52 protein-coding genes and 2 pseudogenes (2 of these 54 cut by a window edge) are annotated in these 57,671 nt (G+C 30.0%); 44 read left to right on the forward strand and 10 right to left on the reverse strand.

Going from position 1 to position 57,671, the window contains the following annotated elements; genetic code table 11:
* On the forward strand, positions 1-1,001 hold the 3' portion of the coding sequence (locus CIW83_RS10890) for a serine dehydratase subunit alpha family protein (RefSeq protein ID WP_158220096.1). 298 nt of this gene lie to the left of the window's left edge; the window shows 1,001 of its 1,299 coding nt (coding positions 299-1,299); its start codon lies beyond the left edge, outside the window; the stop codon is at positions 999-1,001.
* Positions 1,002-1,268: 267 nt separating this feature from the next.
* Here CIW83_RS10890 and CIW83_RS10895 read toward each other — a convergent pair whose 3' ends face one another.
* Both CIW83_RS10895 and CIW83_RS10900 read right to left on the reverse strand, forming a co-directional pair.
* Positions 1,269-2,501, reverse strand: coding sequence for a PocR ligand-binding domain-containing protein (locus CIW83_RS10895; RefSeq protein ID WP_094901087.1), 1,233 nt, complete (start codon positions 2,499-2,501; stop codon positions 1,269-1,271).
* Positions 2,491-3,579, reverse strand: a complete 1,089-nt coding sequence (locus tag CIW83_RS10900; RefSeq protein ID WP_094901089.1) for a response regulator — start codon at positions 3,577-3,579, stop codon at positions 2,491-2,493. The genes CIW83_RS10895 and CIW83_RS10900 overlap by 11 nt, the downstream gene beginning before the upstream one ends.
* A 419-nt stretch (positions 3,580-3,998) precedes the next feature.
* Here CIW83_RS10900 and CIW83_RS10905 point away from each other — a divergent pair, with 419 nt between their 5' ends.
* From CIW83_RS10905 to CIW83_RS10940, 9 genes are all read left to right on the forward strand, one after another.
* Positions 3,999-5,369 (forward strand): APC family permease, encoded by a 1,371-nt coding sequence (locus CIW83_RS10905; protein WP_094901091.1) that lies wholly within the window; start codon positions 3,999-4,001, stop codon positions 5,367-5,369.
* A gap of 77 nt (positions 5,370-5,446) precedes the next feature.
* Positions 5,447-6,238 (forward strand): acetamidase/formamidase family protein, encoded by a 792-nt coding sequence (locus CIW83_RS10910; RefSeq protein ID WP_235601299.1) that lies wholly within the window; start codon positions 5,447-5,449, stop codon positions 6,236-6,238.
* The gene (locus CIW83_RS24355) at positions 6,217-6,351 is read left to right on the forward strand and encodes a hypothetical protein (RefSeq protein ID WP_255374379.1); all 135 of its coding nucleotides are present in this window, start codon (positions 6,217-6,219) and stop codon (positions 6,349-6,351) included. Before CIW83_RS10910 ends, CIW83_RS24355 begins: the two co-directional genes overlap by 22 nt.
* A gap of 598 nt (positions 6,352-6,949) precedes the next feature.
* Positions 6,950-8,407, forward strand: a complete 1,458-nt coding sequence (locus tag CIW83_RS10915) for a HAMP domain-containing sensor histidine kinase (protein WP_094901093.1) — start codon at positions 6,950-6,952, stop codon at positions 8,405-8,407.
* Between the two features lie 5 nt (positions 8,408-8,412).
* Complete coding sequence (locus CIW83_RS10920; RefSeq protein ID WP_094901095.1) at positions 8,413-9,105, forward strand: response regulator transcription factor; 693 nt, start codon at positions 8,413-8,415, stop codon at positions 9,103-9,105.
* A 166-nt stretch (positions 9,106-9,271) separates the two neighbouring features.
* Entirely contained in the window at positions 9,272-10,783 is a 1,512-nt protein-coding gene (locus tag CIW83_RS10925) for a biotin/lipoyl-binding protein (RefSeq protein WP_094901097.1), read from the forward strand.
* A gap of 4 nt (positions 10,784-10,787) precedes the next feature.
* Positions 10,788-11,354, forward strand: coding sequence for an efflux RND transporter periplasmic adaptor subunit (locus CIW83_RS10930; RefSeq protein WP_094901098.1), 567 nt, complete (start codon positions 10,788-10,790; stop codon positions 11,352-11,354).
* On the forward strand, positions 11,355-12,065 hold the full coding sequence (locus CIW83_RS10935; RefSeq protein WP_094901100.1) for an ABC transporter ATP-binding protein: 711 nt from the start codon (positions 11,355-11,357) through the stop codon (positions 12,063-12,065).
* Positions 12,062-13,351 carry an ABC transporter permease gene (locus tag CIW83_RS10940; RefSeq protein WP_094901102.1) on the forward strand — a complete coding sequence of 430 codons (1,290 nt, stop codon included), beginning with the start codon at positions 12,062-12,064 and terminating at the stop codon, positions 13,349-13,351. The genes CIW83_RS10935 and CIW83_RS10940 overlap by 4 nt, the downstream gene beginning before the upstream one ends.
* 268 nt (positions 13,352-13,619) lie before the next feature.
* Here the strand turns inward: CIW83_RS10940 and CIW83_RS10945 are convergent, their stop codons facing one another.
* The gene (locus CIW83_RS10945) at positions 13,620-15,263 is read right to left on the reverse strand and encodes a PucR family transcriptional regulator (RefSeq protein ID WP_094901104.1); all 1,644 of its coding nucleotides are present in this window, start codon (positions 15,261-15,263) and stop codon (positions 13,620-13,622) included.
* Positions 15,264-15,576: 313 nt separating this feature from the next.
* Between CIW83_RS10945 and CIW83_RS10950 the strand changes: the two genes are divergently transcribed.
* From CIW83_RS10950 to CIW83_RS21970, 5 genes are all read left to right on the forward strand, one after another.
* Positions 15,577-16,707 carry a DUF917 domain-containing protein gene (locus tag CIW83_RS10950; protein ID WP_094901106.1) on the forward strand — a complete coding sequence of 377 codons (1,131 nt, stop codon included), beginning with the start codon at positions 15,577-15,579 and terminating at the stop codon, positions 16,705-16,707.
* 98 nt (positions 16,708-16,805) lie between these two features.
* Complete coding sequence (locus CIW83_RS10955) at positions 16,806-18,089, forward strand: cytosine permease (RefSeq protein ID WP_094901108.1); 1,284 nt, start codon at positions 16,806-16,808, stop codon at positions 18,087-18,089.
* Between the two features lie 339 nt (positions 18,090-18,428).
* Positions 18,429-19,643 (forward strand): Tm-1-like ATP-binding domain-containing protein, encoded by a 1,215-nt coding sequence (locus tag CIW83_RS10960; protein ID WP_094901110.1) that lies wholly within the window; start codon positions 18,429-18,431, stop codon positions 19,641-19,643.
* A 26-nt stretch (positions 19,644-19,669) separates the two neighbouring features.
* Positions 19,670-20,491, forward strand: coding sequence for a phosphoenolpyruvate hydrolase family protein (locus CIW83_RS10965; RefSeq protein ID WP_094901112.1), 822 nt, complete (start codon positions 19,670-19,672; stop codon positions 20,489-20,491).
* A gap of 219 nt (positions 20,492-20,710) precedes the next feature.
* Positions 20,711-21,703, forward strand: a complete 993-nt coding sequence (locus CIW83_RS21970) for a copper amine oxidase N-terminal domain-containing protein (RefSeq protein WP_143598552.1) — start codon at positions 20,711-20,713, stop codon at positions 21,701-21,703.
* Between the two features lie 86 nt (positions 21,704-21,789).
* Here CIW83_RS21970 and CIW83_RS10980 read toward each other — a convergent pair whose 3' ends face one another.
* Positions 21,790-22,197 carry a cupin domain-containing protein gene (locus CIW83_RS10980; protein ID WP_201259811.1) on the reverse strand — a complete coding sequence of 136 codons (408 nt, stop codon included), beginning with the start codon at positions 22,195-22,197 and terminating at the stop codon, positions 21,790-21,792.
* A 312-nt stretch (positions 22,198-22,509) separates the two neighbouring features.
* Between CIW83_RS10980 and CIW83_RS10985 the strand changes: the two genes are divergently transcribed.
* The 4 genes from CIW83_RS10985 (at position 22,510) to CIW83_RS11000 (ending at position 26,346) form a co-directional block, all read left to right on the forward strand.
* The gene (locus CIW83_RS10985) at positions 22,510-23,721 is read left to right on the forward strand and encodes a DUF819 domain-containing protein (protein WP_094901118.1); all 1,212 of its coding nucleotides are present in this window, start codon (positions 22,510-22,512) and stop codon (positions 23,719-23,721) included.
* Positions 23,722-23,765: 44 nt separating this feature from the next.
* On the forward strand, positions 23,766-24,737 hold the full coding sequence (locus CIW83_RS10990) for a dipeptidase (protein WP_094901120.1): 972 nt from the start codon (positions 23,766-23,768) through the stop codon (positions 24,735-24,737).
* A 135-nt stretch (positions 24,738-24,872) separates the two neighbouring features.
* On the forward strand, positions 24,873-25,430 hold the full coding sequence (locus tag CIW83_RS10995) for a sigma-70 family RNA polymerase sigma factor (RefSeq protein WP_094901122.1): 558 nt from the start codon (positions 24,873-24,875) through the stop codon (positions 25,428-25,430).
* Positions 25,420-26,346 carry a DUF4179 domain-containing protein gene (locus CIW83_RS11000; RefSeq protein WP_094901124.1) on the forward strand — a complete coding sequence of 309 codons (927 nt, stop codon included), beginning with the start codon at positions 25,420-25,422 and terminating at the stop codon, positions 26,344-26,346. Before CIW83_RS10995 ends, CIW83_RS11000 begins: the two co-directional genes overlap by 11 nt.
* Before the next feature lie 222 nt (positions 26,347-26,568).
* Here CIW83_RS11000 and CIW83_RS11005 read toward each other — a convergent pair whose 3' ends face one another.
* The gene (locus CIW83_RS11005) at positions 26,569-27,501 is read right to left on the reverse strand and encodes an IS3 family transposase (protein ID WP_158220097.1); all 933 of its coding nucleotides are present in this window, start codon (positions 27,499-27,501) and stop codon (positions 26,569-26,571) included.
* Positions 27,410-28,150, reverse strand: coding sequence for a helix-turn-helix domain-containing protein (locus CIW83_RS11010; RefSeq protein WP_094901128.1), 741 nt, complete (start codon positions 28,148-28,150; stop codon positions 27,410-27,412). Before CIW83_RS11010 ends, CIW83_RS11005 begins: the two co-directional genes overlap by 92 nt.
* 150 nt (positions 28,151-28,300) lie before the next feature.
* Here CIW83_RS11010 and CIW83_RS11015 point away from each other — a divergent pair, with 150 nt between their 5' ends.
* From CIW83_RS11015 to CIW83_RS11120, 23 genes and pseudogenes are all read left to right on the forward strand, one after another.
* On the forward strand, positions 28,301-28,597 hold the full coding sequence (locus CIW83_RS11015; RefSeq protein WP_201259812.1) for an ATP-binding cassette domain-containing protein: 297 nt from the start codon (positions 28,301-28,303) through the stop codon (positions 28,595-28,597).
* A gap of 839 nt (positions 28,598-29,436) precedes the next feature.
* Positions 29,437-30,273, forward strand: a complete 837-nt coding sequence (locus tag CIW83_RS11020; protein ID WP_094901130.1) for a hypothetical protein — start codon at positions 29,437-29,439, stop codon at positions 30,271-30,273.
* 1 nt (position 30,274) lies between these two features.
* Positions 30,275-33,679 carry a DEAD/DEAH box helicase gene (locus tag CIW83_RS11025; protein WP_094901132.1) on the forward strand — a complete coding sequence of 1,135 codons (3,405 nt, stop codon included), beginning with the start codon at positions 30,275-30,277 and terminating at the stop codon, positions 33,677-33,679.
* A 267-nt stretch (positions 33,680-33,946) separates the two neighbouring features.
* Complete coding sequence (locus CIW83_RS11030) at positions 33,947-34,717, forward strand: LamB/YcsF family protein (RefSeq protein ID WP_094901134.1); 771 nt, start codon at positions 33,947-33,949, stop codon at positions 34,715-34,717.
* 15 nt (positions 34,718-34,732) lie between these two features.
* Positions 34,733-35,481: pseudogene (pxpB, locus tag CIW83_RS11035) on the forward strand (5-oxoprolinase subunit PxpB).
* Positions 35,468-36,496: a biotin-dependent carboxyltransferase family protein gene (locus CIW83_RS11040; protein ID WP_094901136.1), complete on the forward strand. Its 1,029-nt coding sequence runs from the start codon at positions 35,468-35,470 to the stop codon at positions 36,494-36,496. Before pxpB ends, CIW83_RS11040 begins: the two are co-directional and overlap by 14 nt.
* Before the next feature lie 14 nt (positions 36,497-36,510).
* Positions 36,511-37,115: pseudogene (gene pcp, locus CIW83_RS11045) on the forward strand (pyroglutamyl-peptidase I).
* Between the two features lie 299 nt (positions 37,116-37,414).
* Positions 37,415-38,545 (forward strand): glycosyltransferase, encoded by a 1,131-nt coding sequence (locus CIW83_RS11050; RefSeq protein ID WP_094901138.1) that lies wholly within the window; start codon positions 37,415-37,417, stop codon positions 38,543-38,545.
* Positions 38,535-39,641, forward strand: a complete 1,107-nt coding sequence (locus tag CIW83_RS11055) for a glycosyltransferase (RefSeq protein ID WP_094901140.1) — start codon at positions 38,535-38,537, stop codon at positions 39,639-39,641. Before CIW83_RS11050 ends, CIW83_RS11055 begins: the two co-directional genes overlap by 11 nt.
* A gap of 22 nt (positions 39,642-39,663) precedes the next feature.
* Positions 39,664-40,401, forward strand: a complete 738-nt coding sequence (locus tag CIW83_RS11060; protein ID WP_158220098.1) for a polysaccharide deacetylase family protein — start codon at positions 39,664-39,666, stop codon at positions 40,399-40,401.
* A complete protein-coding gene (locus CIW83_RS11065; protein ID WP_094901144.1) occupies positions 40,373-40,915 on the forward strand; it encodes a hypothetical protein in 543 nt (180 codons plus the stop codon). The genes CIW83_RS11060 and CIW83_RS11065 overlap by 29 nt, the downstream gene beginning before the upstream one ends.
* The gene (locus CIW83_RS11070; RefSeq protein ID WP_094901146.1) at positions 40,912-41,937 is read left to right on the forward strand and encodes a lysylphosphatidylglycerol synthase transmembrane domain-containing protein; all 1,026 of its coding nucleotides are present in this window, start codon (positions 40,912-40,914) and stop codon (positions 41,935-41,937) included. The genes CIW83_RS11065 and CIW83_RS11070 overlap by 4 nt, the downstream gene beginning before the upstream one ends.
* Positions 41,938-42,186: 249 nt before the next feature.
* Positions 42,187-43,194 (forward strand): LacI family DNA-binding transcriptional regulator, encoded by a 1,008-nt coding sequence (locus CIW83_RS11075; protein WP_094901148.1) that lies wholly within the window; start codon positions 42,187-42,189, stop codon positions 43,192-43,194.
* Between the two features lie 67 nt (positions 43,195-43,261).
* Entirely contained in the window at positions 43,262-44,296 is a 1,035-nt protein-coding gene (locus CIW83_RS11080; RefSeq protein WP_094901150.1) for an autoinducer 2 ABC transporter substrate-binding protein, read from the forward strand.
* 73 nt (positions 44,297-44,369) lie between these two features.
* Entirely contained in the window at positions 44,370-45,890 is a 1,521-nt protein-coding gene (locus CIW83_RS11085; protein ID WP_094901152.1) for a sugar ABC transporter ATP-binding protein, read from the forward strand.
* Entirely contained in the window at positions 45,883-46,890 is a 1,008-nt protein-coding gene (locus CIW83_RS11090) for an ABC transporter permease (RefSeq protein WP_201259813.1), read from the forward strand. Before CIW83_RS11085 ends, CIW83_RS11090 begins: the two co-directional genes overlap by 8 nt.
* Positions 46,891-46,910: 20 nt before the next feature.
* Positions 46,911-47,201 (forward strand): ABC transporter permease, encoded by a 291-nt coding sequence (locus CIW83_RS11095; RefSeq protein WP_094901154.1) that lies wholly within the window; start codon positions 46,911-46,913, stop codon positions 47,199-47,201.
* Positions 47,185-47,946, forward strand: a complete 762-nt coding sequence (locus CIW83_RS11100; protein WP_094901156.1) for an ABC transporter permease — start codon at positions 47,185-47,187, stop codon at positions 47,944-47,946. Before CIW83_RS11095 ends, CIW83_RS11100 begins: the two co-directional genes overlap by 17 nt.
* A 16-nt stretch (positions 47,947-47,962) precedes the next feature.
* Complete coding sequence (gene hxlB / locus CIW83_RS11105; protein WP_094901158.1) at positions 47,963-48,520, forward strand: 6-phospho-3-hexuloisomerase; 558 nt, start codon at positions 47,963-47,965, stop codon at positions 48,518-48,520.
* Positions 48,521-48,554: 34 nt separating this feature from the next.
* Positions 48,555-50,024: a xylulokinase gene (xylB, locus tag CIW83_RS11110; RefSeq protein WP_094901160.1), complete on the forward strand. Its 1,470-nt coding sequence runs from the start codon at positions 48,555-48,557 to the stop codon at positions 50,022-50,024.
* Between the two features lie 265 nt (positions 50,025-50,289).
* Positions 50,290-50,631: a zinc ribbon domain-containing protein YjdM gene (locus tag CIW83_RS11115; RefSeq protein ID WP_094901162.1), complete on the forward strand. Its 342-nt coding sequence runs from the start codon at positions 50,290-50,292 to the stop codon at positions 50,629-50,631.
* A gap of 100 nt (positions 50,632-50,731) precedes the next feature.
* Positions 50,732-50,878, forward strand: coding sequence for a hypothetical protein (locus CIW83_RS22920; protein ID WP_201259814.1), 147 nt, complete (start codon positions 50,732-50,734; stop codon positions 50,876-50,878).
* A gap of 194 nt (positions 50,879-51,072) precedes the next feature.
* Positions 51,073-52,026, forward strand: a complete 954-nt coding sequence (locus CIW83_RS11120; protein WP_255374382.1) for an ROK family protein — start codon at positions 51,073-51,075, stop codon at positions 52,024-52,026.
* A 291-nt stretch (positions 52,027-52,317) separates the two neighbouring features.
* Here CIW83_RS11120 and CIW83_RS11125 read toward each other — a convergent pair whose 3' ends face one another.
* Positions 52,318-53,499 (reverse strand): DHHW family protein, encoded by a 1,182-nt coding sequence (locus CIW83_RS11125; protein WP_094901166.1) that lies wholly within the window; start codon positions 53,497-53,499, stop codon positions 52,318-52,320.
* Positions 53,500-53,670: 171 nt separating this feature from the next.
* On the opposite strand from CIW83_RS11125, the gene CIW83_RS11130 reads away from it, so the two are divergent.
* Positions 53,671-55,425: a methyl-accepting chemotaxis protein gene (locus CIW83_RS11130; RefSeq protein ID WP_094901168.1), complete on the forward strand. Its 1,755-nt coding sequence runs from the start codon at positions 53,671-53,673 to the stop codon at positions 55,423-55,425.
* Between the two features lie 47 nt (positions 55,426-55,472).
* Here CIW83_RS11130 and CIW83_RS11135 read toward each other — a convergent pair whose 3' ends face one another.
* From CIW83_RS11135 to CIW83_RS11145, 3 genes are all read right to left on the reverse strand, one after another.
* Positions 55,473-55,616, reverse strand: coding sequence for a YvrJ family protein (locus tag CIW83_RS11135; protein WP_094901170.1), 144 nt, complete (start codon positions 55,614-55,616; stop codon positions 55,473-55,475).
* A gap of 105 nt (positions 55,617-55,721) precedes the next feature.
* On the reverse strand, positions 55,722-55,940 hold the full coding sequence (locus tag CIW83_RS11140) for a DUF2922 domain-containing protein (RefSeq protein ID WP_094901172.1): 219 nt from the start codon (positions 55,938-55,940) through the stop codon (positions 55,722-55,724).
* Positions 55,941-55,987: 47 nt separating this feature from the next.
* The gene (locus tag CIW83_RS11145) at positions 55,988-56,209 is read right to left on the reverse strand and encodes a DUF1659 domain-containing protein (protein ID WP_094901174.1); all 222 of its coding nucleotides are present in this window, start codon (positions 56,207-56,209) and stop codon (positions 55,988-55,990) included.
* 771 nt (positions 56,210-56,980) lie between these two features.
* Between CIW83_RS11145 and CIW83_RS11150 the strand changes: the two genes are divergently transcribed.
* Positions 56,981-57,671: the 5' portion of an S-layer homology domain-containing protein gene (locus CIW83_RS11150; RefSeq protein ID WP_094901176.1), read on the forward strand. 2,306 nt of this gene lie beyond the right edge of the window; 691 of the gene's 2,997 nt are visible here — the first part of the coding sequence; it begins with the start codon at positions 56,981-56,983; the stop codon falls past the right edge of the window.

Below are 57,671 nucleotides of genomic sequence, written 5' to 3' on the forward strand. Positions count from 1 at the left end.
AATTAAAATACTCGGAGAAAATATTAGAGTCCTGCGAAATTAATGTTAAGGTTGATAAAGATAATAATAAGCCAGTTTATATAAAGACCACTATAGAAAACAAAAATCATGTTTCAGTTGCCATAACAGAAGATAAACATGATAATATTGTTTTATTATCAATAGACGGTAATGAAATATTGAATAAGAGAAATGGGGCAAGCAAGGAAAATAATAATGATAATGAGGAGCAAAACTTCTATAGTCTACCTATAAATACCATTGTAGAAGAAATTGAAAAATTAAATTATGAAGATATTAAGTTTTTATTAGACGGTATGGAAATGAATATGAATATAGCTAAAGAGGGATTAGACAAAAAGCATGGCTTAGGGGTAGGATATAGTTATAACAGCAATATGAAAAATGGCTTAATCTCAAAAGATTTTGTAAATTTGGCATATGCTTTAACTGCGGCTGCATCAGATGTTAGAATGTCAGGATATTCTATGCCAGTTATGAGTTCAAGTGGAAGTGGAAATAATGGATTAACTGCTATATTGCCTTTAGCTGCATATAAAGAGATTATAAAAATAAGTGATGAAGATTTAGTAAAGGCGTTAGCAATTAGTCATATAATCACATCTTATGTAAAAAGATATATAGGAAGATTATCTAATTTATGTGGATGCAGTATAGCTGCATCTATAGGATCGGGAGCGGCTATTGCCTGGTTATTAGGAGATAAAAATGCTATAACTTCTACAATTAACAATATTATAGCAAATCAAGCAGGTGTAATATGCGATGGTGCAAAACCAAGTTGTGCATTAAAATTAGGTACAGCAGCTTCTACAGCTGTGCAGTCTGCTTTATTAGCTATTGAAGGAATAACAATTAAAGATTTTAATGGAATAGTAGATAATCAGGTAGAAAAAAGCATTAGAAATCTTGCAAAGCTTAGTGGTGAAGGGATGAAAAATATTGACGATACAGTCATAGAAATAATGTTGAATAGATAAAAGAATAGTATTTTTTAATGATTAATATTATTTAGTTTATTAAGACCCAATGGATATGACAGACAAAATCCATGGGTCTTTTTTTCATCATTGTGTATCTATTTATCCTAGAATTATTAAAGATAATATATTGATATTAAATATCTGATATAATTATTTTGAGATGTTGACAATGAATCATAATGAAATAAAGATAAGTACTTTTTGTACCTTATTAACATGCATTTAGTAATATGTAATTATATTAGAAAGACTTAAATAAGAGTGTCAGTTTATGATATCAGCGTTCCTTGAGATTGTAATATATATCCTTGTACCTTCATTGGGTTTACTATCTATATTAAAAGTTGCATTTTCACCATACATAAGTTTAAATCTTCTATAGCAATTTTTAAGACCTATATGATTTGTTGAGCAAGTATCTCTATCAATTTGTAAAATCTTTTTAACTTCCTCTAATTTTTTATCATTCATTCCAATTCCGTTATCTATTATTTCAATAAAGTAGTGAGAAGATGTTGTTGAAAAATTTAATTTCAATTTACCACCATCTTCCAATGGGAGAAGGCCATGTTCAATAGCATTTTCTATTAAAGGCTGCAAAGAGAAATAGGGTATCATTAGCGAGAGTATTTCATTGTCTGCCATAATTTCATAGTCTATTCTTTCAGAAAAACGATTTTTCTGTATAACTAAATAGTTTTGAATATAGTTGAGTTCTTGTTCTAAGGTAATTTTTGATTTTATATTCGACAAACTATAACGTAGCATCTGTGAAAAAGAATTTAACATATTTGAAGCAGATGAATATTCCTCCATAGAAATTAATCGAGATATTGAACTAATTACATTAAAAATAAAATGCGGAGTAACTTGTTTTTGGAGTGCATCTAATTCCGCTAGTTTTAGATGATGCTCCATCTCGATTTGTTTTTTCTCATATTCCAAAGTTTTTTGCCGTTCCTCTGCTAATTTTTCCTGAAGCTTGTTATACATAGTATTTTGAACAATATAATTTGCTATATTTTCCAAAGACACCGCTGTAGCTTCAATTTCTTGTCTGGTAAGTATTTTTATATTACTGAAATACTCGGCTGCTTCTTCTGTATCTAGCCAAGGTAGCGGTTTAAATTCTGTATCTTTTGGATAGATATCCATATCTGAACATAAAACTTGTCCGGCAGTAATTGCTCCTATATATTCTCCTTCATAAGTTAAAGGGATTTCTATATTTATAAGACCTGCGTGACATACATATATACTGGCCTTTTTTGTTCTAATAGCTAAATCTATTGCCTTCCGATTAGTTAATGCACAGTAAGAAGCCCCTTCCTCTGTTTTATTAATTGCACTACAAAATTTGGAAAAATTACTTCCTTCTCCTATATGATTACCGTCTAAATCTACAAAAACAACACCGAAACCTGTAGCGAAAGCAAAGGAATCCTGAAATTTTTCTAGAAACTCTTCTGTTAATATATCTGTTAATTTAATGTCCATTTTCTACGTTTCCCTCCAGTCTGATTTGAGAAGGTTGCTTACCTGTAACCTTTTTAAAGCTACGATTGAAGTGTGATACATTTATGAATCCACAATTTCTTGAAATATCTTTTACTAAAAGAGAAGAATTCTTTAATAAGTAAATAGCATAATCAATTCGTTTTTGATTCAGAAAATCATTTATAGTGTAACCTTTATCCTGATAAAATTTTCTTGATAGGTATGTGGGATTAAAATGAAATATTTCTGCAAGCATATCTAATGAGATTTGCTTATCAAAGTTTTCTTCTATATATTTTTCAACCATATCAGTAAAATTAGAGGATAAAGATAGGCTTCCATTGAATAAAAATAAGAATTGTCTAAAGAAATCTTCAGTGACAGCCAGTATATCATACCAATATTGGGATTTGCTTATTTTTTGAAGATACTCATCACCATTTAATAATGATTGTATATCATCAGGTAAAACTTCTTTGAGTGATCTCATTATTGAAAAAATAGTATTTACTATATGTAATCTGTATTCTTCTAAATTATGTTGCTGAGAATTTAAAAAATCAAGATAGTTGAGAGTGTTAAACCTAATAAGTTCAAAATCTCCTGTGAAGATAGAATTAATTAATCTGTCTACTAGCGTATAAGGATATTTATTGTTTAAGGTATTTGAGACATTATAATAGTCACCAATGACTTGTCCCTTCAGAGATTTCCTGTGAAGAGAATTAATCATTGTATCAAGTATTTCTTTTTCACTAGCAGGTTTCAATAAATAGGCATCAAGATCATAATGGATGGCTTGCTGTGCAAATTTAAATTCTGAGTAAGCGCTATTTAAGATGATAATGGTGTTATGGAACCTTGTCTTTATAGTTTTTGCAGCAATTAATCCATTTTGAAGAGGCATATTAATATCCATAATTATAATATTAGGCTTCTTTTGAAAGGCTATATCGATAACTTGTTCTCCATTAGTTGCTTCTCCAACTAAAGTAAACTCTTCAGGGTGTTTTTTGAGAACACTTTTTAGATAATTTCGTTCAATAATTTCATCATCTGCTATTAATACTGTATACATTATGTTTCTCCCTCCTTGAAGAAGATATATTCTAACAGATAAAGTTTCTAACTATAGATTATCATTTGCTTATATACATATCAACATATTATAGATATGCTATTTCATACTTTTGATTTGCAAAATATGATATTAAGATATAGAAAAGAAAATATTTGTAAAGGATTTAGCCATACTAGTGATGATACAATATATTTAGAATAATAAAAAAATTTAAATATGTATTCAACAAAGCATCAACAATTTGTAATTGTTTAGGTAGTAATTATATTAAAATAAAGGGAGGAATCATCTATGAGGGTAAATGATAGGCATGTATCTTCTTATTATGAACTAGAAATTTTGAATAATATTTACTGCCATGTTATTAACACAGACGAGCTATTAGAAGTTATTAAATAATTATAGGGGGTTTTAATATGTCAGATGTAAAATTAAAAAGGAATCTATCTTTTATGCAAATGATAGCTATAGCTTCAGGAGCAGTAATCGGCGGTTGGCTTGCTGAGGCTCCTTATTGGTTTTCTGTAACTGGAGCAGGAGCAGCAATTATATTTCCTATTCTGTCTGTATTGCTAATACCGGTAGGTCTAACTTTTGCGGAGCTTACTGCAATGTTACCATTTTCATCTGCAGTTGATATCTGGACTACCAATGCATTTGGTCATAAGGCAGGATGGGCGGCTCAATGGATGATGTTTTTAATACAAGTAGTAGAACCACCTATGATGGCATTTATTTTTATAACAGCACTTAATTTTTTTATTCCTATTCCAGCTAATATGGTGGTTTGGGTTGCTATTGGAATAATAGTTTTATGGTATATATTATCTAATTTCAATATTGGTTTTACAGGAAGATTAGCTACTATATTTTTCTTTACAATGGTGGTTATATCATTAATTGTTGCTGCAACTTTTTTCTTTAGTGGAAGCTGGTCATTTGATAATATTTCTTCTCATGGTGGTATGTTTCCTAAGGGATTCAATGGAATATTTATAGCATTTGCGGTATTCTCCTTGAAGTTTATAGGCTTCGAAATGACTCCGACAATGATAGAAGAAACAAACTTTCCACCAGAGAAAATATGGAAGATTATTTTGTCATCATTGTTTGTTCCAGCTATTTTATATTTTATCATTGTATTCGCAATAGGTGGTATGGCTCCTTGGAAAGAAATAGCAAGTATGAATTTGCCAGAGCCAGAGATTGTAGCTAAATTTGGATTACCTAAAATAGTTGGTATAGCAGCTATAGTTTCAGGTATATTACATGCATTTACTACATTGATGGGATTCTGGGTATCATCAGCAAGAGTATTATATGGAGCAGCTCAGTTAAATCAGTTACCAAAAGCTTTTACCAAACTAAATAAGCATGGGCAACCAGTAGCGGCAAATTTTGTAGTATTATTATTCTCAGTTTTTTTCTGTCTCTTTACTGGAGATAATTGGGTTCAATATATTTATGCAGTTTCATGCGTAGCAGCTGGGTTAGTATACTTCATATGTTGTTTGGATGCAATGATTCTAAGGAAGAAGTTCCCTGAATGGGAAAGACCTTATAAGGCACCAGGAGGTAATCTACTATTCATTCTTGGAATGATAGTATCTATCTGGATAATCATCGGATCACTTTTGGAGTTAGCAATAGGTGGATACATCTCACTTATCATATATAGTCTTATTGGAGTTGCATTATACTTCTTGATGGAATCCTATAGGAAAAAACATCCTAATAAGCATGAATTAGTTACATTAACACCTGATGATATCAATAGCTTTGAGTAAATAAGAGCTAAGACAGGGGAAGTTTCTCCTGTCTTTTTGAGATAACAAATATAAATTTTGATATGGAGGAGATAAAGATGAAGACAATTTCAGGAAACAAAGTTATTTACAAATTTACAAATTTAATGGATCATGTGGAGGTAATAGAACCTAGTGATGTAATCAAGGTAAAGACAAATGACTGCTTCTTTCAACAAATTTATAATGAAGAGCAAGTTCTAACAGAAATTGATTATGATAGATTGAATCCTGCTACAGGACCTATTTATGTAGAAGGTGCAGAACAAGGGGATTTACTTCAAGTAAAAGTTATTAGCATTGATGTTGCTAACAAAGGAGTAGCTGCAGTAGTACCTAATGAAGGTGTACTTGGGGATCAAGTTAGTAAACCAATGATTAGAGTTGTGGATATTATAGATGGATATGCAATATTCCATGGAATAAAACTACCTATAAGACCTATGATAGGAGTAATCGGAGTAGCACCAGCTAAAGAAGATGGGGAATGGGCAACTGATAGTCCATGGAAGCATGGTGGAAATATGGATACTAATGATATTACAGCTGGGTCTACATTATATTTTCCTGTAAATCAAAAGGGTGCTTTGCTGGCATTAGGTGATTGTCATGCAATTATGGGAGACGGAGAGATTTGCTTTACTGGATTAGAAGTGCCAGCAGAAGTTACCCTTGAAATCAATTTGATTAAGGACAAAAAAATAAAGTGGCCTTTACTTGAAACAGATGGATATACTATGGTTATTGCTTCCGGTAATAATTTAGACTCTGCTCTATATGAGGCTACTAGTGAAACGGTAAAATATCTTGAGGGTGCTCTAGGATTAGAATGGAAGATGCTTATATTTTAACTAGTTTGGCTGTAGATTTAAAAATATCTCAAGTTGTAGATCCTAAAAAAACCATAAGAGCTGCTATACCAAAATATATTATATCAACAGAAAGATTGATTCAATCATTATAGTTTTGAGAAATTAAGGGAGCAATTGTAGAAAGTAATTAATAGAGCTAAATAAAAAAGCTTAAAGTAAAAAACATGGGACAAGGTCTAACTGATCTGACCCCAAAAAGTTGGACACAATTAAATTAAGCCACTGTGGAGATGTCAATGTTTTGTTGACACAAAGTTAAGAGGATTTTATGAATTTTGTTCCTAAAATTTGGACGGAGGGAGGTATTCTAATGAGGAATACCTCTCTCCGTATTTTTTATAGATTTTAATTTTTTAATATGATATAATTGTTAAAAATTTTGAAAGATATCTTGTTTATACTGTGAATATTATTTTATATGCTATAAAATATTTAAAGGGTATATATGTTTATGCTGCATATAATTTTATAATTGATTTATCTAGTACCTTTGATTTAAGTAGACGTTTAGTTAATTGATAGTATGACTATATTATATACGCAGTAGTTGCAGTTAGATTGATATTTATAATAATAAAATATATGGATAAAGATAATATAGAATAAACGAGTTATAAGATAATATTAGTTTTAAAGTAAAGAGTTAAATAAATAAGATGATAACATATATAGCTTACAAAGGAGGATAAAATGTCTATAAGAAAAAAGGTTGTTATATCTAATTTGTTAACATTCTTATTGCCAGTTGTTATTGGAATATTGTCATTATATATTGCATCTAATGCAGTAGAGGAAAGATTTGTTTATGAAGATCATTTTGAAATCATACAAAGAATAGAGCAGAATATCTTAGAAGAAGACTTTGAAAAGGTGATAGAGAATGTAAAGGAAATTGAAGCTGGGGGATATTCAGTAAAGCTTATACTTGATAATGATACAAGCTATGAAAGTGAAAATTATAATGAATATTCAGATAAAGTAATAGGAGAATATTTCAATAATGTAAATAAAAGTGAATACACTATTATAAATGAATCAGGAGAAGCAAGTTGTATAAAATTATTTGGAAATGATAGTAGCAGCAATGATAATATTAATTATTTATATATGGTTAGCACACAGACGAGAGTAACTTTAGAAGAGCAGAATGAGACTATTGCAAAAGATAAACAATTTATAATGAAAATTATATTATTTGTCTTAGTGGCTATAGTTAGTGCAGTTATTTTAACAACATCTGTAATGACATTTATTATTTTAAGATCAATTTTAAGACCTTTAAACGTTCTTAGAGAAGGAACAAATCAAATTAAAGAGGGTAATTTACACTTTGAAATTGATTATCCTAATGATGATGAATTTGGAGATGTGTGTAAAGATTTTGATGATATGAGAGAGAAATTACTTAATTCTAAAGAAGAAAAAGAAAGATATGAAAATAATAGAAAAGAGCTAATAGCAGGAATAACACATGATCTTAATACTCCACTTACATCTATAAAGGGATTTACCTCAGGATTATTAGAAGGGATTATAGATACAAAAGAAAAACAAATTAGGTATTTAGAAAATATTAACCAAACAGCAGATCAAATGAGTAAGATGATAAATGAACTTTTTTTATATTCCACATTGGATATGAACGGTGTATCTTTTAACTTTATTAGTACTGATTTAGTTGATTTTTTTGAAGGATGTATATCAGAAATTAGTTCGGAATTTAGTAAAAACAATATATATATACATTTTATTACAGAATTAGAAATGGCAGAAGTTCAGATAGATTGGATGCATTTTAAAAGAGTTGTATTAAATATTATAAAAAATAGTGCAAAATATAAGAAAGATGGTATAGGTAATATATATATTACTTTATCAGAATATGGCGAGCTATATAATATTTCTTTTGCTGATGATGGTATGGGAATAACTAAAGATGAAATAACTAATATATTTGATCCATTCTATAGAGCTGATAAATCAAGAAATCAGCAAACAGGAGGTGCAGGTTTAGGGCTAGCTATTGTCAAAAATATTGTTAATGCACATAATGGTAGTATAAGAGTAAATGAAAAATATAATGATGGATTAGAATTGATTATCAGTTTGCCTAAAGCAGGGTTAAAGGTTATGGAAGAAGGGAATTGATATAATTGAAAAAAGTGTTAATTATAGAAGATGATAAAAAGATAGCAGAATTTGAGAAAGATTATCTAGAAGCAAATCAATATGAAGTAGATATATGTTATACAGGAGAAAATGGAATAAAAAAAGCCGATGAAAATTCATACGATTTAATTGTTTTAGATATAATGCTTCCAAATATGGATGGATTTGAAGTTTGTAAGGAACTTATAAAACATCATGACATACCAATATTATTTGTGACGGCAAAAAATGAGAATTTAGATAAAATTAAAGGTTTAGGTATGGGTGCCACAGACTATATTGTAAAACCATTTGAACCCTCAGAACTGGTAGCTAGAGTAGGTGCACATATTCGTAGATATGAGTTATTAACGAGAAGCACAATGAAAGAAGAAGATGTAATTATCAGAGGAGATTTAACAATAGAAGTGAAATCAAGAAAGGTATACATTGGAGGGAAGGAGATATTTTTACCTAACAAGGAGTTTGAGCTACTACATTTCTTAGCCAGTAATCTAAATATTGTATTTAATAAACAACAATTATTAGACAAAATATGGGGAGAAAATTCATATGTAGATGAAGCAACAGTAGTTGTTCATATAAATAGAATAAGAGATAAGATAGAAGATGATTCATTAAATCCCAAATATATAGAAACATTATGGGGGGCAGGATATAGGTTTAAAAATTATTGATATAATAGTCGGAATAAATTAAATATTAACAAGTTAAAACGCTGATTATCAGCGTTTTTTATTTATTTTAATGTTTATATTTTGTTTATATTTTAGTTAGAAGATATTAATTTTAATTTTTTATAATTAAACTAGAAAATAAAAGTAAAATAAATAGGGGGATATCATGCAAAATATTGAAGTCTATGTGCAAAAAAACAAGAAAAAGGTTATATTTATAGTTTCATTTCTAATAATTATAAGTACAGTAACTATGATATTTTTAAAGAAAAACAAAGAAAATCAGATAGTAAATAATACAGAGAGTATTACATTAGAGAGAAAGAACTTAATTAATGGAATATCAACTTCAGGTGCTGTTATTAGTGATAATAAGACTAATATTTATTCAACTCTAAATGCACCAGTAAAAGAAATACTTGTATCAGTAGGAGATGCTGTAAAAAAAGGAGATGTATTAGCAGTTTTAGATACAAGTGCAATAGAAACAGAGATACAACAAGCTAAACTAAACTATAAATCTTCATTAGAGTCATTAAAGGAAAGTAAAAAAGAAAATGAAAATAGTATAGATAATGCTAATACATCGCTAGAGTCTACTGAAATTTCAATACAGCAACAACAAATTCAAACAGATAATGCAGAAAAGGATTTAAAAAAGATAGAAGAAAAAGCAAAAGAACCATTTAACGCATACTCATATGATTTTGCTATAGAAGAAGCTAAGATAGCAGTAGAGAATCAAGGAAGAAATATAAAAAGAATGCAAGAAGAAGAAAAAGATCTTAGGGCTAATTTAGATAGGTTTGATGATTCCTCTTATAGAAATGATATTTCAGAGAAAGCCATATTACTAGAAAGAAAAAAAACAGAGCTTTCTAATCTTAGAAAAGATATTCGTTCACAAAATAGAGAAAGACCAGTATTTGATGAATATAATAATAAAATTGCTATTGATGATGCTAATCGTAGCTATAATAAAAAGATGGATGAATATTTAAATATACAGAAAACTTATAATGATATTTATAATGAGTATCAATCTATATTATCTAATCCAGAGAGTACTCAAGAAGAGATAGATAATATAACATTAAAATTAAATGATATAAAAGAAGCTCAGGATAAAGCAAAACAAGAATTAGATGAATTAAGTATAACACTAGAGAGAGCAAAAGAAAACTTAAAAAGAGCAAAGAATGAATTTGATAAAAGTTCTAACGAAACAATATTATCTAATATAAAAACTATAGAAAAAACCTATGATCAGGTAAGAAATGAGATTGATGATTTAGAAAGAGAATATAGAAAGGCTGTATCAGGAATGAATAAAGCAAAACAAGAAGCTTTAAAATCAGCATCAGCAGAATATGTAAAATTGCAAAATACAATTAAAGATGCTGAGCATGAGCTGGTTATTGCAAAAAATAACTTTCAAAAAGCTTTATTAGACAAAGAAAACGCAATTAGAGAATATATAAAAACAAATGAAAATGACTTAGAAAATGCAAAAAGAACTCTTATGGGAAATCAAAAGCAATTAGAAAGCCTAAACAATAATTTAAAAAATGCAAAAAATACAGTAAAACAAGCAAAAGATAAAATTATATCTACAGTATCTAGAGATGTAAATAAATTAAGTTTAAGAAAAACTAGAGTCACAGCTAGAAAAAGGTAGTGTAATAGCAACTGGAGATGGAATTATCACACAGATTAAAGCAGAAGTAGGCACAATGTCAAATGATATTTTATTTGTTGTTGAAGACTTAGATAATGTTCATGTAAAAGCAAATATTAAAGAACACAATCTTTCATCAGTAAATTTTGGACAAAAGGTTATTATAACTACATTAGCATCAGGAGATGAAAAATTTGAAGGTAGTATCACATTTATATCACCTAGAGCTGTAAGTCCAATTGGATCGCCAGCTGTAGAATTTGAAATAAATGCTAAGCCAAATAGTATTAGTTCTAAAATTAAGCCAGGCATGAATGCATTTTTAAATATTGTAGTTAATTCTAAAGAAAATGCTTTTTCTGTTCCAGTCACTGCTATAAGTAAAGAAGATGACGGAAACTATATCTATACAATTGAAGATGAAAAAATACCCGTTGAAATTGGAATATCAACTAAGACTGAGGTAGAAATAATAGGTGATAAATTATTGGAAGGTATGAAGATAAAAATGAATATAAATGAAGATAGTGAAAAAAACATAAAAAATACGGCTGCAGGAGGTATATTTTAAATGATAGAACTAACTAATATAGTGAAAAAATTCTTTTGTGGTCAGCCTAATGAATTAACTGTATTAAAAGGAATTGATCTTTCGATAAAAGAAGGAGAATTTGTTTCAATAGTAGGACAATCAGGTTCAGGTAAAAGTACTCTTATGAATATTATAGGTGCTTTAGATAAACCAACAGAAGGAGAGTATCTATTAAATAATATACCTGTAGCATCTCTAACAGATGATGAATTATCAGAGGTTAGAAATGAACAGATTGGATTTATTTTTCAGAACTTCAATTTGATTCCTAGATCTACTGCTTTATCAAATGTAGAATTACCAATGTTATATAGAGGAATAGACAAAGAAACTAGGAATAAAAGAGCCATAGAGTTATTAAGAACTGTAGAGATGGATGATAGATTAGATCATCTACCAAATGAATTATCTGGAGGTCAAAAACAAAGAATAGCAATAGCAAGATCCTTAGCAAATGATCCACCTATACTATTAGCAGATGAACCTACAGGTGCATTAGATGTAAAAACAGGGAACTTAGTAATGGATATATTTAAAAGAATAAATAGAATAGAAAAGAAAACAGTAATAATAATAACACATAGTGAAGAATTAGCGTTAGAAACAGATAGAATAATTACAATTAGAGATGGTCTAGTAGTTTCAGATTATTTAAATAATAAAGATAAATTACAAAAGGTGATACTATGATTGAAGAAAACATTAAATTAGCTCTAGCGTCATTAAGAGCTAATAAATTAAGATCAATACTCACCATGCTAGGAATAATAATTGGTATTATGTCTATAACTTCAATAGTATTTATAGGTAAAGCAATGACATCATCAGTAGCAAAAGAATTATCTAGTTTTGGTAGTAGAAATATATTTATTAATATTCAAAAAAAAGATTCGGATATGATATTTTATGAAGATTTAAACGTGGAAGATTCTAATGGGACACAAAGCAATACAGTTAAACCAAAATCGGATGATTTAATTAGTAACAGTATGATATCAGAAATTATAAATAAATTTCCAAAGGATATAGAAGGAATATCTATAAGTCAGCAAAAAAATCAAGCACAGGCTAGAGACGGAGATGAATATGCTAATATATCTATTTTAGGTGTAAATCAAGATTATTTTAAAGCAAATTCAATTAAGATGATTTCAGGAAATTTTATTTCAAATCAGGATATGAAGAACTATAACAATGTTGCTGTTGTATCAGATTTGTTCGCAAAAAATTTATTTCCTAATGAAGAAAACATTCTGGGACGAGATGTAAAAGTATATTCGAAAGATTCTATAGAATTATTTCAAATTATAGGAATTTATAAGCAGGATAATTCTGAATTTATGGAAGGTATGGGAGCTGAAAAGGATATGAGAACAACATTTTATATTCCTCTATCAACAGCAAAAGAAGATATAATCGAAAAAAATCACTCATCTATAACTGTAATAGGTAAAGATGCGAAGAATATAGAAAACTTTACAGCAGCACTACAAAAACACTTTGACTCATTATATGAATATAATGAAGATTGGAAGGTATCAGTAAGTAATATGTCATCTATGATAGGAATGGTAACTCAGACTTTAAAGAAAATATCAATGGCTATATCAGCAATTGCAGGTATATCTCTTTTGGTAGGAGGTATAGGTGTAATGAATATAATGCTTGTTTCAGTTACAGAAAGAACAAGAGAAATAGGAACAAAAAAAGCATTAGGAGCGAAAAGAAAGCATATACAGCTTCAATTTGTAATAGAAGCTATAATCATTTCATTTATAGGCGGTACAATCGGACTGTTTCTAGGAACAGTAATCGGATTAATTATTTCATTAGTATTTTCCGTTCCATTTATATTCTCGCCATGGGTAGCGATTATAAGTATTAGCTTCTCATTATTTATTGGTATATTCTTTGGATCATACCCTGCTAAAAAAGCAGCTAAGTTAGATCCAATAGAAGCCTTAAGATATGAATAAACGCAGAAACTAATTTTCCTCAAATTAAATTATTGAAAGAAGCAAGTTATTTGCAGTTGGATATGGCATAGTTTTTGATCCTTCATTATATATTCATATGGTAATTTTTATTCAATGCAGACTAGGAATTTATGCCATATTCATTGTTCGATATCATTTTCAATCACAATTTTATTTTTGCAGAACTAAGATTATTTAATAAGATTTATCAAACTTATTGATTAATCCACATCAAACTTTAAATTATGAATCTATAGTTAGTTGCTGCTTAGGAATTATTATGGAAATATTTATACAACAAGGCTGCTAAAGTGTATTTTGTTATATTAGGATAAATAAATGGATCTACCTCTAGAATCTCTATGATCTTATTCTTTCGTTGTGCTATTGTATTTTTATGGATGAATAATTCTTTCGCTGTCATTTGTGTATTAAGATTATTTTCTAGAAGTTTGGTTAGTGTATATAAAAGTTCTGAGTCATTTAGATTATCATATTCTATAAGCTTGCCAAATAATTCCTTAATGATTTTATTTAACCAGTGAAGGTCTGAATTTTCAAAGATAGAATGATATATTTCAATTTCATTATAGGAAGTACATTGAGGTACTGAAAATAATTTATTAGAGATTTTTATTGCAGTCTGTGCTTCATTATAACTTTTATAGATATACTTAAATTTTTCATAGTATTTACCTATACCAATAGAAACATCAATCTTATTTGTGGTTTTTATTTTTTCTATAAGATAATTGCTTATTTTAAGGGCTTTTTCCTTTGTGGTTTTCTCATCTATATCCTTATATAATAATAAAATAATCTTATCACTATAGTCTATAATAATGTACTCATCAACTTTCATAGAGATATTATTTTCGACAGTTTGGAAAATATATTTTTTAAGTTGAATCAAATAGGATTCAGATCTATTTTCTGATAACGAGTTAAAATCATATATATCTATTACAATGGCTAATTTTAATAGGTCAACATTATAGCCTAGTCCTAAGCCTCTTTTTATAGTCATTTCTTCATTAACTGGCTCTTTGCTTATTAAGTCAATAATAAATTCCTTTTTTACGGATATTTTATAATCCCTTCTATTTATATTGTTTAAGGTTACCATTGAGATGAAGTTTTTAGTTTGATTAATTGCTATCCAATCTAAATCATTTAATTTTTTAGTAAGGAAGATTGCCAATATACCATAATATCTAAAATTACTTATTATAGGTGTTAGTAGCCATTGAATTGCTCCATCTTTATGATTGATATATAAATCCTTTTTATCTAGAAAGGTATTAAAATTATTATTTATTTGTTCTATAATAAAGGATTTTACTTCTTTGCTTTCTTTATCAATGCTTTTCTGAAAGACACAATTCTGATTGCAATCAAAATAGAATATAGGTCTATTTATTAGGTCATAAAGTGTCTCTAAAATATTTGTAGGATCTTGCTTATCTATTATTGTCTCTGACATGACATCATATATTCTCAAAGTCTGTTTTAATTCTTTATTATGATTATATAAGAGAGTATCCATAATAGGTGAAATAATATCAATATAGGCTAGATCAGCTGGAGCTAAAATAAGAGGAAAATCCAGTTCGCTGCAAATATCTATAAGTTCTTGGGAAACTCTATCTAGTATTAATCCTACATGAGATAAAATAAGACCACTTGCCCCGACGCTTTTTAACATCTTGATAACTTCTATCTGCTTTTTTGTATCTGTACGTATGGAGTAAAAGGCAGATATCAATAATTCAGAATTTTTTATAAATGGTGTTGCTTCGGGAATTTCTAATACACTTACACTTCGTATTTTATTATTCAGATTTTTTTCGCCAGATAAAATTTTTGACCCTTTCATAATATCTAGTTTCATTATTTCATTTAACTCAAGCATAAGATCACTCCTAATGATTTAGATTAGCCGAAAAATTAATCTTTAATATAGTTTATTTGTATAAGTATATCATTACTGTACCAAGGATGATTGAAGAATATGCAGTATTATATTTCAGGATATAAACTGTGTCTTTTTCAGTACAAATAGCATGGAAAGATTATTTGAGTCAGATAATACATCAATGTATATATAGCACAAACAATATCAAAATTTATGTGCACATACACATTTTAAACTATAGTATGATTATACCATAGAAAAATAAATAAGGTGAATTCATAAGATAAGTGATTAAAAGGAGGCTTAAATAATGGCAACAAAAAGTCTAACAAACAGGGTAGAAGTAGAAGATTTCGTAAGAGGTTGTACATTTTATGGAACTGGTGGTGGGGGATTACCAAGTAATGGAATAGACTCATTGATGTCGGAAATCGAAAAGGGAAATAAAGTTGGATGGATTGATGTAAATGAAATAGATGATGATGCTATAACAGTATGTCCATTTTTAATGGGTTCTATTGCTCCTCATATAGATGAAGTAAAAAAGGAAATGAAAGGATTTGGATTAACTGATTCTGTTAATAAGGAAAAAGAGAGATTAGGTAAAGCAGTAGCTGAACTTTCAAAGTACACAGGGAAGAAAATAGGAGCTGTGGTACCTATTGAGTTAGGCGGAGCTAATACGCCAGGACCTTTGGCTGCTGGTATATTAAATGGAATCCCTTGTGTAGATGGAGACTATACTGGAAGAGCTATACCAGAAATTTTGCAGACAACACCTTATATCAATGGGAAGGTTTTATGGCCAGTAGCATCTGTAGATGAATTTGATAACATTTGCATAATTGATAAAGCTATTAACTATAGAATGGTAGAGAGGATAGGCAAACTAATAGCTTCAGGGGCATATGGATTAGCTGGTCAAGCTGGATTCCTAATGACTGGTAAAGAGATGAAAGAAATTATTATCCCTGGTACTCTTACTGAATGTTATGAATTAGGAAAGATGATAAGGGAGTCCAGAGAAAATGATCTTAACCCTATTGATGAAATAATTAAAAAATTAGATGGATACTTATTAGCAAAAGGTACAGTAACTGGAAAGGATACTGAAGACAAACTAGGATATTACTGGGGAACCCATACTATTATAGGTAAGGAAGAGTTTAAGGATAATATATATAAAATCTGGTTTAAAAATGAAAATCATATAATGTGGGAAAACGATAAACCTATTATAACAAGTCCTGATATAATTGTTGTAGTAGACGCTAAAACCGGTGAACCATATGCTAATCCAGTGCTAAAAGTTGGTGATGAAGTCTGTGTCATTGGTTTAAAAGCAAGAGAAATATTTAAATCAGAAAAGGGAATTGGAGTACTAGGACCAAGATACTTTGGATATGATATAGATTATATGCCTATAGAAGAACGTCTTTAATTGATAAGGTTATCTTGATGGAATATATTGAGATAGCCTATATCAGAATTTAAGTTTACTTATGCTGACTATAAACTTTAAAATAGGGGGGTAACTAAGTGGATGATAAGTTAAGATACAATGAGGAGAAGGAAGACCAATTTTACGATTATCCTGACAGACCAGTACCTAGTAATAAAAGACGCTCACAGATAAATATTGCGGTAGTTACTACTGGAATGGCAGTAGCTATGTCTACACTTTATACAGGTGCATCTTTAGCTCAAACATTGTCTTATAGAGATGCGGTCCTATCAATAGTTATAGGTTGTATTATTCTTGGAATTATAGCAGCTTTTACTGGAGGGATTGGCGCCAGCAAAGGTGTATCTTTTTCAATGTTAGCTAGAAAACCCTTTGGAAGAGAAGGGTCAAAGATTGTAGGCTTAGTATTTGCCATTTCAATGTTAGGCTGGTTTTCTTATCAATGTGGATATTTTGGGGAAACTATTCACCTATTAGTACCTAATGCAAAGTGGGCAGATCCTAAAATAGCTGCTTTATGGGGTGGCATACTGATGATGTCCACAGCTATTATTGGTTTTAAAGGTATGACAGCTTTGAGTATGATTGCATCTCCTTTGCTGTTGGGTATGTGTCTATATTCTGGTATTCATGCTATCAACCAATATGGGTATAGTGCTATAGTTCAATCTAGTGTTGATAATCCAGCATCCTTAGGAATAGGTATAACTATAGTTGTAGGTGGATGGATTACGGGAGCTATTTTACAGCCAGATATTTCTAGATATGCTAAATCACCAAAGCATAACGGGATTGGTATTGTTATTGCTATGATAATATTTGCAGTTGCTAACTGGGGTGGTTTAGTAATAGCAAAAGCTACTATGGCATCAACTATTATGGATGGCTTAATCATTTTAGGTTTAGGAACCATAGCTTTGATGATAGTAATACTTGGGCAATGGACAAGTAACGATAATAACTTATATTCTGCTGCTTTAGGAATTATCAATATAAAGCCTGGAATTAATAAGCATAAGATTACTGCAGTTTGTGGAATTATTTTCACTTTAGTTGCCACATTTGGTATACAAAATTACTTTATTTATTTCTTAGAATTATTAGGTACATTTTTACCTCCTTTTGGTGGTGTATTAATAGCTGATTATTATATATTAAAGGAGCAAGAAAAATATAAGTTTGATGGAGAACATGAATATGAAAAAATAAAGCCAATTGCTTTCATTTCAGTAATTGTAGGCGGATTATTTTCATATATATTTAAATTCGGCTCTACGGCCATAAATTCAATATTAATATCTATGGTTGTATATATAATTTTATCAACTATGATTAAGAAGTCTGATATTAATAATTAAATATCATAAGCAAAAAATCCTACAAGAAATTTCTTGTAGGATTGCTTATGAACACTGCACACTAATGATCATGACCCCAAAAAGTTGTATACATTAAATTAAGTTATTTTGGACTGAACCGGATTAAGTAGAATTGACAAATGGTCCATCTACTAATTTATACGTATATTAAAAGGAGTTCAGTCCAATCAAAAAGTCGAATTTATTGTTTAACTTTTGAGGGGTACTTCATAAGATCGAGCCATCTATTTTATAGGGACATTTTCAGAATAATGCAAAAAAATATATATTTAGGGTATAATTTATTATACTGAATCTAAATAAGAAAGGGGTTTTTAGATGAAAACCATTGCTATTGCAGGAACCTTTGATTCTAAGGGAAAGGAATTTTCCTATGTAAAGAATATTTTAGAAGGATTGGGTTTAAAGACTTTTACAATACACTGTGGTGTATTTGAGCCTATGTTTGAAACAGACGTATCAAATGAAGAAGTTGCAGGAGAGGTAGGTGCTGATATTAAAGAAATTGCAGCCAAAAGGGATAGGGCATTAGGAACTGAAGTCTTATCAAAGGGAATGGAAAAATTAATACCAAGGTTATATGCAGAGGGTAAATTTCATGGAATAATTTCTTTTGGAGGAAGTGGAGGTACTTCTTTAGTTACTCCTGGTATGAGGGCTTTGCCAATAGGAGTACCAAAGGTTATGGTATCTACAGTTGCTTCAGGAAATACTCAGCAATATGTAGGCACTAGTGATATTATGATGTATCCTTCAATCGTTGATGTATCTGGTCTAAACTCAGTTTCCACTAAGATTTTTACAAATGCTGCCTTTGCAATTGCGGGAATGGTAAAGTTTGAACATGAGGAAAAGATAGAGAAAAAACCTTTGGTTGCTGCAACTATGTTTGGTGTAACTACGCCTTGTGTAGACAAGGCTAGGGAATACTTGGAGGAACAAGGTTATGAGGTATTAGTATTCCATGCAACTGGTACAGGCGGAAAGACTATGGAGAGACTTATAGAGGACGGATTCTTTGATGGTGTACTTGATTTAACTACAACTGAATGGTGTGATGAGTTAGTTGGAGGGGTTTTAGCTGCAGGACCTCATAGATTAGAAGCTGCGGGAAAACATAAAGTTCCACAGGTCGTATCTCTTGGAGCTTTGGATATGGTAAACTTTGGTCCTATAGATACTGTTCCTAAAGAATTTGCTGGAAGAAAGTTGTATAAACATAATCCCACTGTAACCTTAATGCGTACTACTGTAGAAGAAAATAAAAAATTAGGTGAAATAATTTCTGAAAAGCTAAATAGTGCAAAGGGTTCAACTGCTTTAATAGTTCCACTTAGAGGTGTTTCTATGATTGATGTAGAAGGGCAACCATTCTATGGGCCAGAGGAAGATAAGATATTGTTTGATACTATTAGAAAAAATATTGATAAAAATAAGGTAGAGTTAATTGAGATAGATTTAGACATTAATGATAAAGAATTTGCAGTAACAGCTGCGAAAAAACTAGTTGAATTTATGAAAGTTAATAATTAATTATATAAGATAGGAGGAATAAGATAATGGCTAGAGCTGAGGTACTTAAGAAATTAAAAGATGAGGTAGCAAAGGGTAATATTATCTTAGGGGCAGGTGCTGGAACAGGTATATCGGCAAAAAGCGGGGAAGCAGGTGGCGTAGATTTAATTATTATCTACAATTCTGGTAGATATAGAATGGCAGGACGTGGATCATTAGCAGGACTTCTTTCATACGGTGATGCAAATCAAATTGTAGTAGATATGGGAAATGAGGTTTTACCTGTAGTTAAGCACACCCCTGTACTTGCTGGAGTTTGCGGTACTGATCCATTCCGAATAATGGATGTTTTTTTGAAACAGTTAAAGGAGCAGGGTTTTGCAGGAGTACAAAACTTTCCAACTGTAGGATTGATAGATGGAGTATTTAGACAGAATCTAGAGGAAACTGGTATGGGCTATGATCTTGAAGTGGATATGATAAGAAAGGCTCACGAATTAGATATGCTTACTACTCCATATGTATTTGACACTGAACAGGCTAAGAAAATGGCAGAAGCTGGCGCAGATATTTTAGTTGCCCATATGGGACTTACTACAAAGGGAACTATTGGAGCAAAGACAGCTTTAACTTTAGATGATTCGGTAAAGAAGGTTCAAGAGATTTGTGATGCTGGTAAGTCTATAAACCCTGATATTATGATACTTTGTCATGGTGGACCTATTGCTGAGCCAGAGGATGCAGCTTATGTGCTTCAAAGAACTAAAGGTGTAGATGGTTTCTTTGGTGCATCTAGTATTGAGCGTTTTGCTACTGAAGTAGGAATCAAGAAACAGGCAGAGATGTTTAAGGAAATTAAGAAATAACGAAAAGAAAATAGAGTAGAAGGTAATCGTTAATTTTAATTACTTTCTACTCTATTTTCATTATTTTCTTTTCAGGGATAACCTTTATAATTATGTAAAAGGCTATAGATGAATTTCCCACTTTAGTACTATATCATAGAAACAATATATTTGATATTATCTATATTAAACATAAGTACTAATTTACATTAGTGCATAAAAATAAAGGGAGGAATTGAAGTGAAAAAATTAAAACCAATCTTATCAATAATTGCTCTAACAGCCCTTATCGCTGCGACACCAGTGTTTGGACAAGCAAATAATGGGAAAAACAATTCTAATAATGGTAAGCAACCTGTAAAAGAAGAAAAAGTAAAAGAAGAAAAAGTAAAAGAAGAAAAGATAAAAGAGGAAAAAGAAAAAAATAATAATGGCAACAATGGGGATAATAACAAAGCCAATCCAGGGAAAGGACAAGATAAGTCTTGGAAAGAGGCAAAGGATTTAGTAGAAGCAGAAAAAGATGCTTTAGAAGTTAAAAAGGATGAACTTGAAACTGAAAAAGATGAGCTTGAAAAACAACTTGAGGAAGCTGAAACTAATGGGAATAAAGAGCTTGCAGAGCAGCTTAAAACTCAAATTAGTGAGATAGAAAAACAAAGATTAGAGATTAAGTCAGAAATGAAAAACACTATAAATTTAATGAAAGAAGTAGTCAAAAATAGATATAGTATTGAAGAACTTGAGGAACTTAGAAAAATTAGTGATGAGCTAAAAGAACAAAATGAAGATATCATAGTTATACCAGTAGAAAACATCAGTACCAATAAAGATATTAAATTCGATACGCCACCAGTAATAAAAGAAGGAAGAACTTTAATTCCTGTCAGAGCATTAACTCAGGGATTTGGAGCTGAAGTAGAGTGGAAATCCGAAGAAAAGAAAGTAACTATTACAAAGGGAGATAAGGAGATAGTATTATATCTTGATAATAAAACTGCCACAGTAAATGGAGAGAAAGTTGAATTAGAAGTTCCTTCAACAGCATATAATAATCGTACTTATGTACCTCTAAGATTTATTATAGAAAATTTAGGGCTAAAAATTGATTATGATGAAGATACAGGATTAATAGAAATAGACGATGAAGATGATAAAGATATTGATAATAAAGACAACGATGATGATGTTGATAATGTAGAAGATATAAAAGAAGATGATTCCCAGGAATAAATTCAATCAAGGACGGACAAGATGAAATCTTGTCCGTTTTTTAGGTATATGAAATTAAATTTTGGATATAAATTGATATGACACTCCTAAAAACTTGGTGGTGTCATAGCCCAAATAGATTCGCAGACTTCGTCACCTACGTTAATATATCTATGTGGAATAGTACTGTCAAAATAAATACTATCTCCTTCTTCTAAGATATATTCTTCATTTTCCATTTTAACCATTAATTTTCCTTTGATTACAAGACCACATTCTTCTCCTTCGTGGGTTACAAAATCCTTAGAAGAGTAGTCTCCAACTTTAATAGTAATATATAGAAACTCAATTTTTCTATTGAGATCAGCAGATAATAACTCATAAATGGCATTGTTGTTGGAAGCTATTATACGTTTTCTGCTATTTTTTTTCACTACAGGACTAGCATTGATTTTAGCTTCTTCTTCAAAAAAATATCCTACAGAAACACCAAGAGATTGTGCAATTTTCCACAAGGAAACTATAGAGGGAGTAACAATGTTCCTTTCTATCTGACTAATTAAACCAGGCTTAGCTCTGCATTATCGGCCAAATCAGAGATATTCATTTTTTTTAACTTTCTTAATTCTTTTATTTTTGTACCTATGTCTATATCTATGTTCAAAGTTAAAAACCCCCCATTGTTAATTTTATCTATATTTTAACATAAAAAACTTATAAATAAATTCAATATATTAAATTTAAATTTAATATATTGAATTTATTTATAATATATTGTATTATATGACAAGAAAGAAATTTCTAAAAATTAAATTAGGGGGAATAATATGGGTACATTAATTAATGCAGATAACACTTGGGCTCTATGGACAATATTAGTTGGTATAGCAGCCATAAGTATTTATCTTGAACAAACCTATAAGTGGGCGTCTAAAGTAACAGGAGCAATAATTGGATTAATAATTGCTATGGTATTAGCTAATTTCAAAGTAATTCCTACAGATGCACCTACATATGATGCTGTATGGGGGTATGTAGTTCCTCTAGGGATACCTCTACTATTATTTAATGCCAATATAAAGAAAATCTGGCGTGAAAGTGGAAGAATTATGATTATATTTTTACTTAGTTCTATAGGCACTCTTTTAGGAACTTTTGTATCTTTTATGCTTTTAAGAAATCATATACCTGACCTATATAAAATGGCTGCAATGATGACAGGATCTTATATTGGTGGGGGAGTAAATTTTGCGGCAATGGCTGAGTCCTTTGGAACATCTGGAGACTGGATTTCTGCCCTGACAGTAGCTGATAACCTATTAATGGCAGTATATTTCTTTGTATTGTTAGCAATACCATCAATTTCATTCTTCCAAAAGAAATTTAAACACCCTCATATGGATGAGGTAGAAGGTAATGTAGATACTGCTGAAGGTGAGACACTAGCAGCTAAATATTGGGGAAGAAAAGAAATATCATTAAAAGATATAGCTTTTGCAGTAGCTATTTCCTTCGCTATAGTATGGGTTTCCACTGAATTAGCAAGTATTTTAGGCAGAGTAATACCCACTGGTAATTTTATTTATAATTTATTTAATGGATTTTTGGGTAATAAATATTTACTTATAACTACTTTCACCATGCTCTTAGCTACTTATATGCCTAATTTTATGTCTAGTATTCATGGTGCACAAGAAATAGGAACATTTTTAATCTATATCTTCTTAGTTGTTATAGGAGTGCCAGCTTCACTACAATTAATACTCACTAGATCACCTCTACTTCTTGTATTTACAGGAATTATAGTTCTTGTAAATATGATAGTTACTTTATTATTAGGGAAATTATTTAAGTTTAATTTAGAAGAAATTCTTCTTGCATCCAATGCTAATATTGGTGGACCTACTACGGCAGTTGCTATGGCCATTGCTAAGGGTTGGAATAAGCTAATAGGGCCTATTATGTTAGCAGGTGTATTTGGATATATTATAGGAAATTATTTAGGAATATTCATGGGCAATTTATTACAATATCTATAAACTAGTACACGGGGCTTCCTGTGCACTATCTTAGGAGGAAACTTATGTTATTTGACATACACGGAGACATATGGACTGATGTAACTGTAAAAAGACAAATGGGTTTAAAAAATATTATTAGAGATTATCATTTAGAAAGATTTAGAAAAGGGAACATGGCTGGAGGCATCTTTGTTATATGGATCGATCCTCCCCATGATGAAAGACCAGAGGAAAGACTTTTAGAAAGCATCAAAGCTATGAGCAGTGAAATATGGGAAAATCAAGATATATTGAAAGTCATATATAATAGTGATAATTTTTATCAAGCTGCTAATGAAAATAAACTTGCAATATTATTAGGATTAGAAGGATTAAATGCTATTGATGAGGATATAGAATCTATTTATACTCTATATCAATTAGGTTTTAGACATGCCAGTTTAACATGGAATGAACAAAATGCTTTAGCAACAGGTGCCAGGGGAGACATAAGCAGAGGACTTACAATCTTGGGCAAAGATGCTATTAAGATAATGGAGTCATTAGGAATTATTTTAGATGTATCTCATGCTAATGATAAGACCTTTTGGGATATTTACAATGTAACAACAAAGCCTTTTATTGCATCACATTCTAACTCAAGGGCATTGTGTAATGTTCCAAGAAATCTTACTGACGATCAGATAAAAGCTATTGGAGAAAAAGGCGGTATTGTAGGTATCAATGCTTTCAATGAGTTTATACATTTAGATCGTGAGAAGAGGACAGTTGATTATTTAATAAATCATATAGAGCATATTGCAGATCTCATAGGGATTGATCACATTGCTTTGGGCTTTGATTTCTTTGAGTATATTGGAAATGATACTTCAGATACCTTTATTGAAGATCCTTATGTAGGTACTGTAGGCATAGAAGATATTTCTAAAGGTAATAATTTAGTACTCAAGCTTCAAGAAAGAGGTTTTTCAAAGGAAGATATAGAAAAGATAGGATATAAAAATTTCTTGAATTTAATGGATAAGGTATTATAACAGACAGGTTTTCCTGTCTGTTTTATTTTTTGCTTTACAAGAATCACCTATACATATGTAAGAGTAATAATATGGAAAATATAATTTAATAAAACTTTTTCGGATATATAGTTGTCTAATAAGTAGATAATAAAAATGAGCTCATATTTTATTTGCAAGGAGGAGGTTCCACTGGAAAAATTAGTTCTTAAAGCAGTAAAGGGAGATGATGAAAGTTTCGGTCTCCTTATAAATAGCAAAAAAGAAGATTTATATAGAATGGCATATAGTTATGTGCACAATGAACAGGATGCACTTGATATAGTAGGAGAGTCAGTATATAAAGCTTATATATCAATAGGTAAGTTAAAACAACCAGAATATTTTAATACATGGCTTACTCGTATAGTTATAAATTGTTCAATAAACTTTATAAAGAAATCTAAGAAAATTTTATATCTGGATAATGATACTATGGAAAATATTTATCATAATAAAAATGATGCTTTGGAAAATATAGACTTAAAAGAAGCTCTAGAAAAGTTGGACTATAACCATAAGGCTGTGATAGTACTAAGATATTCTCAAGACTTGAAACTGAAGGAGATAGCCGAAATTCTAGATATTCCTTTAAGCACAGTAAAAACTCGACTTTATAAGGCAATTGAACTTTTAAAAATAGAACTTAAGGAGGGCGAAAATTTTGAAGAATAACACAGATGATTTAAAAAAGGTTTATTCAGATATAAAAATACCTAATGCTTTAGATGATACAATTAGCAATTCAATATTAAGGGGGAAGAATTATATGAAAAAAAATAATAGAAATAAGAAAAGAATAATTAATAGTTTTATATCAGTAGCTGCGGCAGTTGGAATATTTACTTTAAGCGTAAATATTTCCCCATCCTTTGCAAATAGCCTTGAAGGGATTCCTGTTTTGGGAACATTAGTTAATATCCTTCAATTTAATAATGGGAGTTCTCAAGGCGGCGAAATAACCGATGGAATTGATGTTGATTTTATATCTCTAGACCAAGAAAAAGATTCTGATGTTATCATAATAAATTTTAGTGGATTTGGTGAAGAAAACCAAGAAATAGCCCCATCTTTCAATATAGACTATAAGGAATCGCCTTATACAATGACATTTTCTATATCTGGTGCAAGAGGTCTTTCAGCTAGTGAATATTTTGAAGAACTAAAAAAGAGTAAATATATCCAAGATGTTTATGAATTGATGACTTTAGATGATTCCGCACAAAGATTTAACATAGTATTTAATCAACCAGTTGATTTCAAAGTAGAGGAATATAAGAATCCTGCTTATTTGAAAGTACAAATTTCAAGGGATACAGAAAAAGTTTCAGAACAAAAAATATATTCAATAAGAACTGGCTCTTATGAAAGAGGAGAGGAATTTGCTATTCTTGAAGAAATATTATTTGAAATAGAAGATCTTAGAGTATTGAAGGATAGCAACGGGACATATTTATATGAACTAGGTCAATACAATTCAGAAAAAGAAGCACAAGAAAAGTTAGAAGAGTACAAAGATATTTTTAAAGACAGCGTGAATTTATATGTTGAAGAAAGAACTATGGATGAAGTTCCACAAAGCATGAAATAGGAAAATAATAGTTATATTAATATTTTAAATATATAAATAAGGATGAAGTTTAACTAAACTTCATCCTTATTTGTGCTTGTATATTATTAGAGATGGGATATGAATATGATAAAATGTTAAAATAATATTTGGCATATAAAAAAAGGATGTTATTATCAAAACATAGCACCCCTCCAGTTTGAACTGACCCATGTCAAGTAGGCAGATAATTTAATTAAAATATTATGCACATGTGGATGCATGGTTTCGATATTCTAAAGGAGCCATGCATCCTAGTCTTTTTTGAAATCTTTTTTCATTGTAAAATTTAATATATTCAACTATTTTGCCTCTTAATTCTTCAAGTGTTTTAAACTTTTTTCCATAATACATTTCAGTTTTTAAAGTACCAAAAAATCCTTCCATAGGCCCATTATCTATACATTTACCGACTCTAGACATACTTTGAGTCATTCCAGCTTCATCAATTTTACTTTTAAAGGCATTTTCTGTATATTGAAACCCTCTATCACTGTGAAATATTGGTTTTGCATCAGGATATTTTTTTATTGCTTTATCAAACATGCTAAATATAAGATGATTATTGTTCTTAAAGGAAAGTTTATATTCAATAATACTATTATCATAAAGATCCATAATTGAACTTAAATAAAGCTTTCTTGTGTCTCCAAGAACTGAGACTTCAGTTACATCTGTAAGCCATTTCTCATTAGGAGCCTTAGCGGTAAAATCTCTTGATAAAATATTTTCTTTTGTATATTCCGGTTTTATTTTCTTACGATTAACCTTCTTTCTTCTAATTCTGGCTGTAATACCTAAAATATTCATAAGTCTATGGATATATCCTTCTGAAAATGATTTATGATTTAGTTTGTTAATGAACATGGTCATCCTTCTATACCCTAAAATTCCGTCAAAAGTTGAATGATATTCATTGATTAGTGAACATAGCAATTCATCTTGCTTTTCTTTTTCAGGTTTAACCCTATTTTTATGTTTGTAGTATCCGCTTCTTGAAACATCTAGAATTTCACATAACTTGGCTACTGAACAGCCTTTATCTTTAAAAAAGTCTACTGTTTTGTATTCTGCTTCCTGTCTTACTTTCGAGAGCGAAGTTTCTTTTCGAATTCCTCTTTTTTTTAAGAACTTCAAGTTCAAATTCTCTTCTTTTTCTTAATGATTTTTCTTTTTCAAGCTCTAGCTTTAACTTCTCTATTTCTGTTAAATTGCTTTCATCAATTTCAGACTTTGCCTTTGGTCCACGTTTTTGATACTTTAGTGCTTCTGATCCCTTGTCTATATATGCCCTTGTCCATTTGTATACGAGTGCATAAGTAATTGAATACTTATCAGCTGCATCTTTGTAGCTCATATCATTTTCAATAACCCATTTTACTATTTCTAATCTCTCTTCAAATGTAGTTTTTCTAGACTTCATGGTATAGACATCTCCTTTAGGATCATAATCCTTTATTTCTATACCATTATACCATTTATTAACCCAGTTACCGATAACTCCTACGGAAATATTATATTTAGCAGCTAAGTTTGCCATTGAGTATTTGCATAAAGTATATTCCTCTATTACTGACAACTTAAACTCTTTACCATACGAATTATTTTTATTTGAGGTTTCAAATGCACTAGATCCATGTTCTTTATATCTTAGATACCATCTACGGACTACTGACTTTTCGGTTCCAATCATTTCAGCAATATCACTAAAACTACCATGACCTTTCTCATAATCTTCACACGCTTTAATTTTTACTTCTTTACTATACTTCGGTTTTCTTCCCATAAAAAATACCTCCAAGTAGATAATCTAATTTTAATTAATTAAACTGTCTACTTTGGAAGTATCATATCAGTTTTGGTGGGGCGCTAAGCAATTAAAATTACTACAAAACTTAAATTGTGAAATAAATCTAATCAAGAAAGGAGCTAGATGATGTCAAAAAATATTTTAGAAGTAATAAAATTAAAGAAAGAATTCACATTAGATAAAGGTCGAAAGATCAAAGTTGTAAAAGGAATAAACTTTAATGTAAGGCAAGAAGAGATGTTTGGATTTTTAGGAGCAAATGGTGCAGGTAAAAGTACTACTATCAGTATGCTTACGACACAGAAGAGATCTACCTCTGGTGAGATTTTAATCGCTGGGGAATCTCTTGTAAAAAAACCTGCTAAGGCTCGTAGAAAGATCGGTGTAGTAGCGGTTAAAGATTGCAATAGCAATTATGTATAATCCTGGTATTTTATTCTTAGATGAACCAACTATTTTTTAAATATGAAAGCTCGGTTTTTCCTATAATAAGTTTCGGGACATTTGATTCTATAATTTAATTAGCTCTGATTTTTTAACTATAAGATGGACTAATTATTTGTATATAAGTCGAAGAAGTTACTTGAATATTTTGTATACTTAAGTCGTTTTGTTGGATATATTGTAAAGATATGGTATCCTGATATTAGTGGTATATAACTTGAAATAAAATGATAAATTTAAGCTGATATAAAAAAATAGTATTGGCATTATATATAAGGGGGTTATAATTAAAATCAAATACAATAAAATTTATTACGCTGATAGTTAATCTATAGTAAATAGAAAAAGGTGCAGATTTATAACGTCAGAATAATTATTTAAAATTGAATTATCTAATTTTAAAATTATATTTAATAAATTTTTATAATTGTTTTTATTGTAAGATTTTTAAGTATGTTTCTAAAATTGATGTACATTTGTAAGAACACCTATATGGTCACAGGAAATCGGATTTACTGAGTACATAAAATTAATTTTAATGGTTAACTATCAAAGAAATTATAAGTTAGAAAAGAAAAAAATGCAAATGTAAATTAAAAAATCTAGCAAAACGTAATGATTCTATAATAATAGAGACTTATGCGCTTTGACTGATATCCAGGGAGGAATATTATTAAATTAATTAATTGAATAGAATATCAGAAAAGGCGAATATGAATCGTATAGTTATATTAAAAGATGAAATCATAGTTTAATTTAAATGGCATCAATAAAGCTAATGTTCATATAAACTTATGACAAACTAAGGGGGAATTGGTTTGGATAACTGGTTAGAACCACATATAAAAGATGAATTAAAAGAATATTATATTAGATTTGACTACTTAATAAAAAGTTCAGATAAAGAAAAGATACAGAAGATGGAAGAATTTAAAGAAGCATTAAATAAATATTTTATTGAAAAACATGTAGGTAGGGATTTATTAATAGATAGTACAAAAGATATTACCATAGGGAATATAATACCTGAGTTTAGAAAAACTGTAAATGAAATATTTGATTCAATATGGAATAACTCTAATAAAGATAATAATATAAAGGGACTTTTAGGAGAGACCATTGCCACATGGTTATGTGAAACTTTTGATGCTAGTCCTATTTATTTTTTGCCTTTAAAAAGAGGTAATTCATCAGAACAAGGGCCTGATAGATGGGAATTAAGAAATGAATCTGGAGATAAAGTAATATTAAGGATCTGGAGCTCAAAATGTACTACAGATAGACCATCCTCAAGAGCTGATGAGGTCAGAAATAATGATTTTTCAAACATAGAAGTGCATGGTATATTGCAACAACTATCAGATATAGCTGAACATAATAAATATTCTTTTATAGATAAAGAAAGAATAAAAGAAATAAAACTCTCAACAGTTAAAAAAGATTCTCTTTTATCATTTGGTGTAGTAATGACATTTGATTTAGATATATATAATAAAATGTATAAAGATAATTCAGGTAGACCACTAAATTTATTTACTGCTCAGCCATATGCAGAAAATGCTGAAAAAATTGTAAGATTTGTACCAGTTAGTGATTTAGATAACTACATAAAGCAGTTTGAAATAAGTACTAACAACATACTAGGGAGAGAGTAAAATGAGGGATTTAATTACAATTGATAATATATGCAAAAGCTTACATAAATATCAAGGTAGAATAGAGTTAATTAATAAAATTAATAATATTCATTTTTTACTTCTCAAATATTATCTTCAAGTGGAAGATAAAGAAGCTTTCACTATAGATGAAGATGAAATAAAGAAGCTAAAAGAAATAGGGCTGTTTTTATTTGATTTAGCTACTGATGAAATGTTTGAAAAAGCTATAGATTCTCAAACAAAACGGGATTTATTTGATATTAGCTTAAATTTATTTGAACAATTGTGTAAAATTTATAAATTGAGATTTGAAGAATTTAAGAACGGATATTTAGAATTGCTACTAATAGCCATAAGTTGTGCAGCATTAGGAGATAATCCTTCTAAAGCATATGTGATCTTTCGTAAATATCATCTTAATATTGAAGATCTTTATGGTGAAGAAATATACTTTTATGCAATATTAGCTTTTCTTTCTAAAAATTATGGAGTCTTAAGCATTGATGAAAAGGAAATTGCCAGAAGAATGATAGTTAATACAAAGAATATTAAATATCATATTTTAAATAATATTATCAAAGAGATATATAGAACTATTATATATCTCAATACAGGCGAAGAAAAAATTATCGAAGATATAAAACTTAATTTAGAAAAAACATATGAGTTGGCCTTAACAAATAACTACTATAGAGAAATATGGATCATCAAAAAAATTCAAGAGTGCATACATATGACAATAAATAAATCATTATGGTATGTTTTGGGAGAGCATCTACGAGAGGATTCAATAAAGTCATTAATCGGAAGCAAACGTAAACCAACTTATGAGTTATGGTCTCATCAAATTGAAATCATTAACAACAATCTATTAGATATTAATACAAATAATATTGTAAATATACCTACAAGCTCAGGAAAGAGTTTAATTGCTCAGATATGCATTCTAAAAGTATTGCAAGAATATAAAGATAATACTTGTATATATGTTGTACCAACAAATGCGCTATTAAGTCAGGTTAAGCAAGATTTAAGTTCAATGTTTAAAAGATTAAATATTGATGTAGATGCTTTAGTGTCAGGATATGATGTCTTAAGTCCTGATATTGAAAAAAATAAGATTGAAGATTCTAAGGTATTGATTATAACACAAGAAAAGCTCGATTCCCTAATAAGAAAAGAAGACGATTATATTAAAAGATGTAAACTTTTTGTATTTGACGAATTCCATAACATTTCATCAGGATCTAGAGGACTATTATTAGAATTTGTAGTAGCAAAAATAAAGTTGATGAATTTAGGAAATGAGCCTAAGATGTTATTTCTATCAGCAGTACTACCTAATGTATTGAAGTTTAAGGAATGGATAGGAACAGATATCACAAGAGAATATTCTAATACTGACTGCAGACCAACGAAACAAATAAAGATAATTGGTCATTATTTAAATAATTATGAAAGCCCCAAACGAGGACATTATGATGAATTAATAGAAAGTGGAATAAGAATATTTTATCCAAATAATAGGTATGGAAATATAAAATTTCCTAGCATAACAAGACATGTAACATGCAAAAGCAAATTATATAAAAATCTGAATTTTTGTGCTGATTTAGCAGAGAAGTTTTCTAATATTGGCAATGTTCTGGTATATATACCAAATACTAGTTGGTTCAAATCGTTTTGTTTAAATATGTTTGAAAGAAAGATATTATTGTCTGGTTATGAAAAAGAAAAGTTGAATGATATCGCTAACTATGTAGCCCTAACAATAGGATATGATCATTATTTAGTTGAATCTATAAGATTGGGTTTTGCTTTTCATCATAAAAGACTACCTAATAATGTGAAAAGAATTATAGAAATAGCATTTAAAGATGGTATTATAAAAGTGCTTGCAGCTACATCTACTTTAGCGCAAGGATTAAATTTTCCAATATCAGCTATCATATTAGGGAGTTTATATGCAGGAAGTAATGAAATGAACTTAGAAGAGATAGAGAATTTAGTTGGTAGAGCGGGTAGGGCTATGAGAGAAACTGAAGGGTATGTAGTATTACCAATTAAATTAAATCCTGTATATGATGTTAAAAGTCATGAAAAACGTATTTTTCGTATGAGAGATAATTACTTGTATAAAGATTTAAGTTCTATTATTATAGATAGTTCAGTGAAAAAATTGTTAGAAGTGTTGGAAAAGGAAGAGAGCGAATTAGATGAAAGTGAAAAGGAAATTATTAGGATATATAACTCCGTTATTTTTGATTTAACTGAAAATAACTTACTTCAAACTGATGAGGACTATTTAAAGATAATAGAATCACTATTTTATAGTGTAGATGCTAGACATGAAGAAAAAGAAAAGTTAATATTCCATACAAAAGAAATGGTTGTTAATATAAGGAATAAGATTGATTTAGTCGATAATATTACTATTAAGAAAATATTGAAAAACTCAGGATTGAGTATTGACACTGCTATTGGTATATATTATGCGGTTATTAATAATTTAGATGAAGAATTAGATTATGTATTTGAAAATAGAAAACTGAATCCTAAATTTATTCAATTAATTAATGAAATAATAGAATTGCCAGAATTCAAAACTAATTATAATGGAGAATTTATATATAATTGTTTAAATAGTTGGATTTTTATGGACAATTATGCAACAATATGTAATAAGTTTTTCAATGGAAATTTCGATAAATGTGTAGACTTCATAGACCAAGAAATTATTTATAAAGGGGCTTGGTATTTTAGTTTAGTTTATCAGTTATATGATGCTTTATTTGTAGAAAACCTAGAAACTATAACTAAATGGAATAGCTTTAGAATATTTGATGATTTTTGCAACATCCCAGCTTATTGTAAGTTTGGAGTAGAAGATAAGGGGATGGTTGAAATAATGGAGAGTGGTCTTTATGAAAGAGAACTTTTAATAAAGGCTGTGAAAACTTTCAGTCTGCATAGCAAAATGGATATAGTTATTCCTGAATATTTTTATGAATGGACAAAATATGCAAATCTTGTTAACATAGAAAATTTAGGTGTATTAATAAGTTCTCACGAATTGGAGCAGTGGAAGATATTTAAGAATTTATTCTTACAAGATGTTAATGAATATACCCAGATATTGTCAATCAGTATTAAAGGATATGGACTATATGAGACAATAAAGTTAATAGAAGGTGATCCTTTATTAATTAAACATGAAAGAGACAATCTACATGATGAATTCGCTATAGGAATATTTACACTAGAAGATAAAAAGATAGGATACATAGATAGGGAGTATTCAAAGTATATTTACGAGATATTAGAAGCCAAAGGTAATGTTGTTTGGGTGTTTATAGAAAATGAATATGGCAGTAGCATGAGTTGTAAAGTAATTATTGTTTAAAAATGGGATTAGGAAAACTACTAGCAGTGATGAAAGAAAGAATAGAGGAATAAGAGTTGTGTCTCTTAAAGGACATAGGATAAAGCTACGGAAACATTAAGAAGTGGATTTAAACTGATATAAAATATTGAGAATTTTGCAGTGGTTTGAGTGATATAAAAATACCATCCCAGATCTACGGGGCTATATTGAAAATACTAAAGCCTTCTGTTACTATAAAACAGAGGGTTTTTAATTGTGATATCAAGTTAATGAGGAGATGTTATTATGAATGGTATTGTAGATTTAAACTCTGATATTGGTGAAAGCTTTGGCTCTTACAATTTAGGTATGGATGAAGAGGTAATTAAATATGTGACTTCTGTTAATATTGCCTGCGGATGGCATGCAGGTGATCCGTTGATTATGGAACACACTGTAAGGGAGGCCATAAATAATAATGTAGCCATAGGAGCACATCCGGGTTATCCTGATTTAATGGGCTTTGGCAGGAGAAATATGGATATTAGTCCAAAGGAAGCCAGAGCTTATATGATTTATCAGTTGGGGGCATTAAGTGCTTTTGCTAAGGCAAACGGCGGTAAGGTTCAACATATGAAGCTTCATGGGGCATTCTATAATACAGCATCCGTTAAGGAGGAAATAGCGGAGGCAATAATTAAGGGTATTCTAGATGTGGACAAGGATATTATACTTCTTGCTCTAAGTGGTAGTTATATAGCTAAACTTGCTCAAGAAAGAGGTCTAAGGGTTGCCCAAGAAGTATTTGCCGATAGGGGTTATAATGATGATGGGACCTTAGTTAATAGAAGATTACCTGGTGCTTTTATCCATGATAAGGAAGAGGCTTTTAGAAGAATAAAAGATATGGTTTTAGAAGGAAAGGTGACTACAATAAGCGGCAAGAAAGTATCTATAGTTGCAGATTCCGTATGTGTTCATGGTGATAATCCAATGGCTGTTGATTTTGTGAGATATATTAGAGAGAGTTTAATTAAAGATGGAATTCAAATTAAAAGTCTAAGCGAATTTATATAAAAGTTGGTGGAGCTTATGTATGAAAATGTAAGGTATATTATTGCAGGGGACAAGGCTATAATAGTCGAATTTGGGAACAGTATCAGCCCAGAGATTAATGCTAAGGTTCGTAGTATGGTTAAGGCTATTGATGAGTCAAATATAATAGGAATTATTGATATAGTTCCTACCTATAGATCAATACAGATAATATATGATCCTATGGTGATAGATTATAAGGATTTGATCGATAGCTTAAAGGAAATAGAAAAGTCTTTAAGTAATATTGATTCGGAAGAAGTTAGAATTATTGAAATTCCTACTGCTTATGGTGGAGAATATGGTCCAGATATTGAATTCGTAGCAAATCATAATAATCTTACTGTAGAGGAAGTTATTAAAATACACAGTTCTACAGATTATCTTGTATATATGTTGGGATTTACCCCTGGATTTGGATATCTAGGGGGATGGATGAAAGAATAGAGACTCCAAGGCTTCAGGTCCCAAGGACTAAAATACCCGCTGGTTCCACTGGCATAGCAGGCAAACAAACGGGAATTTATCCTATAGATAGTCCTGGAGGATGGCAGCTCATAGGACGTACCCCTATAAAACTCTATGATCCACTAGAAAGTCCTCCTGTATTATTAAATGCGGGAGATTATTTAAGATTTGTCCCTATCGGAGAAAAAGAATATTTAAGAATACAAGATTTGATTAACAAAAATCAGTATAAGGTGAATATTATCGTTAAAGAAGGTAGTAATCATGGAAAAAATTAAGATTATAAAACCAGGGATTTTCACTACAATTCAGGATAAAGGAAGATGGGGATACGAAAGATTTGGCATACCTGTAGCTGGAGTTATGGATGATTTTGCTGCTAGAGCTGCTAATATCTTGGTGGGAAATCATCAGTATTCGGAAACTCTAGAAACTACTTTCTCAGGACCGGAGATTATTTTTTATTGTGATGAAATAATTAGTATTACTGGTGCAGATATGAATCCAAAGATTAATGGAGAAAGTGTACCTATGTGGACTAGTCTTTTAATTAAGGCTGGAGATATTCTTAGTTTTTCTGGATTAGTCAGTGGTGTAAGAACTTATATTGCTTTTAGTAGAGGAATTAATGTTCCAGATATAATGGGGAGTAAATCTACTTTTACTAGAGGTGGATTGGGAGGATATAAAGGAAGAAAATTAGATAGTGGAGATAATATAAAACTAGGCTCTAGAGATTTACATAATTCAGGAAGTTATCTACCTCAAAAATTTCTTCCTATATATAAAAAAGAAGAAACCATTAGAGTAATTATGGGACCACAGGATAATTATTTCACTGATGATGCTATAGGAGCTTTCCTTAATTCAAAATATACTATTACTTCTGAAGCTGATAGGATGGGTTATAGATTAGATGGACCTAAGATTATTCATAAAAAGGATGCAGATATTATTTCTGATGGCATAGTCTTCGGCTCTATTCAGGTCCCAGGCCATGGATCTCCAATAATTATGATGGCTGATAGAGCTACTACTGGAGGATATACTAAGATAGCGACAGTAATAACTCCAGACCTATCAAAACTAGGTCAGATGGGAATAGGGAGTTTAATTAGATTTAAAAAGGTGTCTCTTGAGGAGGCTCATCAGATATATAAAGAATATGAAAATACATTTAATGAAATTAAAGATATAATAGATAGAAATAGATTTGAATTTAATAAAATAAGAAAGCTTAACCTAAAAATAGATAGAAAAAGTTATAATGTTAGTATTAGGGAAATAAAATGAAAGGCGGGGATATTTTGAAAGTGCTAGTTACGGGATTTGAACCCTTTGGAGGAGAAGCAATAAATCCAGCTCTGGAAGGGGTTAAGATGTTAAAAGAAGAGATATTAGGGGCTGAAATACTTAAGTTAGAACTACCTACTGTATTTATGAAATCTAAAGAAATATTAGAAATGGCGTTGGAAGAAGATAGACAGATATAGTTATCTGCGTTGGGCAAGCAGGTGGAAGAGATAAGATAAGTGTTGAGAGGGTAGCTATAAATATTGATGATGCAGGTATACCAGACAATGAAGGAAATCAGCCTATAGATAAACCTATATTTGAAGGCAGTGATGCAGCTTATTTTTCGACATTACCAATAAAGGAAATAGTGAATAAACTAAAAGAAAATAAAATCCCAGCAGAAATATCTAATTCAGCGGGTACTTATGTATGTAATCATATTATGTATAGCTTACTCTATAATATAGACAAGAAATACAAAAATATAAAAGGTGGATTTATTCATATACCATATATACCAGAACAGGTTATAGATAAGAGGATGGCACCTAGTATGTCATTGGATTATATTGTAAAGGCACTTACTATTGCAATTGAAGTTAGTATTGGAAATTAAAGAAAAAACAGGAGAAGCCCCCTTAGAGAATAGGAGTTTCTTCTGTTTTTTCATTGATAAAAATTATTTGAGAATTTATTAAATATCTACAATATATTTTAATAGTTGACAAACATTGCAGTATTGGTGTACTATGAAGATAGTACACTGATACATAAAAAATAAAAATATATAAAGAATTAGGAAGTTTTAATCTATAATTAACGTTATATTAATATAGGCGTGATATTGTAAAATTAAATGATGATTTAAAAATATCTCGAAAAATGACTTAAAACATCTAAATAGGGGGATTAATTATGGATAAGGTTTTAATATTTACTGCTGCTACAGGTGGCGGTCATAATGAAGCTGCATCATCTTTAGAGGGGGAATTTACAAAGAGAGGTTATAAAGTAAAAAAAGTAGATATATTAAAGGAGATAAATAAAGTATCAGAGACTATTTTTATGGATTTTTATAAAATTCTTATTAATAAATTTCCTAATTTTTACGGTAGTATTTATGAGATTAGTAATAATGAAATTATCAATAAGTTTGTCACAAAATCTTTTACTAAAATAGCGGCACAAAAAATCTACCATACTATTTTGCAAGAAGATCCAGATTTAATTATAGGAACTCATGCTTTTGTAGTAAGTGTTGTAGGACATTTGAAAGACAATAAAATGATTAATATTCCTTTTATTTCTGTAGTTACAGATTATGAAGCACACTATATTTATATAAATTCAAATGTAGATGCCTACATTACTGGAAGTGCCTATACAAATAAAACTTTAGAAAGACGGGGGATGTCGAGAGATAAAATTTATTCTTATGGCATACCTATTAAAAGGGAATTCTTTAAAGATTCTAGGTATGAGAAAATTAAAAAAGAAAGTTTTCAAGTTTTATTAATGGCAGGCAGTTTGGGACTAAAAAATATGAAAACAGTATTACAAAATATCGTATCTTTAGAAAGAAATTTTCATATTGTAGTGGTTTGTGGAAATAATAATCAATTAAGAAACTCAATAGAAAATCATTATCTTGATTTAATTAATGCTGGAAGGATTGAGTTATATGGATTTACAAATGAAATTCCTTACTTAATGGAAACTTCTGATGTTATTATAACTAAACCTGGAGGGTTAACAATATCTGAAGCTATAGCAAAAAGGCTTCCCATAATATCACCATATTATATACCAGGGCAGGAAAAAGAAAATTTAAACTTCTTAGTAAAAGAAGGCTTGGCAATCTATGTAGAGGAAAATAATATAAAGGCAACTATAGAGACCGTTATGGATAATCCTGAGATTTTAAAGGCGATGAGAAAAAGAATGGAAAAATTATCTCAACAATTTTCCCTAGATAAGGTTTTTAAACTGGGAGAAAAACTAATACAAGACTACAACTATAGATTAGGTACTGTCTATGGCGGGTAATATAGATATATTAATCTTGACGTCAAAATTTGGACTAGGTCACATAAGTGTAGCCAAAGGAATTAAAGAACATATATTAGATATGGATTCTTCCATAAACATAGAAATTGTAGATGTTTTTCAAATTTTGATGCCTAAGCTATCTAAGAATATGTATAAATTCTATATAGATTTAGTAAAGAAAAGTCCTGAGATATATAATAGTTTTTACTATAAAAAAAGCCAAAATGAACATTTATATACAGATAAATTTTTTTATAAGTATAATTTAAATAGATTAAAAAAATATTTATTAGATGTTAAGCCTAAAATGATAATTTCAACTTTTCCTACGGCTTCACACTATATTTCAAATTTAAAAGAAAAAGGTTTTTTTTCTATGCCATTAATTACATGTATTACAGATGTAGTTCATGGATGGGAATGGATTGCACCTAACTGTTCTAAATATTTTGTAGCTACAGAATATGTAAAAAATAAGATAATAGAAAAAGGTATTGAGAAACAAAAGATAATTGTAACGGGTATACCCCTTAGAAAAGAGTTTTTAATAAAGGAAAAAGGTATATCATCATTAAACCTGCCTAAGGATCATTTAATTATTATGGTCATGGGTGGAGGGGTGGGGCTATTACCAGAAGATCAAGAATTTTATCGTAGATTCAATGAACTTGGTAAAGTAACCACTATAGTATTAACGGGAAAAAATAGAGAATTATTGGTAAAACTAGTAGAAATGGACATGGAAAGAGTTATACCTATTGGCTATACTGATGAAGTAGCTTCTTTAATGGCTCAATCAGATATATTAGTAACTAAACCTGGTGGAATCACTGTGTTTGAGGCTATTGCTTCAGAACTTCCACTAGTTGTTTACAATCCTAAGTTAGGGCAGGAGCTAGAGAATGCTAAATTTATAGCCCAAAACTCTATTGGTATTATTGCTTTAGATATGGATAGCTTATATTCTATTATAAAAGATTTAGCCGATAATACAGGAGAAATTGGTATATATAAGAAAAATATGGCGGCTTTAAAACAAAAGATTAATATGAGAGTTTTAGGAGAAGAGGCTATAAAATTACTTCATAAATAGCTGTATCTTTAAAGTAAAGAAGGTGATTCAAATAAATCTTTTCATTGCAGTAAAAGCTTTAGGGCTTGGATTCACTGTCTATAATATTTTACCTAATATATATTTTAGAAACAAATGCAGATATATAATTAAAAAAATTGATAATGAGGATAGTATTTTTTTAACCTTTGATGATGGTCCAGATCCTAGATATACATTAAGGATACTAAAAATTTTGGAAAGATACGAAATAAAAGCAACATTTTTTGTAGTGGCTAATAAGGCAAAAAAACATCCAGATATAATTAATAAGATGATTGAAGATGGACATGGATTAGGTCTGCATTCCTATAGCCATAGGAGCTTTTGGCTATCTCTTTTCTGGAAAACTAAAAGGGATTTTGAAAAATCCATGGAAATTTTTAATGATCTTAATTATTCATTAGAGTACTTTAGACCACCTTGGGGTACGTTCAATCTATTTACTTCATATTTTTCAAGAAAGAATAAACTAGAGACAATACTATGGAGTCTAAATGCCCAAGATTGGAGTAAGAAAACTACTGTGGAACATATAACTAATAAAATTGTTGATAATACAAAGTCAGGAGATATAATAGTATTACATGATAGCAATGGAGCAGAGAATGCACCTGAAAATACTATTAAGGCTTTAGAAATAATTATTCCCAAATTAATAGAAAAAGGATTTAAATTTAAAACAATAGATGAGAGTAAGAGGGGTAATAAGTATGAGAAAATTGTTTCTAAAGATAGTTGAATTAATAGATAAGAAAATAGTAAGACATAGTAATTGGCTATATATTCCACATGCTAAAGAACAAGTACTATATGTTGCTCCCCATATCTATAGAGGTAAGGAAAGAAGTCTTCCTGATGGGACTATTATTAAAAAGGGAGATTTTGTAGCCGAAATTCATATAGATAATCAAAAAATAAGGAATATGGATCTAAGTTTTAAAGATATAGTTACAATTTTTAAAGATGAGCTAGACTCTTTAGCCTATGCTGTCGGAAAAGATAGTAAATTCATAGATATAAAGGCTTTTCATGGAAAAACTTTACTTTATCCTTTATTGAAAAGGGAAGGCTTTATGATTATAGATATAAATTCTATATTAAATTCATTTTTTGTAGAATTATGGGAACGGATATTAGAGACAGTATATAGCAGAAGATATAGCAACAAGAGGAGGAAAAAAAGAAAAATGAAGGAATTTTGGATAACAAATGATCAATTAGTAGATAGAATGAGAAGCAGGACTAATTTATGAAAAAAGCAATAAATTATGTAATTTTAATATTACTTATAGGAACTACATTATGGATATTAATTGATAGCAATGATTTATCAGATTTACCATCCGTAATTAGAAATACAAATAAAATATTCCTAATTATATCTTTTTTATCATTATTATTATTTTGGATTTGTGATGGCTATATAATTTATAAAATGAAAAAAATATTAAGCGTAGATACTAATTTTATATCTTCCATGAAACTTAGTATGATTGGACAATATTATAGTTCTATTACACCCTTTGCTACTGGAGGACAGCCTGCACAGATATATTCTCTAGTGAATGATGGAATCCCTCTAGGGGTAGCTACTTCTTTACTGATAAATAAATTTTTAATTTACCAATTGGTAGTTACATTTTATGCTATAATCATGTTTGTTTTTAAATTTAAATTTTTATATGATAAATCAAGAGTCGCATTGTCATTTATAATATTAGGATGCTTTATAAACTTTCTTGGAATTGTAATAGTAATAGGACTTTTTTTAAATGAAAAACTTATTAAAAATCTTTTAATTAAATTGTTTAAAGTCGGACATAAATTAAAATTAGTAAGTGATATAGATAAGGCAATTGAAAAGTTGAATAATAGCTTAGCAGATTATATGGACAGTATAAAAATTATTAAACAAAATAAAATAATTACTATATATTTAATCTTAATTACTACTTTACAATTAACATTTTATTTTTCCATTACCTATTTCGTATATTTAGCAATAGGTCTGAAAAGGATTTCTTATTTGGATATTATTGCTATTCAATCACTTCATTATATGGCAATTTCTTTTATGCCAACTCCAGGTACAGCAGGTGCTTCAGAAGGTGGATTCTATATTCTGTTTAAGACATTATTTCCTAATAAAATTTTATCATATGCAACTCTATTATGGCGTATAATAGATTATTATCTTAGACTTTTAATAAGTGGAGCAGTTACATTAATAGATTACATTTACCAAAAAAGGAAAAAACTGAAGCCAAGTAATTAATTAGAGATTTTTCGGAGTATCCATTCACTTTATCTATTTGTGAAGTGCATGAGAATATAGATAAATAAGGTGTCCCTTTATATATAGAAAGAGGGACACCTTATTTATTTGAATAGTGGGACAAATATTGGACATCGCTATATGACTATGTCCCGCTATTGACGATAGTATTTTATAATGATATAATTATAATCAATCATGTGGAACATGTTTCATACAATTATATAAAGAATATGAGGTTGAAAGATTATGCCAAATATTAGAGAAATCGCCAAAAGGGCGGGAGTAGGAATAGCCACAGTATCGAGATACATAAATAATACAGGATATGTAAGTGAAGAGGTAAAGTTGAAGATTCAAAAGGAAATCGATGAATCTGGATATACACCTAATGCATTGGCAAGAGCAATCTTTACCAAAAACTCTAAAACATTAGGTTTAATGATTCCTAATATTACAAACCCATTTTTTAATCAAATGGCTACTGTAATAGAAGAACATGCTAATAGATTTGGATATACATTGTTTTTATGTAATACGGAAGACAATGAGGAAAAAGAAAAGGAATATTTAGAGGTACTAAAAAGTCATAGGGTAGCAGGTATCATAGCTTCTAGGAGTATGTGTAAGGACGAATATCTGAATATTCAGATTCCAGTTATTTCTTTTGAAAATCATATATCACCGTCTATTCTCACTATATCTTCTGATAACTATAAAGGAGGTAAAATGGCTTTTAATCATTTATATGAAAGAGGATGCAGAAATATCTTGCATATAAAGGGGCCTAAGACTTTTGATGCTACTGAAATGAGATATCAGGGATTCATAGATGGTGCAAAGGAAAAAGATCTTGAAGTCCATGTTATAGGATTTGAAAGTGACTTCCAAGTTAAAATGCTTGAAGAAAATTTAAATAACATTATAAATATTGAAAAGTATGATGGAATATTTGTTTTTAATGACATTGCTGCAGCTACAGTGATGAAGTATCTAAAGGAAAAAGGTATAAGAATTCCAGATGATATACAAATAATTGGATTTGATAATAGCTTTATATGTGAGCTGTTGCACCCTTCCCTGACGACTATAGAGCAACCTATTAAGGATTTAGGTGCATTGGCAGTAGAATTTCTAATTGATTTAATTAATGGTGAAGACATAGTTATTAAAAATTATTTAGTAGAAACAAAGTTAATCCAAAGAGAATCAACTTTTTTATCATCAGAAGTAATGTCTCAATCATTGGTAGACTAGTTAATGTGGTAAATCATTCAGAATAATGCTGAATTTTACAAATAAATATTATTAGGAGGAAAATTTAATGAAGAGATACTCAAGAAGAATATTAGCATTTATCTCACTATTAATGATTTTATCATTAGTAGCAGCATGTAGTCCAAAAGGAAATAATCAATCAGCTAGTGATGGAGAAGATGTATTTGAAATAGTAATGGTAGCAAAACATGAAGGTATTCCATGGTTTGATGATATGAGAAAGGGAGTAGAAGAGTTTAATAATGAATATAAAGGAAAAGTAAAAGCTTGGCAGATTGCTCCTGAAGGTGGAGACCCTGCTAAACAAGTACAAATGGTTGAAGATTTAATAGCACAAGGTGTAGATGCTATAGCTGTTGTTCCAAATGATCCAGATGCCATGAGACCAGTTTTAGAAAGAGCTAAAGAAAAAGGAATAATAATCATTAGTCATGAAGCTGCTGGTTTAGCAGATGTAGTAGATTATGATGTTGAAGCTTTTGACAATAAATCCTTCGGAGTACTTATGTTTGATGAGTTGGCGAAGGCTATGAGCGGTAAAGGTAAATTTGCTGCCATGGTTGGTGGATTAACCATGGAAACTCATATGGAGTGGTATAATGCTGGAATGGAACATATCAAAGCTAATTATCCTGATATGACACCTATATCTGAGCAACCATATGAAGACAAGAATGATGATAAAATTGCTAGAGATAAAGCTCTTGAAATATTAAATGCACATCCTGATTTACAAGGATTTGTAGGAACTTCGGTTTCAGCAGGAAGCAATATGGCTTCTGTTCTAAAGGAAAGAAACAATACTGATGTTAAAGTTGTTAGTTTGGGTATTCCTTCTGTATCAGGTCCTTATCTTGAGGATGGTTTTATGGCACATGCTCAAACTTGGAGACCAGCAGATGCTGGTTATGCAAGTGTGAATCTTGCATACAAAATTCTTGCTGGAGAAGAAATTAAAGAGGGAATAGATTTAGGTAGACCTGGATATGAAAGTATTAAAATCACAAATAAAGTTGTATATGGTAATGCTCCTTTGGAATTAAAAAAAGGAACATTTGAACCTGGAAAATATCCATTCTAATTTGTGCAGCATAAAGACAAAGGAATAAAAACTTTTCCTTTGTCTTTATTATCATAAGATGGGAGAGAATTTAATGGGAAACATATTATCAGCAAAGAATATTTCCAAGAGTTTTGATGGAGTTCATGCTCTTAAAAACATTAATATAGAAATTGAAAAGGGCAATATTAAATGCCTTGCAGGTGAAAATGGTTGTGGTAAGTCAACCCTTGTTAAGATCCTATCTGGTGTCTATACACCTGATAAAGGGTCAATAAATATTGAAGATAGAAGTTATAGTTGTCTAACTCCAATAACTGCAATAGAAGAAGGCATTCAGGTTATTTACCAAGATTTATCTTTATTTTTGCATATGAGTGTTGCCGAAAATATTGCTATGAATAAAATGATTTACAGCAAAAGTAAATTTATAAATTGGAAAGAAATATATAGAATTGCTGGGGAACAATTAGATAAAATAGGTGCGTCTTTAGATTTAAATGCTCCAGTTAGAAATTTATCTATTGCTAATAGACAATTAGTAGCAATTTGTAGGGCTTTAAGTTTAGATGCAAAGGTTTTATTCATGGATGAACCAACTACTGCCTTAACCAAAAAAGAAGTAGATAGATTATTATCTATTGTTTTAGGATTAAAACAAAAGGGTATTTCTGTTGTTTTTATAAGCCATAAATTAAATGAGATTTTTGAAGTATCAGATAGTATAACTGTTATTAGAGATGGTGAAAAGGTAGGAGATTTTACTGCTAATGAGCTCAATCCTAAAAGCTTATCTTATTATATGACTGGAAGAGAGATTGGGTATTCAAGATATAAAAAGACATATTCAAAAGATGATAAAATTTTAGAGGTAAAAAGCCTTACTAAAAAAGGTATGTTTGAAGATATTAATTTTACCCTTAAAAAGGGAGATATTTTGGGAATTACAGGTTTGTTAGGTTCTGGTAGGACGGAAATTGCACTATCATTATTTGGATTAAATCCTATTGATAGTGGTAATGTTATAATTGATAATAAACCTGTGAATATAGACTCTCCAACTACAGCTATGGAATATGGTATAGCTCTTTTACCTGAAGATAGATTAACTCAGGGTTTATTCCTTGAGAGCAGTGCTAAGTTCAATATAGGTGCTACCATATTGGAACAGCTTAAAAATGGTTTTGGAGTAATAGATAAAAATAAGCAAGAAAAAATCTCCACAGAAGTTGTAAATAATATGAATGTAAATAATAAGGATATAGAATTACATGTAAAGAAATTATCTGGAGGAAATCAACAGAAAATTGTTCTTGGAAAATGGATGGTTACTAATCCTAAGGTATTCATATTAGATACACCTACTGTAGGAGTTGATATAGGATCGAAATCTGAAATATATGATAAGATTCAAGAAAATGCAAATAAAGGCATGAGTATTATACTTATTTCAGATGAAATAGAGGAAATATTAGCAAATTGTAATAAAGTGATAATAATGCATGAAGGTAAGATTATTAAGCATTTAGACGAAGATGATCTTGATAATGATAATGTTCAGGATAGAATTTTTGAAATTATCAATAATCCATTAGGGAGGGTAGAAGATGAATAAAAGGTTTAGAAAACTAAAACCAATGGAGAAATATCTAATAAGTATATTAGTAGTATATATATTAATTGTTAGTTTCGTAAGTAAAAACTTTTTATCTATGAATACGTTATTTGACCTGCTCAGGACATCTTCAGGAACATTAATATTAGCTGCTGGTGCTTTGGTAGTTTTAATATCTGGAGGAATCGATGTTTCTTTTACTGCTATTGCTGTAGTAAGTGGATATTCATCTATACGATTGATGATTAGCTTGGGAATTGATAATATTTATTTTGCACTATTATTCTCAGCTTTTATAGGATGTTGTCTAGGAATTATAAATGCTTTAATAATTCATTTTTTCAGGTTATCTACATTTATTGTTACCTTAGGGACATCTAGTGTTTTCTATGGATTTATGACTACCTTTATAGGTACAAGCAGTATTTCTGTGGCTGATAAACCACAGTCTTTGTTTAATTTTGGGAAGGCTCGATTATTTACAATTACCAATGGTTCTGGATCTTATGGAATTCCATTATTCTTTGTAATAGCTGTGGTTATTCTTGCTGTTACTTGGTTTATTTTATATAGAACTATATTGGGACGTAGTATTTTTGCAATTGGAAATTCAGAGGAATCAGCTCTTAGGGCAGGAATAAATATACTTAAAACAAAATTATTTGTTTATGCCTATATGGGATTACTATCAGGTATTATGGGTATAGTTTATTTTTCTGAAATAGATTTAATAAATCCTGTATCCTTAGTTGGAAGTGAACTGATGGTTATAGCTGCTGTAGTTATAGGTGGAATACGATTAACTGGTGGTGAAGGTACTATTTTAGGTGCAATTTTAGGAGTAGGAATTATTCAGATATTTAAATCTACTCTTGTATTTCTGGGATTATCAACTTCATGGAATGATTTGTTCATTGGAATAATCCTTATAGCAAGTGTTTCTATTATATCTTATCAAGAACGAAAGAATAATAGAAAACAGTTAATATTTACTAAATGATTAAGTAAGAGGTGATTAATTTGAAACCGACACATGAAAAGTATCATAAGTTTAATGGTATCTTAAAAAATGATACAAATATGCTTGTTTTATTGGGAGTATTCACTACAGTAACTTTATTTCTTGGTATTACATTGAAGGGTAAGTTTTTTTCTATAAATAATTTTCAATCTATGGCTTTTCAAATCAGTGAATTTGGATTTTTAGCTATTGCTATGTCACTAGCTATGTTAACTGGAGGAATTGATCTTTCGATAGTATCAAATGCAGGACTTTCAGGTATAATAGCAGCTTTTGTATTATCAGGTTAAATTTTTTAATATAGAAAGTGTTAGTAGTGGAGTTACTATATTAATTGCAGTTTTAGCTGCATTAGCATGCTCAACTTTATGTGGATTATTTAACGGAATATTAATATCAAAACTATCTATTCCACCAATATTAGCTACTCTTGGGACTATGATATTATATACAGGAATAGGTATGGCCCTAACTAATGGTGAAAGTGTTAGAGTTGGCATAAGAGAATTTTCGAAGCTTAGTTCAAAGACATTATTTGATATTCCATATATATTTATTTTACTGGTTATTACCTTTATTATAGTGTCATTTATATTATCTAAGACAAAGTTTGGAAGTGAAATATATATGGTGGGTCAAAACTCAGTAGCTTTAAGATTTTCAGGAGTTGATGCTGAAAAGGTGCTAATAAAAACCTATGCTATGATTGGATTTTTAGTAGGTATCTCGTCTTTAATTATAATTTCTAGAGTTAACTCTGCTAGAATGGGATTTGGAGATACTTATCAATTACAAACAATTTTAGTAGCTGTATTAGGAGGTATTGATCCAGATGGAGGTAAAGGGAAATTATTTGGCGTTGCCTTAGGAATAACAGTTTTACAATTTCTTCAAAGTGCATTTACAATATTTCAATTTACGCCATATTCCAAAAAGCTGATATGGGGGATATTGTTATTAGCTGTAATGATTACAAACTTTTTCATTGACAATGGAAAATTATTGAAATTATCAAGAAAAATAAAAGCTAATTAAATTGGAGGAGTCTAATATGAAATTTAATTTAGTATACAAAACTATTTTAGAAGAATTGGATCAAGTATTTGAAAGAATTGACTACAAAGACATAGAACATTTTATGGATATGATAAATAAATCCGATAGAATATTTTTGATGGGAGTAGGAAGAGAAGGACTTGCGACTCGTGCCTTTGCCATGAGATTAATGCATTATGGAAAAGAAGTGCATTGGTGTTGGGATGATACAACTCCTGCTGTCAGAAAAGATGATCTTTTTATTTTCACGTCAGGGTCTGGGGAAATAGGGCATATCCATTATGTAGTAAATGAAATTAAAAAGGTTGGAGCCAATATAGCTCTTATAACAGGAGTTCCTGATAGGAAGACAGCAGAACTAGCAGATTTTGTTCTATGGGTACCTGCAAGTGTTTATAAAGGAAAAGATAATGTAGTACCATCCATTCAACCTATGGGAAATTTATTTGAACAATCCTTGTTTATACTATTCGATATGATTATTATGAGTCTTGTAGATAATAGTGAGACTACTTTTGAGGAAATGTCAAATCGTCATAGAAATTTTGAATAATCATTTAAAATAGATATTGAGAGAAGGGATATAGATGTACTTTATTGGAGTTGATGTTGGAACTACATCGGTAAAAATACTTGCTATAGATGAATTAGGTAAAATTATAAAAACCGTTACCAAGGAATATCCTATTTACTTCCCTCAACCAATGTGGTCTGAACAAAATCCAGAGGACTGGTGGCAGCAGACTTTAAAGGGCTTAGATGAATTATTTAGGGGAGTTAACAAGGCGGAAGTCAAGGCCATAGGATTAAGCGGTCAAATGCATGGGCTAGTTATCCTTGGTGAGGAAGATGAAGTTATTAGACCAGCCATACTTTGGAATGACCAAAGAACTGAAAAGGAATGCCATTATCTAAACAATATCGTTGGAAAAGCAAAGATTTCAGACTGGACTGGGAATATTGCATTAACAGGCTTTACTGCTCCTAAGATATTATGGATAAGAGAAAATGAACCAGATAATTTTAATAGGATTAAAAAGATTATGCTGCCAAAGGATTATTTGGCATATAAAATCAGTGGTGAATTTGCAACCGATATGTCTGATGCATCTGGGACTTTATACTTAGATGTTAAAAATAGAAAATGGTCTAATGAGATGTTAAATGTTTTAGGAATCTCGGTAAATCAATTACCTAGACTTTATGAGTCCTTTGAGGTTATTGGAAATATAAAGGAAGATTTAGCTGAAAGATTAGAATTACCAAAGGATGTAAAGATAGTAATTGGTGGTGGAGATCAGGCAGTTGCAGCCGTTGGTGGCGGAATAGTAGGAGAAAATGCGTGCTCAGTATCATTAGGAACATCTGGCGTGGTTTTCGCGAATTCGGAGGACTTTGTAGTAGATAATAATAACAGACTTCATTCATTCTGTAATGCAAATGGTAAATATCATGTCATGGGAGTTACCTTGGCAGCAGCAGCCTCTCTAAAGTGGTGGGTTGAAAATGTAAATGAATCAAATTTTGATAGTTTATTGGATGAAGCAAAGAATGTAAAAATAGATAATAATATTTTCTTCTTACCTTACTTAATAGGTGAAAGAACTCCTCATAATGATCCAAATGCTAGAGGTACCTTTATGGGGATGAATATGACAACTAAAAGAAAAGATATGACTAGAGCCATTCTAGAGGGCGTAGCATTTTCCCTTCGTGATACCTTTGAAATTATGAGGGATATGGGAATGAATATTGTTGAGATTACCATCAATGGCGGTGGAGCAAGGTCTGATTTGTGGTGCCAAATCATGGCAGATGTATTAAATGTAAAAGTTAACAAAGTAAATTCAGATGACGGCCCTGCATATGGAGCTGCAATTTTAGCCACTGTAGGATATGGATTATTTGAATCTGTAGATAAGGCTTGTAACACTTTTATAAAAATAACTGATAGAATTGAGCCAAGTCTAGATAGGACATTATTATATGATTTAAAATATAATAAGTTTAGAAGTATATATCCTAATATAAAGGATTTATTTAAAGAATTAGTATAGAAAATATATGAATAAATTTTAGATAAAATCAAAAGGGCTCAAAACAGAGCTCTTTTTTACCTTTTAGGGCTTAAATTGGACAATATTGGAATATCTGCTATAATTGTGGTTAGCTAATAAAGTTTATTTAAAAAGATGTATAGTACTAAGGAAATAACTTTTAACTATACAGATTCAATTGACTTTATAATAGTAAGGGAAGGACACTTATATGGTTTAGTATCTTACTTAGAAAAATAATCGAAAAAATGGAGGAAATAAAACTATGAGTAATTTACCAAATTGTCCTAAATGTAGTTCCGAATACACTTATGAAGATAGAGAGTTTCTTATTTGTCCAGAGTGTGCTTATGAATGGAATCAAGAATCAGAGGATGAAAATAATGAAAATCAAAATATTGTAAAAGACGCAAATGGAAATATCTTAAATGATGGAGATACTATAACGGTAATCAAAGACCTTAAAGTAAAGGGAAGTTCATCAGTTGTAAAAATAGGTACTAAAGTCAAAAATATACGTTTAGTTGATGGAGATCATGATATTGATTGTAAAATTGATGGCTTTGGAGCTATGAAGCTGAAATCTGAATTCGTTAAAAAGCTATAGAATATATAAAACTATATAAGTATCTTAAGGATATCTTACGTTCCAGTCTGAATAAAAAAATCATCACTAACCTATAATAAAATATATGGGAGGTGGTGTGATGGAAGATAAAAATAAGCTTTCTCAAGTAACTTTAGCTAATATAGATAATGAAGAGTTAAAAGAAATACAAAACCTTGAACAAAAACTTGATGATAAATATTATATTCTTGCATTTAAGAAAACGGAAAATGAAACATTTTCTTAATTGAGAAATACCTTCTAGTATTATGCTGCTAGAAGGTATCTTTTATAACTCATATTAAATTTTTAATATATTTTGATTTTTTAAATAGAGTTTAATTTATATGAGTTTCAAGAAATTACCTTATAATTGCTTTAAGAGAAATTTTTTTATTTGCCCTATTTATAAAATTTGGTATAATCATGGCAAAGGGGGTAATGAACTTGAATATTGGTATTGATATAGGAGGAACTAATATAGGGGCAGGACTTTTGGATGAAGATTTAAATATAATTTATAGAATAGAAATCCCTACTAATAAAGATAGGGGTTATGATTTTGTCAAGTCTCAAATCATATCAATTATAGAAGATATGATATCCAAAGCCTCTAAATTAAATCATAAAATAGACTCTATTGGTATTGGTTTACCTGGGATTGTAGACATAGAGGGGAATAATGTTATATATAATGCTAATCTTAATTGGAACAATGTTCCTCTTGGAAAAAATCTAAGAGATAGATTTGATATTCCAATAAATATAGAAAATGATGCTACCATTGCTGGAATCGCAGAATCTGCATTGGGGGTTATGAAAGGTTATTCTAATTCAGTTTTTATTACTCTCGGAACTGGAGTAGGTGGAGGAATTATTATCAATCATAAGGTATATACAGGAAGTCATGGTTTAGGCTCTGAAATAGGTCATATGATAGTGGGAGAAAACTTTTATGATTGTAACTGCGGGAATAATGGATGTCTAGAAACCTTTATATCTTCAACAGCAGTACGGAGATATGTCATAAATGAAATAGAGCATGGCTTTATAAATACCAGCATATTTAAAAATGTCAATAGTATTGAAGAAATAGATACTAAGTTAATATTTGAATGTGCAGAATTAGGTGATGAATTATCTAATAAGGCAGTGAATAGGATGGCTAAATACCTTGCCATAGGAATAGCAAATATTATCAATATTATAGATCCAGATATTATAGCCATAGGTGGAGGGGTAGCAAAGGCAGGAGATTTCTTTTTAAATAGGGTAAAGGATCTGCTGCCTAGATACATTCTATTTAAAGAATTAGACTTTGGAGAAATCAAACTTGCCAAATTAGGTAATGATGCAGGAATCATAGGTGCAGCTATGTTAAAAGAATATAAATAGCGGGACTAAAATGTATGCTTTTGTAGTATTATATTGAATAATATAGCTTTTATTCATTTTCATTATAAAAATTTACAGTGGAGTACTAGATATAATAGGTTATTTACGATTGTTATATTTCAGTTCCGATAGTTTTGTCTAAGGGAATTGCTAATCTATAAGAGGGGACTTAAGTCCTCTTTTATATTTCAAAAAATCTTCCACATACATACAAAAAAATATATATTTCCCGGGAAAAATACAAAAAATATATAAAAAATATATAAAAAATAGACAAGTGTCAAAACTTGTCTATTGGAATTTACCGTTGCCTTCTGGATTTCCGTAGTTTAAATCATCTCTTATCATGAGTACTACTGTAGGCTTGTGTAAATCTATATATTCATATAAATTCATTTCCTTATAATGTCTTAGATCTAAGATTCTTGTTTCATTAAAATGATAATATAGGAGTGGCTCCAATGCATTGGTGAATGAATCACCGAATATAAGTAAATTTGGTAAATTCTCTCTATTGGTGTCTATAATTATCTCCTTTTGATCTCCCCCCATATATACACTATAGGAAGGGTTTTCATCATTATTAATATAATATAATTTAGGATCTAATACTCCGTTGGTATATTTCTCATAGTCTATGCGGTTCTTTGGATATGCAATAGATACTTTTTCATCTGCTGGATGAAGGAAATAAAGCTGCCTATTTCTACTACCAAGTATTGGTTTATCTAAAGTAACTATATCTAATTCTTCTATGTCTAGAGGTTTTCCAATATCTAAGCCAAGGTCATTTCTTAACCTATCTATAATCTCTACATATGTTCTATAGGAACCTTTAAAACTAAAATGATGATCAGTCTTTAAATAATTTTCATTATCTTGGTCTTTTTTGAATACTTCATTCATATTAATATAGTTTATATTACTTTTTTCTAGATTATTGAACATCTTATTTTCATTTTCTACAAAATATCCTTCTTTATTTTCAAAATAGTTTTGGTATCTTGATTTGAAAAAGGATGATTGACCAGGCAATCCTACAAAATAAAATTCTCCGCCATTAGCTTTAATATGATTCTGTAGATTCTTCATATTTTCTGTCATTGCATTTAAGTTGTTTAAGTAATACTCCAAATTATTAGACAGTTCCTCTGTATAAAAAGGAAGTAAAGTATCCTCTTTTCCTATAATTATATTATTTATTTTGTGTTTACCTAAGACTTTCATATTAAGCAGAGTATATGATTTTATTAGATAATCTCTGCCTATTATATGATCTGATATATAGTTTTCCCATTCACTGAAGTATTGTCCATTCAAGAGTCTTTCATTGCTATACTGTGGCAATGGTGCTAGAGTTCTATTCTCTATATTAGAGACATTGACATTATATCTCATAGCTGTTAGTATGGGAATGGCAAATATTACTAGCAGAAATATTAATATTATTTTATATCTTAGAAATTTTTTCATTAGCTTTTCTCCTTAGGTTGAAGTCATTTTAATTATATATTATTGTGTCACTGTTTTCAATATTAGAGATATTTATTAATGAAAGGCCAATGCTAATAGGACTTTTAGTTAGGTTTAATATGTCGAAAAGTGGGTATATTTCCAAAATACAAATGAAAAGGGGTGAGTTTATTGCTTAAAAAAAGGAATTCTATTAAGGGTAAAATACTTACCATGTCAATTTTGGTTCTAATTGTTTCCAATATTGCCATTGGGTTATTGGGATACACTATTTCAAAGAGGCAATTAAATGGAAAAGGGGAAATAATTCTAGAAAATGCTGTAGAAGCGGCCATTCAAATGATTGATCTGGCACAACAAGGTGTAGAGAAAGGTTTATATACTCTTCCACAGGCTCAGGAAATGATAAAAGAGAAATTACTTGGTAAAATAACAGCTGAAGGTACTCGACCTATAGATTCCCCCTTGGATTTAGGAGAAAATGGATACTTTGTTGTATATAGTCAAGAGGGAGATGAGATTGCACATCCTAGCTTAGAAGGTAAAAATGTCTGGGACGTAAAGGATAAGTCTAAGGAAGAAGTTTTACTTGCGCAAGATAGTATAGCTAAGGCTAAAAGTGGCGGAGGTTTTACATACTATGACTGGTTCTTACCTCATAGTGAAAATATAGGAAGAAAGATTGTATATAATAAGCTAGATCCTAATTGGGGATGGGTTGTAACAGCAGGAAGCTATGAAATGGATTTTAATAAAGGAGCATTAAATGTCCTTAAATATACAAGTATTGGAGTGGTGATTTTCCTTGTTTTAGTAACTGTGATTATGTATAGCTTTTCTCATAAAATGGGTAAGGCATTGGAGACAGTTACAATCCGGGCAGAGAATATTGCTAGTCTAGATGTAAGTGAAAATATATCTGAAGCTTTAATTAATCGAAATGATGAGATTGGAATGTTGGCTAATTCTTTCCAGAGAATTATTGACAATCTTAGAGGATTTGTGAAGCAGATATCTGATACATCAGAGCACCTTGCAATATCATCAAAAGAACTTACTATTTCAAGTGAACAATCAGCAGTATCAGCAAATGAGGTAGCCAAAGCTATTGAAGATATCGCCCAAGGAGCTACACATCAAGCCATGGATACGGAAAATGGAGCAAAGCATATAAACGATTTAGGAGAGTTAGTAGAAAATAATGAAGAGTTTTTGAGAGAATTAAATATTTCTACTGGAGAGATAGATAAATTAAAGGATGAAGGATTTGAGATTCTTAGGGAATTAATAAAAAATACTGAATCTAATAATAGAGCAACAATGAATATTCAGGATGTAATCAATAGCACAAATGAGAGTGCAGAGAAAATAGAAAAGGCTAGCAATATGATAAGAAGCATTGCTGAACAAACTAATCTATTGGCTCTAAATGCAGCCATAGAGGCAGCAAGGGCTGGAGAAGCAGGCAGAGGATTTGCAGTTGTTGCAGAGGAGATAAGGAAATTAGCAGAAGAGTCTAATGGATTTACTGAAGATATCACAGCGATTGTCAACGATTTGAGCAGTAAAACTCAAGAAGCTGTAGCTACTATGGACGAAGTAGCCAAAATTGCAGAACTGCAAAGCAAAAGTGTAGAGGAAACTAATAATAAATTTATTGGAATTGCAAATGCTATTGAAAAATCCAATGATGTAATTAGTTTTATCAATAAATCTGGAAAAGAGATTATGGACAAGAAAGATATTATTGTTGAAATAATTCAGACCTTATCAGCTATATCAGAGGAAAATGCAGCAGGAACTGAGGAGGCTTCAGCTTCTGTGGAAGAACAGACAGCAACTATGACCCAAATTGCTAATGCTAGTCAAATTTTAGGAGAGTTAGCATTTAGTATGCAGGAGAGTTTATCTAAATTTAAATATTAAGAGATAATGTAAAATGGATAAGGAAATTACCTTATCCATTTTATAAATTACTTTGTTGATGCTATAGTCTTAGATAGCTCAATGATGCTTTCTGACAGTTGATTTAGTTTTCCTTCTATCCTAACTAATAGATATATAGATAGGACTATTGGAAAACCAAGGTTAGCTATTCCAGAATATATTTCACTCATTTAATCACCACCCATTTAACAATTAACAATTAACGATTCACAATCCATAATTGAAAGAATAAAAGATTAAGAGATTAAAATAAGGGGACATGTTGCCCCCCTATTTTAGATACTTAGCTTATTTACTGTTGTAGTTACTATTCTAGCTTCTTTTGCCTCTACTAGATTGAACATTTTAGAATCAAATATATTGCAAGTTATTATGGTATCCATAGCCTGAGATACTTCTTCAGGGGTTATATCTAGCCTTGGCTGATCGATACTAATCATAAACTTTTTGTTTGTTTCATCAAGAAACTCCATTTCTAATTTAGTCTTTTCCATTAAATCACCTCCTTTCCTAAAACTTTTCACTATTCACTGCTTTTCTACTACTCTTCGATTAAACTAGTGGTTTCAATTCTTTGCACCTTTAATAAAGGTCTATTCTGTAGACTAGCTATAGTCTTAGCAGCAGCATGTAGATTTAAATCATCAGCTGTAGTCTTTATTTGTGCAAAGGTCTTAGGATGGACTTTTTGTTTTCCATTTACTACTCCATCATCAAACTCAAGTCTTAATGTTAATTTTTCCTTTAAAACATCAATTGCCATATTTTCACCTCCCTCTAATCAATTCATAGCCAAAGGGCACTTACGCAATTCACAGTTCACAATTAACAATTGAAAAGATAAAGATACTAATACCAATTCAATTTATCCTTCATAAAAGCTAGCTTTATTTGGATAGTCAACAGTGAATTATGTCTTACAACTATTAAATAGAAATAGAAAAGATAATTTACTATGAGAAATTAAATTTTTAAATAATATATAGCGCAAACGCTAGATATAAATCTATGAAATAAGGAAAGCAGAGGATTTGAAGCTGGAGATGAGTTAAATGTCTCTATTGGTATTTTGATTTATATTTCTTTATAAATATAGTGCGGAATTTACAAAATTTTCAAAAAATGGCCACAAAATTCTAAATAAAGCAAAATAATATTAGTAGATTGTTTATCAGCTAATTAGGAGAATAAGACGTTAGCAATAGATATATTTCTGTTTATAGACATAAGAATGTATTTTATGATTAGCAGAAAGAAGTAGATAAAGAGATATTTTGTATGTAATAAAAAATTTTCCTATTAAATATGACAGATATATTTATAGAGTAACAATTATTAATGTTATTGTATATTTTTTAATCTGATAATGATTTAAAGTGGTATACATAAAAGCCCCTTTTTTAAAGGAATAAAAGGGTATTGACAATAACTTACATCTATTAAAGCGTGTCATAACTTGCTCCTAGACTTTGTTTTAAATTAAGTATTATCATATAAAAGAGACAAGTATAACTATTAAAGGAGGGGTATTTGTATGAAAAGACTGTTATCGCTGATTCTTTCTTTAATCATCCTTATGTCTACAGGCATAGTTGCATTGGGACAAGTGAGTGATTATGAAGACAATTGGGCGAAGAGTGAAATCAACTACATGAAAGATAAGGGAATTCTTTCAGGTTATCCAGATGGAACATTTAGACCTACTAACAACATGAGTAAATCAGAATTTTACAAAGTTGTTAATGGTATAATGGGTTTTACTCAAAGATCGGAGGTTAACTTTAATGATGTAAATCCTACAGATTGGTATTATGCTGAGGTACAAAAGGGAGTGAGTGCTAATTATATACTTCCGGGGACATCATTAAATGCTAATGAGAACATTACTAGGGGAGAAGTTGCCAGAATAATTGGCATTATTTTTGGAATAGAAGAGGACAAAGCTGAGGCATCTAAATTTGCAGATAGTTTAACTTTACCTGAAGAACTTAAAGGTGTTGTCGGTGGGTTAAAGAAAAATGGATATATAAATGGTTATCCAGATGGAACTTTTAGAGCAAATGCAGAGATTACAAGAGCTGAAGTAGTCAAGATGCTATATAACATTTCAGGTGAAATAGTTAATGTATCGGGAACTATAAATAAAAATACAAATACAAATCTTATAGTAAATACAAAAGATGTAATGCTGAAGGATATAGTAGTCGGAGGAAATTTATACTTAA

The sequence above is a fragment of the Tissierella sp. P1 genome, from assembly GCF_002266425.1.
Lineage (GTDB): Bacteria > Bacillota > Clostridia > Tissierellales > Tissierellaceae > Tissierella > Tissierella carlieri.

Bases quoted from the DNA above. Each gene is read 5' to 3' on its own strand.
- CIW83_RS11135 (WP_094901170.1), bottom strand. From the start codon at position 55,616: ATGAGTGAAATATATTCTGGAATAGCTAACCTTGGTTTTCCAATAGTC.
- CIW83_RS11030 (WP_094901134.1), top strand. From the start codon at position 33,947: ATGAATGGTATTGTAGATTTAAACTCTGATATTGGTGAAAGCTTTGGC.
- CIW83_RS11075 (WP_094901148.1), top strand. From the start codon at position 42,187: ATGCCAAATATTAGAGAAATCGCCAAAAGGGCGGGAGTAGGAATAGCC.
- CIW83_RS11080 (WP_094901150.1), top strand. From the start codon at position 43,262: ATGAAGAGATACTCAAGAAGAATATTAGCATTTATCTCACTATTAATG.
- CIW83_RS11050 (WP_094901138.1), top strand. From the start codon at position 37,415: ATGGATAAGGTTTTAATATTTACTGCTGCTACAGGTGGCGGTCATAAT.
- CIW83_RS10905 (WP_094901091.1), top strand. From the start codon at position 3,999: ATGTCAGATGTAAAATTAAAAAGGAATCTATCTTTTATGCAAATGATA.
- CIW83_RS10965 (WP_094901112.1), top strand. From the start codon at position 19,670: ATGGCTAGAGCTGAGGTACTTAAGAAATTAAAAGATGAGGTAGCAAAG.
- CIW83_RS11120 (WP_255374382.1), top strand. From the start codon at position 51,073: ATGAACTTGAATATTGGTATTGATATAGGAGGAACTAATATAGGGGCA.
- CIW83_RS10940 (WP_094901102.1), top strand. From the start codon at position 12,062: ATGATTGAAGAAAACATTAAATTAGCTCTAGCGTCATTAAGAGCTAAT.
- CIW83_RS24355 (WP_255374379.1), top strand. From the start codon at position 6,217: ATGGAAGATGCTTATATTTTAACTAGTTTGGCTGTAGATTTAAAAATA.
- CIW83_RS11055 (WP_094901140.1), top strand. From the start codon at position 38,535: ATGGCGGGTAATATAGATATATTAATCTTGACGTCAAAATTTGGACTA.
- CIW83_RS10985 (WP_094901118.1), top strand. From the start codon at position 22,510: ATGGGTACATTAATTAATGCAGATAACACTTGGGCTCTATGGACAATA.
- CIW83_RS11010 (WP_094901128.1), bottom strand. From the start codon at position 28,150: ATGGGAAGAAAACCGAAGTATAGTAAAGAAGTAAAAATTAAAGCGTGT.
- CIW83_RS11125 (WP_094901166.1), bottom strand. From the start codon at position 53,499: ATGAAAAAATTTCTAAGATATAAAATAATATTAATATTTCTGCTAGTA.
- CIW83_RS11025 (WP_094901132.1), top strand. From the start codon at position 30,275: ATGAGGGATTTAATTACAATTGATAATATATGCAAAAGCTTACATAAA.
- CIW83_RS22920 (WP_201259814.1), top strand. From the start codon at position 50,732: ATGGAAGATAAAAATAAGCTTTCTCAAGTAACTTTAGCTAATATAGAT.
- xylB (WP_094901160.1), top strand. From the start codon at position 48,555: ATGTACTTTATTGGAGTTGATGTTGGAACTACATCGGTAAAAATACTT.
- CIW83_RS10995 (WP_094901122.1), top strand. From the start codon at position 24,873: ATGAGCTCATATTTTATTTGCAAGGAGGAGGTTCCACTGGAAAAATTA.
- hxlB (WP_094901158.1), top strand. From the start codon at position 47,963: ATGAAATTTAATTTAGTATACAAAACTATTTTAGAAGAATTGGATCAA.
- CIW83_RS11065 (WP_094901144.1), top strand. From the start codon at position 40,373: ATGAGAAAATTGTTTCTAAAGATAGTTGAATTAATAGATAAGAAAATA.
- CIW83_RS11085 (WP_094901152.1), top strand. From the start codon at position 44,370: ATGGGAAACATATTATCAGCAAAGAATATTTCCAAGAGTTTTGATGGA.
- CIW83_RS10950 (WP_094901106.1), top strand. From the start codon at position 15,577: ATGGCAACAAAAAGTCTAACAAACAGGGTAGAAGTAGAAGATTTCGTA.
- CIW83_RS10960 (WP_094901110.1), top strand. From the start codon at position 18,429: ATGAAAACCATTGCTATTGCAGGAACCTTTGATTCTAAGGGAAAGGAA.
- CIW83_RS11070 (WP_094901146.1), top strand. From the start codon at position 40,912: ATGAAAAAAGCAATAAATTATGTAATTTTAATATTACTTATAGGAACT.
- CIW83_RS11015 (WP_201259812.1), top strand. From the start codon at position 28,301: ATGTCAAAAAATATTTTAGAAGTAATAAAATTAAAGAAAGAATTCACA.
- CIW83_RS11115 (WP_094901162.1), top strand. From the start codon at position 50,290: ATGAGTAATTTACCAAATTGTCCTAAATGTAGTTCCGAATACACTTAT.
- CIW83_RS10895 (WP_094901087.1), bottom strand. From the start codon at position 2,501: ATGGACATTAAATTAACAGATATATTAACAGAAGAGTTTCTAGAAAAA.
- CIW83_RS11140 (WP_094901172.1), bottom strand. From the start codon at position 55,940: ATGGAAAAGACTAAATTAGAAATGGAGTTTCTTGATGAAACAAACAAA.
- CIW83_RS10990 (WP_094901120.1), top strand. From the start codon at position 23,766: ATGTTATTTGACATACACGGAGACATATGGACTGATGTAACTGTAAAA.
- CIW83_RS10945 (WP_094901104.1), bottom strand. From the start codon at position 15,263: ATGCTTGAGTTAAATGAAATAATGAAACTAGATATTATGAAAGGGTCA.
- CIW83_RS11090 (WP_201259813.1), top strand. From the start codon at position 45,883: ATGAATAAAAGGTTTAGAAAACTAAAACCAATGGAGAAATATCTAATA.
- CIW83_RS10925 (WP_094901097.1), top strand. From the start codon at position 9,272: ATGCAAAATATTGAAGTCTATGTGCAAAAAAACAAGAAAAAGGTTATA.
- CIW83_RS10900 (WP_094901089.1), bottom strand. From the start codon at position 3,579: ATGTATACAGTATTAATAGCAGATGATGAAATTATTGAACGAAATTAT.
- CIW83_RS11145 (WP_094901174.1), bottom strand. From the start codon at position 56,209: ATGGCAATTGATGTTTTAAAGGAAAAATTAACATTAAGACTTGAGTTT.
- CIW83_RS10910 (WP_235601299.1), top strand. From the start codon at position 5,447: ATGAAGACAATTTCAGGAAACAAAGTTATTTACAAATTTACAAATTTA.
- CIW83_RS10935 (WP_094901100.1), top strand. From the start codon at position 11,355: ATGATAGAACTAACTAATATAGTGAAAAAATTCTTTTGTGGTCAGCCT.
- CIW83_RS10915 (WP_094901093.1), top strand. From the start codon at position 6,950: ATGTCTATAAGAAAAAAGGTTGTTATATCTAATTTGTTAACATTCTTA.
- CIW83_RS11040 (WP_094901136.1), top strand. From the start codon at position 35,468: ATGGAAAAAATTAAGATTATAAAACCAGGGATTTTCACTACAATTCAG.